This window comes from Thermohalobaculum sp., from assembly GCF_058622915.1.
In genome coordinates this window covers 1-49,334 of record NZ_JBZSYN010000018.1, presented here as the reverse complement: position 1 = coordinate 49,334, position 49,334 = coordinate 1, and the positions used below count along the sequence as shown (strand labels likewise).

Below are 49,334 nucleotides of genomic sequence, written 5' to 3'. Positions count from 1 at the left end.
TGGAACGATCCGGATGGCGCGCGCTATCGGGCGGCCTATTTCGAGCGCTTCCCCGGCGCCTGGTGCCAGGGCGACTTCGCCGAGATCACCGCCCATGACGGCGTGATTATCTATGGCCGCTCGGACGCCGCGCTGAACCCGGGCGGCGTGCGCATCGGCACTGCCGAGATCTACCGCCAGGTCGAGCAGCTGCCCGAGGTCGCGGAGTCGCTGGTGATCGGCCAGGACTGGCAGGGCGACGTGCGCGTGGTGCTGTTCGTCAGGCTCAACGAGGGCGCGGTGCTGGATGAGGCGCTGATCCACAGGATCAAGGCGCGTATCCGCGAAGGCGCCTCGCCCCGGCACGTGCCGGCGAAGGTGCTCGAGGTCGGCGACGTGCCGCGCACCAAGTCGGGCAAGATCGTCGAGCTGGCCGTGCGCGACGTGGTGCACGGGCGCGAGGTGAAGAACAAGGAGGCGCTGGCCAACCCGGAGGCGCTGGAGGAGTACCGCGACCGGCCTGAGCTGGGCGCGTGAGGCGTCAGCCCGCCGGCGCGCCGGGCCAGCCGCAGGGCTGGCGCGGGCCGTCCGCCGGGGCGGCGCAGAGGCTCCGCGCGGCGGCAAGCGCGTCGAACACCTTCACCACATAGTCGCGCGTCTCGGCGAAGGGGGGCACGCCCTTGTGCTCCTCGACCGCGCCCTCGCCGGCATTGTAGCCGGCCAGGGCCAGGATCGGGTCGTCGCCGAAGGTCTGCAGCAGTGAGTCGAGATAGGCGGCGCCGCCCTCGATGTTGTCGGCCGGGTCGAAGCTGTCGCCGACGCCGAAGCGCCGGGCGGTCGCGGGGATCAGCTGCATCAGGCCGCGCGCGCCCTTCGGGCTGACGGCGCGCGGCTTGCCCGCGGACTCCACCGCGATGACGGCGAGCAGCAACAGCTCGGAGACGCCGTGGCTGCGCGCGGCGGCGGCGATCTGCGGCTCGTAGCGCCGCGCGATCTCGCTTAGCCGGGCCGGATCGAAGGTGGCGCCGCCCGTGGCGCGCCGGGCCTCGACGCTCGCCAGTGCTTCGGCCCAGTGTGCCGCGCTGGGCGGGGCGTCGGGGGCGTGCTCGTGCCAGAACCAGGCATACTCCGGGCTCTGCACTGCGGGACGGTCGGGCGCCGGCCTGCGCCGGGCGAAGCGGCGCTGGCCCGGGCGCGGCACGCGCTCGATATGCATCGCGGAGAGGTCCCCGACACGCACGCCGTGCTTGAGCTTGAGAATCCCGGCCAGCGCCTGCGAATCACCGAGGGTGAGACTGATTCCGAAAAAGAGCAGCGCCAACCCGGCCATCCGGCGCCCCGCCCCGCCATGATTGTGCCGCATTGTGCCCCAATCCCCCCATAGTTGCGTGCCGGGTGCCGCATATTCGACTGAATCTTTCATATTTTACGCTAAACATCGCGATTTGCGAAGTTATTCGTTAAATCTTGCTTTGTCGAAGCGCGCTTTGATGGTATGGAATAAGTCGCGGGGCACAGGCCGGAAAGGTTCAATCCCGGTCCGCGTCAAAGGGGTTCGACGCGAAGTGTCTTGTCGATCTGGGTTGTACCAGGAAATCCGACCAAACACGTCTGGAGGGTTCAATGACCATGTTTTCCTACTTCCTCAGCGATGAAGCTGGCGCCGTGACCATCGACTGGGTGGCCTTGACCGCCGGTGTCCTGCTGCTGGGCATCCTCGTCGTCTACACGATCTTCAAGAACGGCGTGTCGCCGCTCGTCTCGCAAATCGACTCGAACCTGAAGAGTGCGGGCACGGGCGTCAACGTCGGCAACGCGCCGAGCACCTCCACCTTCGGCTAATTGCGGCCGGTCTAGCGAGGCGCCCGCCGCGCGGCGGGCGCCTCCGGCTCCCGCAAAGGCCAGGAGCTTCCGATGAGAATCATCGCGGTTCTGGTTCTTGTCTTCGGTGTCGCCCTCTCGGGCGGCGCGCTGTTTTTCGCCTCGCAGTATTTCAACGAGATGAAGGCCTCGATGGCGCAGCGCGGGCCCGAGACGGTGCGCGTGCTGGTCGCCAAGCACAAGCTTGATTACGGGGCCAAGCTCAAGGCCAAGGACCTGCAGTGGGTCGAGTGGCCGAAGTCGGCCGTGCCGCCGGGCAGCTTCACCTCGGTCGAGGCCCTGCTCGGAAAGAAGGGCAACGAGCACAGGGTCGTGCTGCGCACGATCGAGCCGGGCGAGCCCGTGCTCGCGAGCAAGATCACCAAGAAGGGCGAATCGCCGCGCATGTCGATGAATCTTGCCCAGGGCAAGCGGGCGGTGGCGATCAGCGTGGATGCCACGGCGGGCGTGGCCGGATTCGTCGGCCCGGGCGACCGCGTCGACATCATGCTGATCCGCAGCATCGACAAGCAGCTCGTCAGCAGCGTCATCATGCAGGACGTGCCGGTCATCGCCGTGGACCAGAGGACCAACACGCAAGTGTCGTCCGCCCATGTGTTCCGCATGGTGACGGTCGAGGTCGACACGACGGACGCGCAGAAGCTGGCGCTGGCCCAGCAACTCGGCCGCCTGACGCTGACCCTGCGCGGCATGGGACAGAACGCCGAGGGCAAGATCAAGCCGGTCACGGAAGACCAGCTGAACGACTTTTCCAAGCCGGCGAGTGCGGCACCGCCGATGGTGCGTGTGCGCCGGGGCACCAGCGTGACGGATGTGAACCTGCAAGACCCGACCACCGGACAACCTGCGGATGCAAATGCCGCAAAGGCCGGTACGAAGGCGGGTGGAGCAGCCGCCAACTGAGGCCGAAAGGCCACAATTTTCTCCGATCTTGCTAGAACTGCCTGTGACAAATGCTTGAGTCACAGAATGAATTGCTGTTTACTTTTCGTGCGCAATTGCAACGTTTCAACCATGCTCGGGGGGCACGCAGGAACATGGTAGAGGGCATCAGAAAGCTGCTCGCGATCGGGCTGGCAGCCTGTCTTTTGGGCGGGCTCTCCTGGGGACAGGACCAGGCGGCGGCGCAGATCGCGAAGATCGAGAAGGCGCCGACCGGCCAGACGGCGACCACGTCGGCGAAGACCGTGCAGGCGCCGACCAGCAAGGGCTCGACGGCTCCGGTGCCGAGCGCGCCGATGGCGTCCGGCTCGGTCCTTCATCTCGCGCGGGGACTGGCGTCGAACAACATCACCGTGCTGATCGGCCGCGCCATCGTGGTGGACAGCTCGCAACCCTTCGTCGAGGTCTCGGTTGCCGATCCGAAGATTGCGGACGTCTCGCCGCTGTCGGACCGGTCGGTCTACATCTTCGGCAAGACCCGGGGCGCGACCTCGCTCACGCTTCTGGGTGATAACGGCAAGCTGATCACCAATGTCACGGTCCGCGTCATACCGGACCTCTCCGAGCTCAAGGCGCATCTCAAGAAGCTGCTTCCGAAGGAGCCGATCGACGTGCGGCTGTCGGGCGGTGGCGTCGTGCTTTCCGGCGTCGTCTCCGGCGCCGCCAAGGTCGACCGCGCCATGCGGCTGGCCGAGTCCTATGTCGGCAAGGGCGCCATCAACATGATGACGGTGGGCGGCACGCAGCAGGTGATGCTGAAGGTGCGCGTGGCCGAGATGTCGCGCTCGGCGGCAAAGAACCTGGGCTTCGACAGCTGGCTCGAGCATACCGGAAGCAAGGTCGGCGCCGGCATCTTCAGCGGCGCGGCGGCCAAGCCCGACCCGACCTTCGGGACCGGGCTTTCGCCGGTCTCGAGCTTCTCCGCTCCGAAGGCGTTCGGCGCGCTCGGCGTCATTGCCAAGCTCGGCGATTTCGGCGTCGGTGTCGTCCTGAACTCTCTGGAGCAGAAGGGGTTCGCACGCTCGCTGGCCGAGCCGAACCTGGTCGCGCTCTCGGGCAACCAGGCGAAGTTCCTCGCCGGCCAGGACGTGCCGATCCCGCAGGTCACCAAGGACAACGAGGTGAACGTCACGTTCAAGGAGGTCGGCGTCGCGCTCAACTTCACGCCGACGGTGCTGGACGACGACCTGATCAATCTCGCTGTCTCGGCCTCGGTCTCGTCCATCGATCAAACGGATGCGGGCATCCCGGTCAGCGCCGTGCAGGGCAACAACATCCCGATCTTCAATGTGCGCCGGGCGACTACCGCGATCGAGCTGCGTGACGGTGAGAGTTTTGCCATCGCGGGCATGTTGCAGGACAACTTCAACGACGCCATCAGCCAGTTCCCCTGGCTCGGGGACCTGCCGGTGCTCGGGACCCTGTTCCGCTCGACCAACTTCTCACGCGGCGAGACCGAGCTGGTGGTCATCGTCACCGCGCATCTGGTGACACCGGTGACGGGCTCGGAGCTTTCGCTGCCGATCGATCACGTGCGGATCCCGAACGAGTTCGAGCTCTTCCTCATGGGCAAGACGGAGGCCGGTGGCGCTCCGGGAATGGTCCAGAGCCAGGAATTCGACGGCAAATTCGGATATGTGGTGGAGTGAACTGACATGCAGAAGCTGACAATCATCGCAGTTCTGGCCACCGGAGTCGCGCTGGCTGGCTGTTCATCGATCACCGGTCCGGCCGGCGAGGGGGCGCACTCCCATCTCTATGGCGTGGCGACGGCGCAAAACATCAACGCCCAGATCGCCTATGGAAATCCGGCCAGCCGAATCAGGTCGCTAAATGCGGCCTTCCGCGCCGCCGTGCCCGACACGGTGACGTTCGCCTTCGACAGCTCCCGGCTCGACTCGACGGCACGGGCCGCGCTCGACAAGCAGGCCGCCTGGCTCAGGGAGCACGGGGACGTGCGCATGAGCGTCGTGGGCAATACCGACCTGGTCGGAACCAAGAGCTACAACCAGGCGCTTGGCCTGCGGCGTGCCCGCTCCGTCGTGAACTACCTCGTCAGCAGGGGCGTCAAGCGCACCCGGCTGGACGCGGTCGAGTCGCACGGCGAGAACGACCCGGTGGTGCAGACCCAGGGACGGGAGCGGCGCAACCGCCGCGCGGTGACCTCGGTCGCCGGCTTCACCCGCGGCTATGTCGGTGCGGGCATGGACGGCCGGCTCGCCCAACGCCTCTACGAGAGGTACGTCGGCAGCGGCACGAAGACCGCCGAGGCGAAGAGCAACACCAAGTGATGCGACGATCGGGCGCCGCGGATTTCCCGGCGCCCGATCCATGACTTCTGTATTTCTTTTTGAATCTTGATTAGGATCGGGAATGGTCGGGCTGCGCGCGCCAGATGACGGGATGACCTGCCGAGCCCGGTGTCGTGACGGGAATGGGTTTGACGATTGACTGCCCTCGGTCTCTTGTCGCGGTGACGCCCGAATGCTGGCGGGTCGGCGCCGCCGCGACGGGGTGTGCCGGGGTTGCCCCGAGGGGTGGAGAGCGTCGGCGCCGCAAGGCGGGCCCGGACTGTGGCCGCCTTGCCTCATCGGCGCCATCAATTGACCGCACACTGGGTACGCGCGAATCGCCGGACCGTGCCCGGAGAGGCTGACCAGGAGGCCGACCAGATGGCGCTTTCGTTCAGACGCGAGACAGCGGAGTCGGCCCCGGAGGCCCTGGTGTTCTCCGACGGCTTCGCCTCGGTCGAGGCGCTGGTCCACGACCTCAACAGCAATTTCGGCGAGGACCAGTGGCTCGAGGTGAGCCCCGACGATGCCGAGAACATGCTGGCGATTGCCAGCGGCGAGGATTCCTTCGTCATCGTGGCGCTGAGTTCGGACGAGGCGGACACGGTCGAGACGGCGGCCAAGCAGATCCGGCTGGCGCGGGAATGCGGGCTGATGGTGCTGCTGGTCGTGGGCGACATCTCGTCGCGCACCATGCACCGGATCATGCGCGAGGGGGTCACCGAGTTCGCCCCCTATCCCGAGCCGGCCGGCGCGCTCATGGACGCCATCGACCGGCTGCGCATGGCGCGCTCGAGCGGCAATCTGCCGGCGGTGACCATGAGCACCGCGCAGCGCCGGCTCGGCAAGGTGGTCGCCTTCTACGCGATCGCCGGCGGCGTCGGCTCGAGCACCATGGCGGTCAACTTCGCCTGGGAGCTCGCGCAGAGCACCCGGCGCGAGGGCCGGCGGGTGGCACTCATGGACTTCAACTTCCAGTACGGCTCGATCGCGACCTTCCTCGACGTGCCGCGCCGGGAGGCGGTCTACGAGCTGGTCTCGGAGGCCTCGAACCTCGATGCCACCAGCCTGACCCAGGCCCTGAGCACCTACAAGGACCGGCTGCACGTGCTTACGGCCCCGCGCGATGCGCTGCCGCTCGATATCGTTTCGCCGGCCGACGTGGACGCCATTGTCAGCCTGGCGCGGGAGAGCTTCGACTACGTGGTGGTCGACCTGCCGCAGGCGCTGATGAACTGGTCCGAGAAGGTCTATGCCGCGGCGGACGACTTCTACGCGGTCATGGAGACCGACATGCGCTCGGCGCAGAACATGTACCGGTTCCTGCGCACGCTCAAGGCCGAGGACATGAACCTCGACAAGCTGCGCTTCGTCCTGAACCGGGCGCCCGGCATGACCGACCTGTCGGGCAAGACGCGCGTCAAGCGTGTCGGCGAGAGCCTCGGGATCGCCTTCCTCCACATGGTGCCAGATGGCGGCAAGCAGGTGGTGAACTGCTGCGACCAGGGCGTGCCGCTGGCCGAAGGCGCGCGGTCCAATCCGGTGCGCAAGGAAGTCGTGCGCATGGTGGAGAAATTCCTCAGCGAGGAGACGGAGAAGGCCGCGGCCGCGGGCTGAGCGGCGTGAATATGGGGTACAGGCGATAAGGACGGGCTGACATGTTCCGGCGGATGCGCAATGCGAAGGGCGAGGCGGTGGTCAAGGAGACGCCTGTGGTCGCCATCAATGGCGGCGCGGGTGCTGAGACCGCCGAGCGGGCGGTGACAGAAAACGCCCATTCCATGGCGGCGACCCGGCTGAAGCTGAACGGCGATCGCGGCGGGGCGGCACTGGCGGAGGTCGACAACGACGGCAAGCGGCGCCGACGGCTGCTCAACATGCGCGTCGACCTGCATCGCAAGCTGCTGGAGACGCTGAACCTCAGCGCGATCGAGAAGGTCTCGGAGCAGGAGTTGCGCCACGAGATCGGCGAAATCGTGCGCGAGGAGCTGGTCGGCAGCGACCTGGTGCTGAACCGGGCCGAGTTCGAGCAGCTGGTCAGGGACCTGGTTGACGAGGTCACGGGGCTGGGCCCCCTCGAGCCGCTCCTGGCCGACCCGACCATCACCGACATTCTCGTCAACACCTATTCACAGTGCTATGTGGAGCGGCACGGCAAGCTGGAGCTGAGCCCGGTGCAGTTCAAGGACAACGGGCACCTGATGCGGGTCATCAACAAGATCGTCTCGGCGGTCGGCCGCCGGGTCGACGAGAGCCAGCCCTGGGTGGACGCCCGTCTCGCCGACGGCAGCCGCGTCAATGCGATGGTGCCGCCCTGCGCGCTCGACGGACCGCTGCTCTCGATCCGCAAGTTCGCCAAGATGCCGTTCACGGTCGACCGGCTGATCGAGGGCGGGGCCTTCTCCGAGGAGATGGCGCTGTTCCTGCACGCCTGCGTGCGCACCCGGCTCAACGTGCTGATCTCTGGCGGCACCGGCTCGGGCAAGACGACGACGTTGAATGCGCTGTCGAGCTTCATCCCGAACGAGGAGCGCATCGTCACCATCGAGGACACGGCCGAGCTGCAGCTCCAGCAGGAGCACGTGGCGCGCATGGAATCGCGCCCAGCGAACATCGAGGGCAGCGGCGCCGTGACGATCCGCGACCTGGTGCGCAACGCCCTGCGCATGCGCCCCGACCGCATCGTCGTCGGCGAGTGCCGCGGCGACGAGGTCATCGACATGCTGCAGGCGATGAACACCGGCCATGACGGCTCGATGACGACGATCCACGCCAACAGCCCGCGCGACGCGCTGGGCCGAATCGAGAACATGATCGGCATGTCGGGCATCGAGCTGCCGCTCAAGGCGGTGCGCGCCAACATCGCTGCGGCGGTCGACGTCATCGTCCAGGTGGCGCGCATGTCCGACGGCAAGCGGCGCATGCTCTCGGTCTCGGAGATTGTGGGCATGGAGGGCGACGTCATCACCATGCAGGAGACATTCAAGTTCAACCGGCAGGGCACCGACAACCAGGGCCGCATCATCGGCCGCTACCAGGCCACCGGCATCCGCTCGAAGTTTACCGACCGCTTCAAGCAGTGGGGCTACGAGCTGCCGTCCAGCCTGTTCAAGCCGGAGCTCTAGGAGCCAGGGAGGCGCACGGGAATGCTGTTCCAGCCGCTGATCTACGCCTTCATCTTCGTCGGCGTCTTCTTCATGGTGGAGGGCGTCTACCTCCTCGTCTACGGCAAGACGCTCAAGCGCGAGAAAAAGGTCAACCGGCGCCTGGCCCTCCTGCAGCAGGGCCGCGACACCGAGGAAGTGCTCAACATCCTGCGCCTCGAGCGCGAGGGCTCGGAGAAGAACGAGCGCTTGCCCGTGGTCGGGCCGCTGGTCGAGATGGCGCGCCATGCCGCCATCACGCTTTCCGTCGTGCAGATCGTCGGGGCGCTGGTCGGCCTGACGATCATGGCCTTCCTGCTGCTCACCATGTTCACCGGTGCCGTGATACAGATCCGCATCGTCGTGGCGCTGGTGACCGGCTATGCCGCCTTCTATATCTGGCTGCGTGGCAAGGCGAAGAAGCGGATCTCGCAATTCGAGGAGCAGCTGCCCGATGCGCTCGACCTGATGGTCCGCTCGTTGCGCGTCGGCCACCCGATGACCGCGGCAATCGGCATCGTGGCCAAGGAGATGGCCGACCCCCTGGGCACCGAGTTCGGCCTGATCGCGGACGAGGCCACCTATGGCATGTCCGTGACCGACGCGATCGACCGCATGGCCGAGCGCGTTCCGGTGCCGGACCTGCGCTTCCTCGCCATCGCCATGAGCATCCAGGCGACCTCGGGCGGCAACCTGGCCGAGATCCTGGACGGGCTCAGCAAGGTCATCCGGGCCCGCTTCAAGCTGTTCCGCAAGGTCAGGGCGATCACCGCCGAGGCGCGCTGGTCGGGATGGTTCCTCTCGGTCTTCCCGATCATCGCATTGCTGCTGGTGCAGGTCGTGCAGCCAAACTACTACGACCGGGTCTCGGACCACCCGCTGTTCATGCCGGGGGCCATTCTGACCTTTATCCTGCTGGTGGTGAACGTCATCTTCATGCGCTGGCTCGTGAACATCAAGGTATGAGGTAGCTTCGCCATGCACGCACAGGCGACACAGGGGTCGGGCGGCATCATCGGCAACGCCTGGCATCTCCTGATCCAGACCTACGGGCCGGCGGCGCCGTTCTACGTGCTCGCCGCCATCGGCGTGGTCATGATGGTCATCGCCCTGCCCATGGTGTTGCGCAAGACGCGCGACCCGCTCGAGCGCTTCAACTTCTCGGACGAGAAGCTGAAATCGGAGTTGGTCAGCCTGCGCGACGACCGCGACGACGGCAGCCTGAAGGGTCTGGCCGAGTTCCTCGAGCCCAAGGACGAGGAAGAGCTCGGCGAGGTGCGCAAGATGCTGCGCGCGGCCGGGTATCGCGGCGGGGCCGCCGTGCGCAAGTTCTACTTCGCCCGGGCCGCGCTGGCGATCGGCCTGCTGGTCGTGGGCGTGATCGTGTTCATCCTCACGCCCGAGAAGCCGAACATGGTCTTCGGCAGCGTCGTCTCGGGCCTGCTCGCGATGATCGGCTATTTTCTGCCGAGCTACATGGTTCGGCGCAAGGTCGAGAGCCGCAAGACGGAGATCCAGAACGCCTTCCCGGACGCGATGGACATGATGCTGGTCTGCATCGAGGGCGGCCAGTCGCTCGACCAGGCGATGGCCCGCGTCGGCGACGAGATGAAGAAGTCGGCCGGACCGCTGGCCGAGGAGTTCCAGCTCGTCAGCCACGAGTTCCGCGCCGGCAAGGACCGCATCCAGGTGCTGCGCGACTTCGCCGCGCGCACCGCCGTCACCGACATCAGTTCCTTCGTCACGGTGCTGATCCAGTCGACCTCGTTCGGCACCTCGGTCGCCCAGGCGCTGCGGGTCTATGCCGCCGAAATGCGGGACAAGCGGCTGACCCGGGCGGAGGAGAAGGCGAACGTGCTTCCGACCAAGCTGACGCTCGGGACCATGGCCTTCACGGTGCCGCCGCTGGTGCTGATCCTGATCGGCCCGTCCTTCATCATGATCCTCCGCGCCCTCGGTGGCCTGGGAGGGACGCCGGTCATGCCGCAATGATTCCGCTGCGGCGCCATGCGCTGCGCTTGACGGTCGCTGCGCTCGCCGCGCTGAGCTGTGCAGGCTGTGCCGGGACGGCGCAGAAGGTGGCCTTCAAGCCGCCGGAACAGCTGCAGCCGGCGCCGAAGCAGACTTATCTGGAGTTGGGCAATCGCCTGCTCGGCGAGAACGAGCCGGCGCTGGCGATGCAGGCCTTCCTGACCTCGGTGAGCCTCGAGGGCATGAGCCCCCAGGCGATGACCGGCGCCGGGATCGCCGCGCGCCAGCAGGGCCTGCTGTACACGGCCAAGCGCTATCTGGAGCGGGCGCGCGACATGGCGCCGGATTCGGCGATCGCGCAGAACAATCTCGGCGTGGTGTTGTTCCTTCTGAAAGATTATGCTGGCGCGCACACGGCCTTCCGGGCGGCGCTGAAGCTGGCCGACGAGCAGCACAACGCAGCCATCAAGCGCAACCTCGAGCGGGCCGAGGCCGCGCTGGAGAGGATCGACCAGCAGGGGCAGTCTGAGCCCGCGGCGGCGCCACAGGTGGTGCGATTGGGCAGCGACCTGTACCGCATCAACGATAATCCGGCGGCGAGCAAGGCAACGCCGCCCGCTGAGGCAAAGACGGACTGAGACCAACGAGGGGACAGGCAATGGGGATGAGAGCAGCGCGATTGCTGATCGGCGCAGTGTTGGTGCTGGGCCTTTCGGCGTGTGAAAGCGTCAGCCAGAAGAAGGACCCGCTCGCGTCGAACGTGATCGACGAGGCGAACCTGAACCAGCTGATGCTGACGGCGAGCGACCCGGAGACCGGGGTCGAATACTTCCAGAAGGCGCTGGCGAAGGAGCCCGACCGGGCCGATTTTCGGCGCGGGCTGGCACGCTCGCTGGCGCGGGCCAAGCGCTATAACGAAGCCGCCCGGGTGTTCAAGAAGCTGGTGGCGCTGGGCCAGGACGAGCCGGTGGACCGGATCGACTACGCGCTGGTCGCCATTCGTCTCGACCGCTGGGACGTGGTGCGCTCGATGGTGGCACGCTTTCCCGACGACCTGAAGACGCCGCGCCGCTACATGATCGAGGCCATGGTCGCCGACCAGGACAAGAACTGGAAGAAGGCGGATGAGCTCTATGCCAAGGCGGTCAAGCTCAGCCCGCAGCCGGCGGCGCTTTTGAACAACTGGGGCGTCAGCCAGATGGCGCGAGGCGACCTGAACGCGGCGGAGAAGACCTTCGAGCAGGCGGTGTCCTACGACTCGACGCTGTTCAGCGCCAAGAACAACCTGGCGATCGCCCGCGGCCTGCAGGGAAAGTACACGCTGCCGCTGGTTCCGCTCAAGGACAAGGAACGCGCGGTGCTGCTGAACAATCTGGGCATCATCGCCATGCGCAAGGGCGACGAGAAGACCGCGCGCGGCCTGTTCGCGGCCGCGGTGGAGGCGGACCCGCAGCACTATGCCGGCGCCGCCGACAAGCTCGCCGCGCTCGAAGCCAACGTCGCCTACTGACCGGCCATGATGGAAACGCAAGCTCTGGCCCTGGCGACCGCCGCGATGGCGGTCCTCATGGCCATCACCGCCTGGTTCGACCTCAAGGCGCTCCGGATCCCGAACTGGTGCGTGCTGGCGGTGCTGGGCGTCTTCCTGGTCACCGGACTCTGGGGGCTTCCCCTCGTGGTGGTCGCCTGGCGGCTGCTCTTTGCCGTGATCGTGCTCGTGGTCGGCTTCGGTATCTACTCGCTCAGCGCCGGGCGCGTGGGCGGCGGCGACGTCAAGATGATCGCCGCCCTGACCCCGTTCGTGCCGGGCTCCGCCGTCGGCTTCGTGCTGCTGGTGTTCGCCCTGCTGTCCTTCGTCGGGCTGATCATCCATCGGCTGATCCGGGCCATACTGCGCGGACGCAAGACCGGGTGGATGGCGCTGGATCAGCGCCAGTTCTTCCCCGTGGGCCTCTTGCTCGGCGGCACGATCATGATCTACCTGTGCTACGAGTTGGTCGGCCGGTTCTCGGCCTGATCCGCGGCCCAGGCCGCCCACGCCGGGTGCGCGAGGAACAACGGCGGGTGGTCGGTGATCACGCCGGTGAGGCCGATGTCGCGGAAGGGCGCGACACGGTCCGGCTGGTTGACCGTGTAGACGCGCAGGTGGAAGCCTTCCGCCGTGGCCCTGGCGAGCAGCCCGGCGTCGAGAAATTCGTGCGCGATGTGCAGCGAGCGGGCGCGCAGGTCGCGCAGCGTGCCGGGCCAGGCCGCCGGCGGCGCCTCGTAGAGAACTGCGAGCGGTTGCAGCGGCATGTGCCGGCGCAGCTCGGCGAGCGGCTGCAGCTCGAAGCTTGAGACCAGGATGCGCGTGGCCGTCCAGGGATGGCGGCCGAGCGCGTCGGCGACCACGCGGGCCATGGTCGCGGCGTCGGCGTCGTGCAGCTTGATCTCGAGGTTGGCGGACAGTCCGAGCCTGTCGATCAGATCGAGCGTGTCCTCCAGCGTGGCCAGTGGCTCGGCGGCGAAGGCGGCGCCGCGCCAACTGCCGGCGTCGATGCCGGCGAGGTCGGCTGCGGTCAGGCGCGCGAGCGCTCCGCGGCGGTTGGTGCAGCGGTCCAGCGTGTCGTCGTGATGGATCACCGGCGTGGCATCGCCGAGCAAGGCGACGTCGAACTCGATCCAGCGCGCCCCCTGCCGCGCCGCCTCGCGGAAGGCGCTCAGCGTGTTCTCCGGCGCGACGCGGCTGGCGCCGCGGTGTGCGATGATGCGCCCCGAGCTGTCCGTGTCGGGAAAGTCCCGCGGGTCCTCGGTGTCGGGCATGGCTGGATCGTCCGGCTGCGGCAGTTGGCGGCAGGTTGCCATAGCCCACCGCCTGCCGCCAGAGTGTTGCGCCGGCGCGCCAGCTGTGCCATCCGGTCCAGTGAGACGAAGCCCGGCCTGTGGAGGAACCGGCCTGCCGTGATGCGTCGTGCAATCCTCGTCCTTGTCGTGGCGGCGGTGGGTGCCGGCTGCCTGTGGCTTGGTGGGCGGGGCGCCGAGGCGGTGCAGCGGCTGCTGGTCGAGCGGGTCGGGCACGGGCTTTCCGTGCTCGGCATCGGTTGGGCCGAAGCGGGTGCAGACGGTTTGCGCGTGACGCTGCGCGGCCATGCCCCCGATGCCGCGGCGCAGGCGCTGGCGCTGCGCACGGCGCGGGCCACGGCGCCTTTTGCATCGGTGATCGACGAGACCACGGTCGCCCAGGCGCCGCCGGCAAAGCGCGCCCCGATCCGGATCGAGCTGATGCGCGACAAGCACAGCCTGGTCATGACCGGGCGGTTCCACGGCGAGCCGATGCGCGCGGCGCTGCTCAAAGATCTGAAGGCGGCGGTGCCGAGCCTCTCGATCAAGGACCTCAGCGGGGTCGACGCCGCCGCGCCCGGCCCCGGCTGGGGGCCGGAGCTCAAGATGGCGGCGCTGGCGGTGGCGAAGGTCGAGGACGCCTCCGTGCGGATCGGCCCCGGCGCCGTGGAGATCTCCGGGGTGGCGCGAGGCGCCGGGCAGCGCGAGGCGCTGACCCGCGCGCTGCTGGCGCTGGCGGGCGACAAGCTGCGGCTGACCCTGAACCTGCGCGAGCCGCCGAGCACCGCGGCGCCGTTCGTCTTCGCCGCAGTCAAGGATGCGTCGGCGGGCGTGCGCAGCGGACTCTGCGATGCGCGCGACGCCGAGGAGGCGGCGCGCCTCGAGGCGGCGCTGGGCAGACTCGGCGTGGTGCCGGGCGAGCGCCGCTGCACGGTCGCACTGGGCGGCCCCGATGGCGACTGGGTCGGGGCGGCGCAGGCGGGGCTCGACGCACTCGCGGCCCTGCCGGCGGGGACGCTGCGCATCGAGTACCGGGTGGTCCAGCTCGAGCCGGGCCGGGGTGTCTCCAACGCTGCGCTGGCGCGCGCGCGCGCGGCGCTGGTCCAGCACCTTCCCCGGGGCTACACGCTCGCACCTGCGGTCGCCGAGACGCCGGCCGCGGCTGCCGCGAGGCCGGGCTATCGGCTGAGCCTGCGCAAGTCGGCCGACGGCGCCGCCCTGAGCGGACTGGTGCCGAGCGACACCTCGCGGCGCGTCATCGCGACCTATGCCCAGGCGCGGCTCGGACAGACCAAGGTCCAGCTTGACGCGGCGCCAGCGGATGCCGGGGCTCCCGGCGGATGGGAGCCTGCCGCGTTGGCGGCACTGGACGCGCTCGGCCATCTCGCCCTCGGCGAAGCGACGCTGACGCCGGGCCACATCCGGCTGTCCGGCCAGGTTGCACGACCGGCGGAGGCCGGCCGCATTCAGCGGCACCTGGCGGAAGCGGCGCCAAAGGGCTATGCGGTCGAGACGTCGCTGACCGTCGACCTGCCGGCCCAAGTCGCCGAGGTGCCGTTGTCGGCGGCGCGCTGCGCGGTGGTGCTGAACGCGGTCAACGCGAAACGCCCGATCGACTTCTCGGCCGGCGCGGCCGCGTTCGACAAGGGCAGCAGTGGCACCCTCGACCGGCTCGCCGAGGTTCTCGGCCGCTGCGACCATGCGCGCATCGAGGTGGGCGGCCATACCGACAACAGCGGGCGGGCGGATATGAACCAGCGCCTGAGCCGCTTGCGGGCCGAGGCGGTCCTCGATGCGCTGATCGCGCGCGGCGTGCCGCTGGCCGCCCTGGCGGCGCGCGGCTATGGCGAGGCGGAACCGGTCGCCAGCAACGCCACCAAGGAGGGCCGGGCGCGCAACCGCCGCATCGGCTTCAAGGCGATCGAGTGCCATACCAGGGAGGCGGGATGCTGACCGGCGCGCAGCTGGGCCTCGCCATCGCCGCCGTGCTGTTCGGCGCGATCGGGCTCGGCGCCGTGTTGCACTGGCTGTGGCTGCGCCTGAGCCCGGGCCGGTCCGGCCTCGTGCACCGGATTTCCGAGCTCGGCGACCAGCTCCACGAGGCGGAAACCCAGCGCGATGCAGCCGAGCTGACGCTGCACGAGGCCGAGGAGCGCCATGTGCGTCGCGAGGCGGAACTCGGCCGGGCGCTCGAGGAGGCGCGCGCGGACCTCGACACGTTGAATGGCGGCCTGGTCAACGCGCGCCAGCGGATCCTCGAGCTCGAGGCCGAGCTCGAGCGGCAGCGGCGCGGTGTGTGAGCCGCGGCCAGGCGGCGGTGCAGGCGCGCCCGACGCTCAGGACGACTGCCGCTGCCAGCGGCGTGCCGAGCTGTCGTCGCTGTCGCGCGCGTCGACCCAGCGCCCGCCCGCCGCACCTTCCTCGCGCTTCCAGAAGGGGGCGCGGGTCTTGAGGTAGTCCATCAGGAACTCGGCCGCCGCGAAGGCGGCCTGGCGGTGGCGGCTCGCGGTGAGCACCAGGACGATGCGTTCGCCCGGCGCCAGCGGTCCGTAGCGGTGGATCACCCGCACGGCCTCGAGCGGCCAGCGCGCGCGGGCCTCGGCGACGATCTGCTCGACCGCCCGCTCGGTCATGCCGGGATAGTGTTCGAGCGCCATCGAGCTGATCGGGCCGGCCTCGGTCTGCCCGCGCACGAGGCCGGTGAAGCTGACCACGGCCCCGATGTCCGTGCCCGGCGCGGCGAGCCGGTCCATCTCGGCGGCGACGTCGAAGTCCTCGCGCTGGATCGAGACGCTCATGGCGCCTTCAGCCGCCGGTCACCGGCGGGAAGAAGGCGATCTCGCGGGCGCCGGCCAGCGGCGTGTCGAGGTCGCCCATCTGCTGGTCGACCGCGACCCGCAGCGCGCCGATGTCTGCGAAGGCGTGGGCATAGCGCGGCTCGCGCTCGCGAAGCCGCTCGATCAGCTCGCGCGCCGTGCGGGCGCTGCCGGGCTCGATCTCCTCGGCGGCGGCGCCGACGCGCTCGCGCAGCCAGGCGAAATAGAGAACCTGCATCCCGTCGCTTGCCTCGCTCGGCCCTACTCTTCGGGATCGGGCAGCGGCACGCCGGCCGCGCCCGACTCCTGCTTCCTTGCCCCCCGAATATAGGGCAAGCCCTTGCGGAAGTAATCCCATCCGGTGACGACCGTGAACCAGGCGGCGATCCACAGCAGCAGCAGGCCGATGGCGGCGCTGCCGATGGAGAGGTAGGAGAGCAGCTGATCGACCGGGTGCAGCGCCGACGTGCCGCTTTCGGGCGGCGCCAGGGCGCCCTTGAGCAGCATCAGCCCAATGGAGGACATCTGCAGCGTGGTCTTCCACTTCGCCAGCCGGGTCACGGCCAGCTTGACCGAGCCGAGGAACTCGCGCAGCCCCGAGACCAGCACCTCGCGCAGCATGATCGCAGCCGCCGGCACGACGATCTGCCATTGCAGCTGGTACAGGCTCATCAGGATGGCGAGCGCGATCAGCACCATCGCCTTGTCGGCGATCGGGTCGAGCATGCGGCCGAACGGGCTTTCCTGGCCCATGCTGCGCGCGATGATGCCGTCGAGATAGTCGGTCACGGCGGCGCCGATGAAGATCGCCACCGCGATCCGGTCGGCGGTCGGGCGCTCGAAGATCGCAAAGGCCAGCGCCACGCAGGGCGCGGCGATGACCCGCAGGATGCTGAGCAGGTTCGGGATCGTCCACTTCATGCCGTCAGCCTGTGCCCGTCGGGCGGGGCCATCCACCCGCTCCCCCGTTTCCTTGACGGGCTCCTTTTACGGGCCGAAGGCCATCGCGGCAATGGCGCGGGGCTCAACGATCGCCGTGAAACCAGGCGTGGATCGATTCGGCCATGGTCTCGGAGATGCCCGCGACGTGCCTGAGGTCGGCCAGCGCGGCGCGGCTGACCGCCTTGGCCGAGCCGAAATGCGCCAGCAGCGCGCGCTTGCGCGCCGGGCCGATGCCGGGGATCTCGTCGAGCGGCGTGGCGCCGACCGCCTTGGCGCGGCGTGCCCGGTGGGCGCCGATGGCAAAGCGGTGCGCCTCGTCGCGCAGCCGCTGGACGAAGTAGAGGGCGGGGCTGCGGAAGGCCAAGGCGAAGGGGCGCCGGCGGGGGGCGTGAAACGTCTCGCGACCGGCGTCGCGCTCGGGGCCCTTGGCGACGCCGAAAAGCGGGATGTCCTCGAGCCCGAGCTCGGCCAGCACCTCGGCCACGGCGCCGACCTGGCCGGCGCCGCCGTCGATCAGCACCAGATCGGGCCAGGCACCGCCGGCGCGGTCCGGGTCCTCGCGCAGCAGGCGGCGGAAGCGCCGCGTCAGCACCTCCTTCATCATGGCGAAGTCGTCGCCCGGGGCGAGGTCGGCATCCTTGACGTTGAACTTGCGGTACTGCGACTTCAGGAAGCCCTCGGGCCCGGCCACGATCATGGCGCCGACCGCATGCGCCCCCTGGATGTGGCTGTTGTCGTAGACCTCGATGCGCCCCGGCGGGGCCTCGAGGCCGAGGCTCTGGGCCAGCCCCTCGAGCAGCCTGGCCTGGCTGGCGCTTTCGGCCAGCTTGCGGCCCAGCGCCTCGCGAGCGTTCCTGAGTGCGTACTCGACCAACTCGCGCTTCTCGCCGCGCCGGGGCACGGCCACGGCGACGCGGCGCCCCGCGATGGTGCGCAGCGCCTCGGCGAGGAGGGCGCGGTTCTCGATCTCGTGCGAGAGCAGCACCATGCGCGGCGGCGTCTTCTCGGCGTAGAACTGGCCGAGGAAGGCCTCGAGGATCTCCGGCTCACCCGATTCGGCCGAGATCCGCGGGAAATAGGCGCGGTTGCCCCAGTTCTGGTGCGAGCGGAAGAAGAACACCTGCACGCAGGCCTGCGCGCCCTCGCGATGCAGCGCCACCACGTCGGCCTCGGCGGTCACGCGCGGGTTGACGCCCTGGTGGCCCTGGACATGGGCCAGCGCGCGCAGCCGCTCGCGGTAGACCGCGGCGCGCTCGAACTCCATCGCCGCGCTGGCCTCGGCCATTCGACCTGCGAGCTCGGTCTGGATGCGCGTCGAGCGGCCCGCGAGGAAGCGGGAGGCGTCGTCGACCAGGGCGGCATAGTCCGCCTGGCTGATATGGCCGACGCAGGGCCCCGAGCAGCGCTTGATCTGGTAGAGCAGGCAGGGGCGCGTGCGGCTCTCGAACACCGAGTCCGAGCAGGTTCGCAACAGGAACGCCTTTTGCAACTGGTTCAGCGTGCGGTTGACCGCGCCGGCCGAGGCGAAGGGGCCGAAATAGCGGCCGCGGGCGGTCCGGGCGCCGCGGTGCTTCCTCAAGAGCGGCCAGGGGCCGTTCTCGATCAGAATGTGCGGGAAGCTCTTGTCGTCGCGCAGAAGCACGTTGTAGCGCGGCTTCAGGCGCTTGATCAGGTTGGCCTCGAGCAGCAGGGCTTCGGTCTCGGTCGCGGTCGAGATGAACTCCATCGCCGCGGTCGCCGAGATCATGCGCTGGATGCGCACCGAGTGGCCGGCGTACTTGGCATAGGCCGCCACGCGTTTTTTCAGCGACCTGGCCTTGCCGACATAGAGCGCCGCGCCTGCGGCATCGAGCATCCGGTAGACGCCGGGCCCCTGGCCCAGTGTCTTGAGGGCGCGACGGATCACCTCGGGACCGGCCTTGACAGTGCGCTCGCCCGGCACCGGTCCTGAAATGAAACCATCGGTCATGAGAATCGCCGGCAGCTAGGCAGGAGCGCGGTAATTTTCAAGCGAAAAGCTTTCCCCCAATCCTGTGGATATCTCTGTCGACAATTCGCCGCGCAGGCGCGATTCGCGTGGAGTCTCAAGGCGGTCCATCGCTTTGACCAAAATATAGGCATCTCTGCAAGCCGTTGAAACGAAAAAAGAAAAAACTTCGCCCCTGGCAAGCGATTGAATCCATTGAGCTTTCTTGACGGTTTCGTGAAGGTCGCGCGCGGGCGTGGAAAACTCATGATTCGATCGATTCGGGCGAGCGTTTTGGGCAGGAGTCAACGATCGGTTAAGACGGTTTGGTCGCCTTGCCAGTTCAGGTGCTGGCCACCGTCGACGGCGAGCATCTGCCCGGTGAAGGCCTTGCAGGCGAGGATGAAGCGCATCGCCGCCACGATGTCCTCGGGATCCGAGCCGCGCTGGAGCAGGCACGCCCGTCTCAGGCGGGCGAAGTGGGTCGCGGACTCGCGGTCGCCACGCAGCGTCGGGCCCGGGCCGATCCCCGCCACCCTGACATGGGGCGCCAGCGTCTGCGCCGCGGTGCGGGTGAACGCCAGCAGCGCCGACTTGGCCACGGTATAGGAGAGGAAATCCGGGTCCGGGTTCCACACCCGCTGGTCGATCATGTTGATGATCACGGCGCGGGCGACCGGTTCGCCCTGCGCGTCGGTCACGGCGCGCGGCGCCTGGGCGGCGAAGTCCTGGGTCAGCCGCACCGGTGCGCGCAGATTGGTCTCGACGGCGCGATCCCAGCTCGCGCGGGTCGCCGAGGCGAGATGGTCGTTCTCGAATAGCGAGGCATTGTTGACCAGCAGCGACAGCGGCCCGCCGAGCGCTTCGGCCGCGCTGCCGACCAGTTCGGCGACCTCCTCCTCCGCGAGCAGATCGGCGCGCAGGGTCACCACGCCGGCGCCCAGGGCGCGCAGGTCGGCCGCGGTCTCCTGCGCCGCTTCGTGCGATCCGTTGTAGTGGATCGCGACATCCCAGCCGCTGCCCGCGAGGTCGAGCGCCATGGCCCGGCCCAGTCGGCGGGCGGCTCCCGTGATCAGTGCGCGCGGGCGCTCGCTCATGGTCTCCTCTTGGTTTCAACCTGCCAGGGCAGTGTAGAGATAGACGATGTAGATCGCCAGAAAAGCCCCGCCGACGGGGCGGGGGATCGGACGGCGCAACAGCACCAAAGGCGCCAGCAGGACGCTCGCGCCGACCAGCCACCAGTAGTCGCGACCCAGAATCTCGGCCGGCACGGTCAGTGGCCTAGCCAGAGCCGCGGCGCCGATAATGCCGGTGATGTTGAAGATATTCGAGCCGATCACGTTGCCGATCACCACGTCCGCCTGGCGCCGCAAAGCGGCGGCGACAGTGGTCGCCAGCTCGGGCAGCGAGGTGCCGAGCGCCACGACCGTCAGCCCGATCGCGGCCTCGGAGATGCCGAACTCCCTGGCGATCCCGCGGGCCCCGTCGATCAGCAGCCCGGCCCCGATCGGCAGCCCGACGAGGCCGATGGCAAGAAGGAGCAGCGCCTTCCAGACGGCCATCTGCGGCGTTACCTCTTCAAGCTCGGCCAGCTCGGCGAGGGCCGCTTTTCTGCCCCGCCGGCGTGCGGCGAGGGCCTGGCGGGCCGAATCGAAGATCATTGCCAGGCAGATCACGCCCAGCACTGCCCCGCCCCAGCGCCACAGGGTCCCCGGAACGAGCAGCAGGCCGAACACGGCCGTGGCGGCAAGCATCACGTAGAGATTGCGGCCCGCCTCGCGGCCGCAGCCTTGAATCGTGGCGATCAGCGCCGGCACGCCGAGCACCAGGAACACGTTGGCGATATTGGAGCCGATCACGTTGCCCAGGGCGATGCCGGGCGCGCCCTCGATCGCCGCTTCGACCGAGATCAGCAATTCGGGCGCCGAGGTGCCGAACCCGATCACGGTCGCGCCGACGATCACCGCGGGCACGCCGAGCCGGAGGCCGAGCGCCACGGCGCCCCGCACCAGCATGTCGCCCGCCCCGATGAGCAGCACGAGGCCAAGTGTCAGCAGAATTGCGTCCATGAGGCCTTCCGGCTCGCCCCTGCCTGATCGCGCCGAGGCCGGAGATAGTGGCAGGTGCCGCGGCGCGCGAGGCCCGTGCGATGCTCAGCGGGCGGTTGTGGGCGGAGAGTCACAGGCGCAGGCGCCGCCGGGCAGGCGATAGACGCCGCAGCGCGGACAGGGCTCGAGCGCGGTCGGCGGCGGCGGCGCCGGCCGTGACCGTGGCGGTCGCGCCTTCGGGCGCGGCCGCAGGAGGACGAACCAGGCGAAGAGAAGCAGGAGCGCCAGCAGGCCGAACTTGAGCGTCACGTCCACGGTCCTTCATGGCAGGTTTTGCGTCCCGCAAAGCTAGGCCGGCCGCGGTGCGGGATCAACCATGGGGGGCGGGCCCGGCGCGCGACGGGCGCAAAAAACGCTGCACCGCTTGGGTGCGTCGTGTATATAGGCGGTGTCGCTGCGCCTGCCCCGAGGCTGAATGGTTTGATGAACGTCATGGACGAGGATGAGCTCCTGGCGGCCCGGCTCAAGGAGCTGAAGCGCCAGCATCGGGCGCTCGACGAGGAAATCCGCACGCTCTCCGGGTCGCCGGCCGGCGACCAGCTCCAGCTCAAGCGGCTGAAGAAGCAGAAGTTGCAGCTAAAGGACGAAATCGCCCGGGTCGAGGACCGGCTTTATCCCGACATCATCGCCTGAGCGGCGCGGCGCGTCTTGCGACGCGGGCCGGGCCCGGTGTAGTGCACGGGCCGTGCCGGGTGCGGCGTCGGCGGGGAGGTCACCGGAATGAGCGATGCGCAGGTCGGGATCGTCATGGGAAGTCGGTCGGACTGGCCGACCATGCGCGCGGCGGCCGAGATGCTGGCCGCGCTGAAGGTTGCGCACGAGGTGCGGATCGTCTCGGCGCACCGTACGCCGGACCGCCTGTTCGCCTATGCCGACGGCGCGGCGGCGCGCGGGCTGAAGGTGATCATCGCCGGGGCAGGCGGCGCGGCACATCTTCCGGGGATGCTGGCGGCCAAGACCCGGTTGCCGGTGCTGGGCGTGCCGGTGCAGAGCCGCGCGCTGTCGGGGCTCGACAGCCTGCTTTCCATCGTGCAGATGCCCAGGGGCGTGCCGGTGGGCACGTTGGCCATCGGCGAGTCGGGCGCGGCCAATGCCGGGCTGCTGGCAGCGGCGATGCTGGCCACCGGCGACGCGGCGCTGGCCGGGCGGCTCGAAGCCTGGCGTGCGGCGCAGACCGCGGCCGTCGCCGAGGTGCCGGAGCCCGAGACACCGGACTCCGGGGAGTTCGGGGCGTGACCGAGGCGCCACTGCCGCCCGGCAGCACGATCGGGATCCTGGGCGGGGGGCAGCTCGGGCGCATGCTGGCCATCGCCGCCGCGCGGCTGGGGCTGCGCACGCATATCTACGAGCCGGCGGCGAACCCGCCCGCGGCGGACGTGGCGGCGGCGCTGACCACCGCCGCCTATGACGACATGGCGGCGCTGGGCCGCTTCGCCGGCAGTGTGGACGTTGTGACCTTCGAGTTCGAGAACGTGCCGGCGGCCGCGGCCGAGACGCTGACGGCGCATGCCGCGGTGCGCCCGCACCCTCGCGCGCTGGCGATCAGCCAGGACCGGGCCGAGGAGAAGGGATTCCTGAACGGCATCGGGGTCGGGACCGCGCCCTGGCGTGCGGTGGCGGACCTGCGCCAGCTCAAGGCGGCGCTGGCCGAGATCGGGACGCCGGCGATCCTCAAGACCCGGCGCTTCGGTTATGACGGCAAGGGCCAGGCGCGCCTGCGCGACGCCTGCCGCGCCGAGGCCGCCTGGGACGAGATTGGCTGCGCTCCGGCGGTGCTCGAGGGCATGGTGCCGTTCGTGCGCGAGATCTCGGTGATCGCCGCGCGTGCCGCGGGTGGCCGGGTGGTCTGCTACGACCCCGGCGAGAACGTGCACGCGGCGGGCATCCTGCGCACCACGAGCGTGCCGGCGTCGGGCGCGCCTGCCGTGGCCGAGGAGGCGCGGCGCATCGCCGGGGCGATCCTCGAGGCGCTCGACTATGTCGGGGTCATGGGCATCGAGCTGTTCGAGACGGCCGAGGGCGGCGTTCTGGTCAACGAGATCGCGCCGCGCGTGCACAACTCGGGCCACTGGACCATCGAGGCGTGCGTCATCGACCAGTTCCAGCAGCATGTCCGGGCCGTTGCCGGCTGGCCGCTGGGCGACGGGTCGCGCCATTCAGACGCCGTGATGACGAATCTGATCGGCGACGATGTGCTGGGCTGGCCCGAGCTGGCCGCCATTGGCGAGGGGTTGCATCTCTACGGCAAGCGCGAAATCCGGCCCGGACGCAAGATGGGCCACGTGACGCGCATCGCCCGGCGTCGCGGCTGAGGCGCTCAAGCCCCACCCGGACCGGGCGCCGGCTCCTGGGGCGTCCCGGACGCCGCGTCGCTCGCCTCCGCCCCCGGCGGCGGCGTTCCCGGTGCGCGGATGATGTTCAGCACCTGGCGGGGCCCCCAGAAGGCGGCGCGCAGGAGCGCGCTCTCCTCGATCTGCGCCTTGGCCTTCTCGATGCGCATCACCTCGTCGATGCGCCGGTCGAGGAAGGCCCAGCTGTTGGCGTGGTTCGGGCTGGCATCGCCGAGCCAGTAGAGCATCGTCGCCGAGTACACGGCACCGAGCGACATGCGCTTGGTGTACCAGTTGTAGTCGGTGGCGCTGTCGCCCAGCGCGTTCCAGATGGTGTCCGCCGTCTCCCAGACGAGCCGCGCGCCCTCGGCGGCGTAGAGCGGCAGGGCGAGCAGGGCAGCACCGCGGCGCACGGCCTCGCGATGCTCGGAGACCAGCTCGATGCGCCGGCGCACGCAATGCGCGATACGCTCGCGCATGCGCATGGTGTCCAGGTCCGTTTGTGCCAGCTCGTCGGCGAGATGACGGTCGGCGCGGCGGTGGAAGGCAACCACCATGTCGATGCCGCCGCGCGGGAAGGCGAGCCGCGCCAGGCTCGGGTCGATGTCCGACTCGGCGATGGCCGCATCCAGCGAGGTGCGGCTCCAGCCGTCGAACACAACATGGGCAAGCGCGGCGTCCAGCAACCGCTCGCGCGCCTCGCTCAGGTGGTCATGTTCGGATTTCTGTGCCCTTGCCATGGCTCTCGAGCCCCTTTAGCAGCCTTGTGGACAGCGGACTTGACCCTATGTATATAGGGCGCTCCTGCGAAATCGAAAACTGACGGAAAGGTGGTGACGTAGGTGCAGGTACTGGTACGCGACAACAATGTCGATCAGGCGCTTCGGGCGCTGAAGAAGAAGATGCAGCGCGAAGGCATCTTCCGCGAGATGAAGCTTCGGCAGCATTACGAGAAGCCGTCGGAGAAGCGTGCGCGGGAGAAGGCCGAGGCGATCCGCCGGGCGCGCAAGCTGGCGCGCAAGAAGGCGCAGCGCGAGGGTCTTCTCTGAGGCAGCCGACAGTGTCCGCGGCATTGCGCCAGGACGCATCATGCGCGACCCCCGCAACCGCGTTGCGGGGGTTGAACTTTTCAGGAGGGCAGAATGGTGATGCTGCCCCAGGCCAGCGCCCCGCCGGGGCTGAGGATCTACGCCATCGGCGACGTGCATGGCATGGCCGGCATGCTGGCCGCGATGCACATTGCGGTCGCTGGCGATCTGGCGCGCCGGCCCGCGGATGACTGGCGAGTCGTCCATCTGGGCGACTACATCGACCGCGGGCCCGAGTCGGCCCGGGCGCTCTCGCTGCTGATGGATTTCGCCCGCGGCGGGCGGGCCGACTGTCTTCTCGGCAACCACGACCAGTTCCTGCTCGACTTCGTCGAGGACCCGGAGGGTGCCGATTTCGACCTGTGGATGATGAATGGCGGCGACGCGACGCTGCGCTCGTTCGAGGTCGATCCGTCGCTGCTAGCCTGGCATCCGGACGGAGCGGCGCGCCGCAAGGTGCGCGACCAGATCCTCGTGGCCATGCCGGGCCTGGCCGATTTCCTCTCCGGCCTCGCGGCGATGCGGCGGCTGGGCGACTATGCCTTCGTGCATGCCGGGGTGCATCCGGGCGTGCCGCTCGAGCGCCAGTCGCCCCACGATCTGATCTGGATCCGCGACCCGTTCCTGGCCTCGCGCGCCGACCACGGCGCGGTGATCGTGCACGGCCACACGCCGGTGCGGGCGGTCGACGTGCAGCCGAACCGGATCGGCATCGACACCGGCGCGGTCTATGGCGGCACGCTGAGCTGCCTGGTGCTCGAGGGCCGGGAACGGGCGCTGCTGGCGCCGGACGGGCCGGTGCCGCTGGGCCAGCCCTGACGGCCGGGCGCGGCAGGCCGGTCGGGCCGGCCTTCAGGGGCCTGCAGCGCCGGCAGCAGACGGTGTCCACATTTGGACGCTGCCTAACTCGTTGATATAAAACAGTTCTACAGAAATGGACGCGAGGCCCTTCGTCGTGCCCCCCGGTTGGAGCCGGCGCGGCGGCGCCTCACTCGATCGCCTTGACGATGTCCTCGGTCATCTTCTTGGCGTCGCCCAGCAGCATCATGGTGCGGTCCATGTAGAACAGTGGGTTGTCGATGCCGGCATAGCCCGCGCCCAGCGAGCGCTTGACGAACAGCACGGTCTTCGCCTTCTCCACGTCCAGCACCGGCATGCCGGCGATGGGCGAGTTCGGGTCGGTCTTGGCGATCGGGTTGGTCACGTCGTTGGCGCCGATCACATAGACCACGTCGGTTTGCCCGAACTCGGCGTTGATGTCCTCGAGCTCGAAAACGTCGTCATAGGGCACCTGCGCCTCGGCGAGCAGCACGTTCATGTGGCCGGGCATGCGCCCCGCGACCGGGTGGATGGCGAACTTCACCGTGACGCCGTGGCCCTTGAGCTTGTCGGCCAGATCGTGCACCGCGTGCTGCGCCTGCGCCACCGCCATGCCGTAGCCGGGCACGATGATCACCGAGCCGGAGTTCTGCATGAGGAAGCCGGCGTCCTCGGCCGAGCCCAGCTTGGCCGGCTTCTGCTCGCCGCCCTGCGCCGCCGCCCCCTCGGCGCCGCCGAAGCCGCCCAGGATCACGCTGGCAAACGAGCGGTTCATGCCGCGGCACATGATGTAGCTGAGGATGGCGCCCGAGGACCCGACCAGCGCGCCGGTGATGATCAGCGCCGTGTTGCCCAGGGTGAAGCCGATTCCGGCGGCGGCCCAGCCGGAATAGGAGTTCAGCATCGAGATCACCACCGGCATGTCCGCCCCGCCGATCGGGATGATCAAGAGGCCGCCCAGCGCCAGCGCCGCCAGGGTGATCAGCCAGAACCAGCCGCTCCACTGGGTGGCGATCATCAGCAGGATCATGACGATCACGCCCGTGCCGAGCGCGAGGTTCATCAGATGCCTCGCCGGCAGCAGGATCGGCGCGCCGGACATGCGCCCGTCGAGCTTGGCGAAGGCGATCACCGAGCCGGTGAAGGTGATCGCGCCGATCGCCACGCCGATGGTCATCTCGACGATCGAGCCGGTATGGATGGCCCCGGGCACGCCGATGCCGAAGGCCTCGGGCGAATAGAGCGCCGCGGCGGCGACCATCACGGCGGCGAGGCCGACCAACGAGTGGAAGGCGGCAACGAGCTGCGGCATCGCCGTCATCGGCACGCGCCGGGCGATCACCGCGCCGAGGCTGCCGCCGGCGGCGCCGCCGATCACGATCAGGGCGATGCCCCAGCCCGTGGGGGGCGCCGCGACCACCAGCGTGGTCAGCACGGCGATCACCATGCCGATCATGCCGTAGCGGTTGCCCTGGCGGCTCGTCGCAGGGTGCGACAGCCCGCGCAGCGCCAGGATGAACAGGATGCCCGAGACGAGGTAGAGCAGGGCGGCGAGATCGGCCATCAGTGCGCCCCCCTCACTGCTTGGGCTTGTACATGGCGAGCATCCGGGCGGTGACCAGGAAGCCGCCGAAGATGTTCACCGAGACCAGGATCACGGCGAGGAAGCCGAAGACGGGCGTGGCGGCGCTGGCGCCCGCACCGGTGTCCACGCCCGCCGCAATCAGCGCGCCCACCACGATCACCGAGGAGATCGCGTTGGTCACCGACATCAGCGGGGTGTGCAGCGCCGGCGTCACCGACCAGACCACGTAGTAGCCGACGAAGATCGCCAGCACGAAGATCGACAGGCGGAACACGAACGGGTCGATGCCGGTCGCCGCGGCGGCGCCGTGCGCGACGGTCTCGCCTGCGGCGGGCGCGGCATGCGCCGCCTCCTGGGCGATGCGGGCGAACTCGGCGGCGGCCTGCGCGGCGCGCTCGGCGGCCTCGCGAAAGGTCTCCATAACAATCGCGGACGCGAACATCGGGTCAGTCCTCCTTGGCGGCGAAGCCCGGATGCACGACGTTGCCGTCGCGCGTCAGCCGGGTGCCCTTGATCAGCTCGTCGTCGTCGTTCAGCGCCAGGGCGCCGTCCTTGACGAAGGGCGAGAGGAAGTTGAGCAGGTTGCGCGCGAACAGCGACGAGGCATCGGCCGCCAACCTGCCGGCCATGTTCGGATAGCCGATGATCTTCACGCCGTTGGCGGTCTCGACCACCTTGTCGAGCTCGGCGCCCTCGACATTGCCGCCCTGCTCGACGGCGAGGTCGACGATCACCGCGCCGCTCTTCATCGCCGCGACCATCTCGCTGGTCAGCAGCACCGGCGCCTTGCGGCCGGGAATCAGCGCCGTGGTGACCACCACCTCCTGCTTGGCGATATGCCCGGCGATCAGCTCGGCCTGCTGGCGCTTGTAGTCCTCGGACATCTCCTTGGCGTAGCCGCCGGCGGTCTGGGCCTGCTGGAACTCCTCGTTCTTCACGGCGACGAACTTGGCGCCCAGCGACTTGACCTGCTCCTCGGTGTCGGGGCGCACGTCGGTGGCGGTGACCACGGCGCCCAGCCGCCGGGCTGTGGCGATGGCCTGCAGCCCGGCGACGCCGACGCCCATGACGAAGACCTTGGCGGGCGCCACCGTGCCGGCGGCCGTCATCATCTGCGGGAAGGCCCGGCCATAGGCATTGGCCGCCTCGACCACCGCCTTGTAGCCGGCGAGGTTGGCTTGGCTCGACAGCACGTCCATCGACTGCGCCCGGCTGATGCGCGGCATCAGCTCCATGGCGAAGGCGTCGATGCCCTTCTCGGCGCAGGCGTGCATGATGTCGGGGTCCGCATGGGGGGCCATCATGCAGATCAGTATCTGGCCCTTCTTCAGGCTGCGCAGCTCGGTCTTGGTCGGGCGCTGGACCTTGAGCACCACATCCGCGTCCCGGACCGCGGCGGCGAAGTCCTTGGCGATGCCGGCGCCGGCTTCCTCGAAGGCGGCGTCGGGCATGAGCGCGGCGGTGCCGGCACCGGACTGCACGGACAGCTGGGCGCCGAGGCCGAGGAACTTCTGGATCGTCCCCGGGGTGGCGGCAACGCGCGTCTCGTGCTCGCGCGTCTCCTTGGGCACTGCAATCTTCATGCGAACTCTCCGCTCCGGGCGCTGCGCAGGCCAGGCCGCGGCGCATGCGACCGAGGCGCCGGCCCGCCGGTTCCGCCTATCCGCGCGGCGGCCACGCTCAGGTTGCGACGATGGCGAGGAAGATCAGGACCAGGGCGATGGTGAAGACCGCCCAGGCGGCCATCTTGACGAAGCCGTGGAAGGTGCGCTCGTGCTCGGAGATGTCCATCGAGCCGTGCTTGTATTCCGCCATTTCTGTCCCCTCCGGTCGCTGACGTGGCCGTTCCGGGCTGTTATAGACGCAAGCGCGTGCTGCGCGAAACAGCTTCGTTGCATCCGCGTGCCACAAGCGATCCGGTATCTGGTATGTCAGCCTGCTGCGGCGTTGGCAACAGCGTCGGCCCGCCGGTCAGCGGTTCAGCTTTCCGGAAATTGGTAAAGCCAGGCCTCGTCCGGGCCCGCGACGCGCCGGGCGCGGCCGGTGCGGCAAAGCCGGTTGAAATGCGCCACCGCCTCGCCCAGCGCCAGCCCGTACTCGCTGGCGCCGATCGGCCGCGTGAACAGGCTGGGGAAGCAGGCTGCCGCGGTCAACGGCCCCCGGCCGAGCGCCGCCTCCAGCCGGTCGAGCGCGGCCTCGTGGTGGCTGGCGAGCTGGCCCAGCCGGAAGGCAAGGCCACGGAACGGCAGCTTGTGCCCGGGCAGCGCGAGGTCGCCCGGTCGCGCATGGGCGCGCAGGCGCGCGCAGCTCTCCAGCCAGTCGCCCAGCGGGTCGGCCTCGGGCTCGGTCGGGTAGACGCTGATGTTGGGCGAGATGCCGGGCAGCACCTGGTCGCCGGCCAGCACCAGCCCGTCGCCCGACCACAGCGTCGCCTGCGCCGGGGCGTGGCCGTGGCCGAGACGCACGGTCCAGCGCCGGCCGGCGATGTCGATTTGCTCGCCCTCGGCGATGGCGTGGAAGCCCAGCGGGATCGGCGCGACGCAGGTGGAGAAGTTGAAGGGGCGCTCGGCGGCATAGGCTGCGAGCATGTCCCGGGGCATGCCGGCCCGGCGGCGGAAGGCGATGTGCTCGGGGCCGGGGCGCTCGTGATGGTCCAGCGTCAGCATGCGACCGTAGAGCCAGGCGACGCGGGTGGCCCAGATCTCGGCGCCGCGTTCGGCGAACCAGCCGGCAAGGCCGATATGGTCGGGGTGGTGGTGGGTCAGGATCACGCGCCCGACCGGCTTGCCGGCGAGCGGACCGGCGATGAGCCGCTCCCAGGCGGCGCGGGCTTTGGGCCAGTCGAGGCCCGTGTCGACCGCCGTCCAGTGCGCGCCGTCGTCCAGCAGATAGACATTCACGTGGTCGAGCCGCATCGGCAGCGGCAGGCGTGCCCACAAGACCCCTGGCGCGACCTCGCACGCCGCCCCCGGGGCCGGAGGCTCGGGCCAGGGGAAGCTCAGCCCGGCGTCGCGCTCGGATATCGGCCGCTCAGCGGTCATGCGCCGAGGGTCTCGGCCGCAACCGCGTAAAGCGGCGCGGCGCCCGCCGTGGCGGCCTGTGCCAGCGCCGCTGTCTGGGGTGCGATCTGCCCGGCGAAGAAACCCGCCTGGGCCAGCCGCGTCCCGGCCTCCGCCGTGTCGCGCGCCGCCAGGGCCCCGCGCCCCAGGTAGTGGGCGCCGAGCGCCAGCGCCATCAGGCGCAGATAGGGGCTGGCCCCGGCGTTGCGGTCGTTCTGCTCGGTGGCCGCCAGCATCCAGCCGGTGGCGCGCTCGGCCGCCTCCGCCGCGGCGATGACGCCCTCGGCAAGCGGCGCGAGCCGATCTCCGCCCTGGGCCAGAGCCGCCCCGGTCGCGGCGATCTCGGCGACCATGCTGCGGGCCATGGCGCCGGCGTCGACCGAGAGCTTGCGGCCCACGAGGTCCATCGCCTGGATGCCGTTGGTGCCCTCGTAGATCGCCGTGACGCGGGTGTCGCGGAACAGCTGGCCGACGCCGGTCTCCTCGATATAGCCCATGCCGCCGTGGACCTGGATGGCGAGGTTCGCCACCTCGATGCCGGTATCCGCGCCGAAGGCCTTGGCGATCGGGGTGAGGAAGGCGCCGCGGCGGGCGTGCAGCTCGCGCTCCTCCTCCGACCCGGCGGCGCGCGCCATGTCGAGCGAGAACGCGCAGTCGTAGCAGATGGCCCGCGCCGCCCGGGTCAGCGTCGTCATGGTCAGGAGCATCCTCCGCACGTCGGCGTGGCCGGCGATGGTGGCCGAGCCGTCGGCGCTGCGCCCCTGCCGGCGCTCCAGCGCATAGGCCAGCGCGGCCTGGGTGGCGCGCTCGGCGATGGCCAGCCCCTCGGCGCCGACGCCGAGGCGGGCGTTGTTCATCATGGTGAACATCGCCGCCATGCCGCCGTGCTCGGCCCCGATCAGCCAGCCGGTGGCGCCGTCGTATTCCATGACGCAGGTCGGCGAGCCATGCAGGCCGAGCTTGTGCTCGAGACTCACGGCCTTGAGCCGGTTGGCGCGGCCGGGGTTGCCCTCGGCGTCGGGCACGAACTTCGGCACCAGGAAAAGCGAGATGCCCTTTGTCCCCGGCGCCGCGCCCGGCAGCCGCGCGAGCACCATGTGACAGATGTTCTCGGCCAGGTCGTGGTCGCCCCAGGTGATGAAGATCTTCTGCCCGGTGATGGCGAAGCTGCCGTCGCCGTTGGGCTCGGCCCGCGTGGTCAGCGCGCCCACGTCCGAACCCGCCTGCGGCTCGGTCAGGTTCATCGTGCCGGTCCAGGTGCCGGCGTTCAGCTTGGGCAGGTAGCGCGCCTTGATTTCGTCCGAGGCGTGGCGCTCGAGCGCCTCGATCGCCCCCATCGTCAGCATCGGGTTGAGCGACAGCGCGAAGCAGGCCGAGGACATCATCTCGTTGACGCAGGTGGCGATCGAGAGCGGCAGGCCCATGCCGCCCCATTCGGGATCGCCCATCACGCCGACCCAGCCCCCTTGGGCGATAGCGGCGTAGGCCTCGGCAAAGCCCGGCGTGCAGCGCACCACGCCATTCTCGAGCCGCGCCGGCTCGAGGTCGCCGGGCCGGTTCAGGGGGGCCAGCACCCCCTCGCACAGCTTTGCCGCCTCCTCGAGGATTGCGGCGCGGGTCTCGGCGCTGGCGTCGGCGAAGCGCGCGGTGGCGGCGAGCCGGTCCTGGCCGACGATCCGCTCGGCGCAGAACGCCATCTCGGCGAGGGGGGCGCGGTAAGTCATCTCTCGTCCTCCGGCTGCTTGCCTGCCGGCGACGCGGCAGGGTAAGCGGGTCTGCGACTCATGTGGGCCGCGTCTTCGTTAGGCCAAATGCGGGAGAGCGGGCAAGCGTGCACACGACCGAGATCCTCGCCCCGGACGCGGCCGGCCTCGCCCGTGCCGCCGAGTTCTTGCGCGCGGGCCGCCTGGTCGCCTTCCCGACCGAGACGGTCTACGGGCTGGGCGCCGATGCCAGGTCCGGCCGGGCCGTGGCGGGGATCTTCGCCGCCAAGGGGCGGCCGCGCTTCAACCCGCTGATCGTGCATGTCGCAGACCTCGCGGCGGCGCAGACGCTGATCGAGCTTGCCCCCCCGGCGCGGCGGCTGGCGCAAGCGTTCTGGCCGGGGCCGCTGACGCTGGTCGCGCCGCGCCGGGCCAACTGCCCGATCGCCGAGCTGGCCAGCGCCGGGCTGCCCACGCTTGCCGTGCGGGTTCCCGCGCACCCGCTGATGCACAGACTGCTCGCCGCCTTCGCCGGTCCGATTGCCGGGCCCTCGGCCAATCCCTCGGGCGAGGTCAGCCCGACCACGGCGGCGCATGTGATCGAGGCGCTGGGCGGGCGCATCGCCGCGGTGCTCGACGGCGGGCCGTGTGCGGTCGGGCTCGAGTCCACGATCATTGGCTTCGATGGCGCGCGCCCGGTGCTGCTGCGCCCGGGCGGCCTGCCGCTCGAGGATGTCGAGCGCACGCTGGGCGGCCCGGTGGCGAGCGCCGCGGGCGGCGCCATTACCGCGCCGGGCCAGCTCGCCAGCCACTACGCCCCCCGCGCCCGGCTGCGGCTGGACGCAAGAGGCCCCGGATCCGGCGAAGCCTGGCTCGGCTTCGGGCCCGATCCCGCGGGCGTGGTCGGCCCGGCGCTCAACCTCTCTCCCGGCGGCGACCTGACCGAGGCGGCGGCGAACCTGTTCGCCCATCTGCGCGCGCTCGATTCGCGGCTCGGCGGGGCGGGATGCATCGCGGTCGCGCCGGTTCCCCGCCGCGGGCTTGGGCTGGCCATCAACGACCGGCTGGCGCGGGCCGCGGCGCCGCGCTAGGTCAGGCGGATGAGCAGCCTGACCGATCCCTCCGCCGAGCAGCTTGCCGCGCTGGCTGCCTGCGTGGGCGCGGGTGGCGTGATCGACCCGGCCTCGGACGCGGCCGCGCCCTATCTGGTCGAGCCGCGCGGGCTGCTGCGCGGCCGCGCCGCGACGATCCTGCGGCCGGCGACGACGCCGCAGACGGCCGCCATCGTCGGGCTGTGCAACCGCGAGCGGATCGGGATCGTGCCCTACGGCGGCGGCACCGGGCTGGTGGGGGGGCAGGTGGCGCCCGACGGCCCGCGCCCGGTGGTGCTCTCGCTCGAGCGCATGAACCGGGTCCGCGCCGTCCTGCCCGAGGACGGTGCGATCGTCGCCGAGGCCGGGGTGGTGCTGGCCGACCTCCAGGCCGCGGCCGCGCGCGCGGGCCGGCTCTTCCCGCTCTCGCTCGCCGCCGAGGGCTCGTGCCGGATCGGGGGCAACCTCGCCACCAATGCCGGGGGCGTGCAGGTGCTGCGCTATGGCAATGCGCGCGAGCTTTGCCTCGGCATCGAGGCGGTGCTGGCCGACGGCTCGGTGCTTTCGGGCCTGAGGCCCTTGCGCAAGGACAACACCGGCTATGACCTGAAGAGCCTGCTGATCGGCTCGGAGGGCACGCTGGGCGTGATCACCGCCGCGGCGCTCAAGCTGTTCGCGCTGCCGCGCGAGACGGTGACGGCGATGCTGGCGGTGCCCTCTCCGGCGGCGGCGCTGACGCTGTTCGAGCACCTGCGCGCGCGGCTCGACGACGCGCTCTCGGCCTTCGAGCTGATCAGCGGCCAGGGCATCGCCTGGCTGGCCGAGTTCCATCCGGAGAAGCCCGACCCGCTGGCCGGCTCACCTGCCTGGCGCGTGCTGATCGAGGCCGCGGGGCCGGCCGGCGGCGGCCTGCCCGATCGGGTCGAGGCGGCGCTCGGCGCCGTGGTCGAGGCCGGTCTTGCCAACGACGGCGCGGTGGCGGCCAGCGACGGCCAGCGGGCGCAAATGTGGTGGCTGCGCGAGGCCCTGCCCGAGGCCAACCGGCGCGTCGGCTCGATCGCCTCGCACGACATCTCGCTGCCCTTGAGCGCGATCCCGCGCTTCATCGCCGAGGCCGGCCAAGCGGTCGCCGCGATCGACCCGGCCCTGCGCATCAACTGCTTCGGCCATCTCGGCGACGGCAACCTGCACTACAACGTGTTCCCGCCCGAGGGGCGCCGGGCCATCGACTGCCGCGCCCTCGGCGGACGGGTGCGGCGCTCGGTGCACGACCTCGTCGATGGCCTCGGCGGCTCGATCAGCGCCGAGCACGGCATCGGGCGCATGAAGGCGGACGAGCTGGCCCGCTATGGCGATCCGGCCAAGCTCGCCGCGATGCACGCGGTGAAGGCGGCGCTCGACCCCAACGGCATCCTCAACCCGGGCGCCGTCATCTCGGGATAAGCGCCGCCGAAGGTCGCGCTCGATGGGCTCAGGACGCCGTCGACGGCGTGAAGATGAACTCCTGCTGCCGCTGTCCCTTGCCGGAGACCGTCACGCTGCGGGTCTCGGACTTGCCAGCGAAGGTCGCGGTGACCTTGTAGTGACCCGCAGGCAGGTTCGCCAGGACCCAGGGCCCGGGGCAGGTGAGGTTGACCATCTCGCCGCCCTTGCCGCTGATCTGGGTCTTTACCGCGCCCAGATAGTGTCCGTTGGGTGCGGCATAGACCAGCTTCAGCGTGTAGGGGATGCTCTTCGCTGCGGCGCGCCCTTGAATGCCGACGCCGGAGCAGACTGCACTGCTGTTCGCCTGCGCGGGCAAGCCTGCCATGACTGCCAGCGCGGCGGCGGCCAATACGGTGACTGTCGTCTTCATCGTGCTTTCCTCCTCAATTGCTGCCGTCAGCGCGACGGCTTGGCCTTGAGGCCTAGGCCGAAATGTAGAACTCACTGGGGCGGGGAGAAGTTCCGGGCGTTTCCGAGGCTCGGGATCCTTGCCCGAATCTCGGTAACACTGTCGAGATCGATTGTGACCTGGGTCACGCCCGTGCCCTCGCCGGCATCGGCCAGAACCCGGCCCCAGGGGTCGACGGCGAGCGAGTGCCCGTAGGTCTCGCGCGCGCGGCCCCGGCTGGCGCGGTGGCGGCCCCACTGCGCGGCGGCGAGCACGAAGCAGCCGGTCTCGATGGCGCGGGCGCGCAAGAGCACCTCCCAGTGCGCCCGGCCCGTGGGCACGGTGAAGGCCGAGGGAACGGTGAGGATCACCGCGCCGGCCTCGACCAGGGCGCGGTAGAGCGCGGGGAACCGCATGTCGTAGCAGACCGACAGGCCGATCCGTCCCCAGGGCGAGTCGGCGGGCACGGCGCGCGCGCCGGGCCGGTAGCCGTTCGACTCGCGGTAGCTCTCCTCGCCGCCCAGATCGACATCGAACATGTGGATCTTGTCGTAGCGGGCGCGGATCGCGCCGTCGGGGCCGATCAGGAACGAGCGGTTGGCGAAGCGCCCGTCCGGGTCGCCGGTCCTGAGCGCCAGCGAGCCGAGCGAGAGCCATACGCCCAGCTCGGCGGCCACATCCGTGAGACGCGCCAGCGTGATGTCCTCGGCCTCGGGCGCCAGGCGCTCCTCCTGCATCGCGCGGCTGGCCGAGACCATGTTGGTGATCTCCGGGGTCAGGACCAGCCCGGCGCCGCCCGCCGCGGCCTCTCGCACCAGCCGCTCGGTATCGACGAGATTCGCCTGTGGGTCGTCGGAGGCGTTGAGCTGGACCAGGGCGGCGCGCAGTAGTTCCATGGCCTCACCCGTTCAGGAGCGGGTCGAGCCGGCCTGCGCGCTCCAGCGCATAGAGCTCGTCGCAGCCGCCCAGATGGGTCGGTCCGACGAAGATCTGTGGCACGGTGCGGCGGCCCCCGGCACGCGCGGCCATTTCGGCGCGCAGCGCAGGGTCGGCCGAGACGTCGATCTCGGTGAAGTCGATGCCCTTGCGGCCGAGCAGCTGCCTGGCCATGCGGCAATAGCCGCAGATCGGCGTGGTGTAGATCTCGACCGTGTGCATCCGGCGGCTGGCTCCGGCGGCTTGTCCCGGCCGGCGCTCAAATGCCGGCCCCCTCGGCGCTGCGCAGATAGGGCGCCTCGTCGAAGCTGACAAGGGCGAGCGCCAGGATGTCAATCCCCGCCGCGCCCCCTTCGCGGCAGGCCTGGGCGCAGGCGCCGAAGGTGGCGCCGGTGGTCAGCACGTCGTCGACCAGCAGCACGCGGCGCCCCGTGAGGCGCGCCGCCGCGCCGGGCGAAAGCGCGATTGCATCGCGGACGTTCTCGGCCCGCCCGGCGCGGTCGCGCCCGTCCTGGCTCGCGGTGCGGCGGCGCCGCCGCAGCAGCCGCGGCGCGAGGATCCGTGGCCGCCCGGCGGCGCGGCAGAGCGCGCGGGCCAGCTCCTCGGACTGGTTGAATCGGCGCCGGAGCCGCCGCGTCCAGTGCATCGGCACCGGCACCACCAGGTCGGCCTCGGCGACGAGCCCCCGCGCCGCACGCGCCATCCAGCCGCCCAGCATCGGCAGCGTGTCGAGCCGGTCGCCGTGCTTGAGCGCCAGCACCAGCCGCCGCCCCGCCCCCTCATAGGCGAACACGGCCGCGCCCCGGTCCCAGGCCGGCGGGTGCCCCCGGCAGGGGTCGCACAGAAAGCCCGGCTCCGCCTCGGCGAGGCCGGCCAGGTCGCGTCCGCAGGCCGAGCAGCCGCGCCCCGACAGGAAGGCCACGTCCGACCAGCACTCGGCACACAGGCTCACCGCAGACGCGGTCTCGCCCTGGCAGGCCGGGCAGGCCGGCGGGTACAAGGCGTCGGTCAGCGCGCCCATGAGCGCGCGCCCCTGGGGCCACAGGCCCCGGATCGGCGGGGTTGTCAGTGCCATTCTGGCCGCGCCCCCTCGTGCATTGCGGCAACGGTCGTTATATGCGGGGGCAAGAGGCGTAAAGAATGCATGAACAGCGCCCGACCCTTTTCGACTTTGCCGCGCTCGGCCGGCGGCGCGACCGCGCCATGCGGCTCGGCTTCGCCGGCGGCGCCGATTTCCTGCACCGCGAGGTCGCGGCGCTGATCGCCGAGCGGCTGGGCGAAGTCAGGCGCGACTTCACCCGCGTCGCCCTGATCGGCACCGGGGCGGGCGCCGTGGCCGCGGCGCTCGGCCGCGAGGCGGCCGCGCTGGTCCAGCTCGACCCCTCGCCGGCGATGGCCCGCGCGGCGGGGGCCGAGGTGCTGGCCAGCGAGGTGCTGCCGCTCGAGGCAGGCGCGCACGACCTCGTCGTCTCGACGCTTGTGCTGCACGCCATGAACGACCCGGTGGGCCAGCTCGTGCAGATGCGCCTGGCGCTCAAGCCCGACGGGCTGATGCTGGCGGCGCTGTTCGGCGGCCAGACGCTTTTCGAGCTGCGCGCCAGCCTCGCCGAGGCCGAGGCCGAGGTCGAGGGCGGGCTCAGCCCGCGCGTGGCGCCGATGGCCGAGATCCGCGATCTGGGCGGGCTTTTGCAGCGCGCCGGCTATGCCATGCCGGTGGCCGACTCGGAAAAGCTGGCGGTCTCTTACGCGACGCCGCTCCACCTGATGCGCGAGCTGCGCGCCATGGGCGAGACCAACGTCCTCAATGAGCGCCGCCGCCAGCCGATGCGCCGCGCCACGCTGATGCGCGCCTGCGAGATCTACGCCGAGCATTACGGCACGCCCGAGGGGCGCGTCCGGGCCACCTTCGAGATCGTGTTCCTGACCGGCTGGGCCCCGGGCCCGGACCAGCCCAAGCCGCTGCGCCCGGGCTCGGCCACGGCCCGGCTCGCCGATGCGCTGGGCACCCGCGAGATCGGCACCGGGGTCAAGGCGGGCAAATGACGCCGGCCCATTGAAAACCGGGCGCCCGGCGATATCTGCCCCGACGGCGACAGGAGGGGGACCCACCATGCTGGACCGCACCGGAATGGACCGGCCGGGCCGGGGCAGGCTGGCGCACGCGCCGGCCGATCATCCCGCGATCGCGCCCGCGAAGGTGGGCGTGCTGATCTCCAATCTCGGCACGCCCGACGGCACCGACTACTGGTCGATGCGCCGCTATCTCGGCGAGTTCCTGTCGGACCGGCGGGTGATCGACTATGCGCCCTGGCTGTGGCAGCCGATCCTGCAGCTCATGGTGCTGACCAAGCGCCCGTTCTCCTCGGGCGCGGCCTATCGCAGCATCTGGAACGAGGCCGAGGACGAAAGCCCGCTGCTCACCATCACGCGCAGCCAGGCGAGCAGGCTGCGCCAGCGGCTCAAGGCCAAGCACGGCGCGCGCGTGGTGGTCGATTTCTGCATGCGCTACGGCAATCCCTCGACCGATGCGGCCATCCGGCGACTGCAGCGCCAGGGCTGCGAGCGGATCCTGTTCCTGCCGCTCTATCCGCAATACGCCGCCGCGACCACCGCGACGGCCAACGATCACGCCTTCCGCACGCTGATGCGCCTGAAGTGGCAGCCCGCGATCCGCACCGTCCCGGCCTATTACGATCACCCGCTCTACATCGAGGCGCTCGCCGCCTCGGTCGAGCGTGCCTATAAGGGACTAGACCAGCGGCCGGACGTCCTGGTGACCTCCTATCACGGCCTGCCCGAGCGCTATCTCGCCGAGGGCGACCCCTACCACTGCCAGTGCCGCAAGACCTCGCGGCTGCTGCGCGAGCGTCTGGGCATGGGCGAGGACGAGCTGGTGGTGACCTTCCAGTCCCGCTTCGGCCCGGAGGAGTGGCTCAAGCCCTACACGGTCGAGGAGGTGGCGCGCCTGGCCCGGGCCGGCCGCAAGCGCATCGCGGTGATGGCCCCGGCCTTCTCGTCCGATTGCGTCGAGACGCTGGAGGAGATCCGCGAGCAGATCCGCGAGAGCTTCCTCGACGCCGGCGGCGAGGCCTTCACCTACATCCCGTGCCTCAACGACGACGAGGCCCATATCGACCTGATCGAGGCGCTGGTCGCGCGCGAGGCGGCCGGCTGGCTGTGACGGGGCGGCTTTCCCGCCGCGGCTCAGCCGTGTAGGAAGGCCGGGTCGCCCGCGCCAGACAGGATCGCCAGCATGGAGACCGTCCGCACCGTTGCCGAGCTGCGCGCCCGCGTCCGCGACTGGCGCGGCGCCGGCGAGCGGGTCGCCCTGGTGCCGACCATGGGGGCCCTGCACGAGGGGCATCTCGAGCTCGTGCGCATCGGTTTGGCCCGAGCGGACCGGGCGGTCGCCAGCCTGTTCGTCAACCCCACCCAGTTCGGCCCGAACGAGGACCTCGCCGCCTATCCGCGCGAGGAGTCGCACGATGCGCAGATGCTCGCAGGCGCCGGCTGCGGCCTGCTGTTTGCCCCCACCGTCGGGGAGATGTATCCCGACGGCTTCGCCACGAAGGTGCAGGTCGAGCGGCTCACCGAGGTCCTGTGTGGCCCGCTGCGCCCGGGCCATTTCGAGGGCGTGGCGCTGGTGGTGACCAAGCTGCTCAACCAGGCGCAGGCCGATGTGGCGGTGTTCGGCGAGAAGGACTGGCAGCAGCTGGTGGTGATCCGCCGGCTGGGCCGCGACCTCGACATCGCCACCGAGATCGTCGGCGCGCCGATCGTGCGCGAGGCCGACGGGCTCGCCATGTCCTCGCGCAACCGCTATCTGGGGCCGGCCGAGCGCGCCGCGGCGGGGGCGCTGAACAAGGTGCTGTTCGCCGCCGCCGGGCGCATCGCGGGCGGCGCCGCGGCGGGCCGGGAGGCGGCCGCCGCCGTCGAGGCCCTGCTGGCGGCCGGCTTCGCTTCGGTCGACTATGTCGAGTGCCGCGCGGCCGAGACGCTCGCCGCGGTCGAGCGCTACGACCCGGCCCGCCCGGCCCGCCTGTTCGCCGCCGCCCGGATCGGGCGCGCCCGTCTCATCGACAACGTGCCGGTCGCGCCCGGCCCCTGAGGCGGGCCCCTGAGGCCGGCCCGTGGCCCCGGCCGATCCGGGCCCAGGCGCGCCCGGCCTAGCAGGCAGGTCCGGCGTCGGCGCGGCCGCGCGAGCCAGTGGCGGCGCCAGGGGGCGGGGCGGCGATTCACGCAACGATCCGCCGGACCGCTTCGGCAGACCCATGCACCGCGGCCGGGCCCCGGGTCGGCAGGGCAGGCGTTCGCCGTCCGTGAAATTCGAAACGGGAGAACCCGTGGCGGATTGACGTGGACCTTTCCGGCACGCGGAAATCCTGTCGCCGATGGGATGCTGGGCGGCGCGCGCGCCGCCGGCGAGCCGTCAGCGCGCGCCGAACCCCGTGCAGACCACGTGGATCGTGCGCCACAGCACGTAGCTCTCCATGCGCAGGCCAGTCGCGGAGATGTATTCGAGATCCAGCCGGGTCTTGGCGCTCGTCGCGTCGACGCCCTCGGCATAGCCGCCGTCGACCTGCGCGAGTCCGGTAATGCCGGGCAGCACGCGGTGGCGCTGGCGGTAGCCGGGGATCGTGTCGACGTAATGGATGGCATGTTCCCAGTAATCGGGACGCGGCCCGACCACGCTCATGTGGCCGGCCAGGACGTTGAGGAATTGCGGCAACTCGTCGATCCGGCTGCGCCGCAGGAACTGGCCCAGGGGGGTGATCCGGTCAGCCTCGAGCGGGTCGTCCGGCCCGCGCGAGATGCGCCCGATCGGCCGCATCGTGCGGAACTTGATGGCGCGGAACGCACGACAGCCGAACCCCATGCGCGTCTGCACGAAGAACAGGCTGCCGGGGTTCCAGATCGGGTTCGCGATGAGAAGGGCGAGGGCCGCGACGGCAACCACGGGCAGCGCCGCAATCGAGACCAGAATGTCGAACACGCGTTTCGCTGCGGCGAAGGCCCTGGATCCTGGCGGGCTCACTTCCAGGATACCCGGCTGGGCGCTGGGACCGATCACGAAATCGACATCAAGTCGATGGAGCCGCTTGTTCATTTTTCTATCGTCCCACTACTCGGCAACGCGACAAACCCCGGGGTCGGCAAACGCATCGGTCCCATGAAAGCGAACAGCTTCCCATCGTACTAGAGAATCGCATGCGTGACGCGCCGTTCTCCCACTTCGCTACGCCCCACAACGCCCTGTGCGATGTGGGCCAGACGACCATCACTGCCCGATTGTTTTATATTTACGCAACCTATCATAGAATTGATCCAAGTCTTAGCAATTTCAAAATACTGCGACACTGCGACCTGAGGCGGCCGGTCCGGACGTGCCGGGCGCCCCCCTGTGCGCCCCCCTGTGTGCCGCCGTGGGTGCCCCCGTGGGTGCCCCTGTGGGTGGCCGCGCCCTGCCCACCTTTGCGGTGCCCGGGCGGGCAAAGGAGACGCAGCGAGTTTGCCGCCGCTTTATGAATAGGAAAGTTAACATTTTCGATACAAATGTCTGCCGACATTGGTTAATTTTTCGTTTCACTTTCTTCGGTCGGGAGGCCCCGCTCGGTGCTGAAAGAGCCAGCGCCCAGGGCGGGCAACGCCCTGCGGGCGCCGGTGTCCGGCCGTCACTCGCGGGGCTGCGTTGCGGGGCTGCGTCGCGGGGGCGCGGTCTGCCCGGCGCGGCCGTGGCTCCCGGCCGTCGGCCTCTGCGAGACGCGATCCGTCCGGCCGGCCAGCGCGATTCGCGCATTTCTTCAAGTGCGGCGATTCGAAAAGATTCGCCCCGGGCGGGAAAGCGCGGCCAGGGCGGGGAATGCCGGCGGGGGAATCGCGGCCGTGGCCACCGGGGCGCGGTCGCACCTTGCGTTCCAAGGACGAGATGAATATCCGAGGTGCCGTGCGGTGGCCGGCGCGACGGCAGGCGCGGGACTGTGCCAGGCAGGCGCCCCGTCAAGAAGGGACAGGGCGCGAGTGACCAGCTGCGGGAGCGAGACGTGCTGAACTTCATTCGCCGGCTCCGGGGAGGTCCTGCGCCCGAGCCGTTCACGGCGCCGGTCGAGACCGGCGGTGACGTCGTCTACGCGGTCGGCGATATCCACGGTCGCTACGACCTGCTCGAACAGCTGCTCGAGCAGATCCGCAGCGACGCCGGCCCGTCGGCGGGGGCGCCGCGGATTGTCTTTCTCGGCGACTACATCGATCGCGGCGAAGGGGTGCGGCAGACGCTTGATCTTCTCGTCGATTTCGCGGCGCGGCGCGACGCCGAGCCGGTGTTTCTCATGGGCAACCACGAGCAGATGCTGCTTCGCTTCCTCGACGATCCCGCTGCGGGAGAGCGCTGGCTGCGCTTCGGCGGCCTGCAGACGCTCGTGAGCTACGGCGTCGCCGCTTCGCCGGGCCTGCGCGACTCGCTCGAGGCGCTGCGGGTGCGTGCGGAGCTGAGCCGGGCGCTGGGTCCGCATCTCGACTTTCTCCGGGCGCTCCGGCTCAGCCACCGGGTCGGAAACGTTCTCTTCACCCATGCCGGCGCCGATCCGGCGGCCCCCGCCGGGGAGCAGGAGACGCAGACCCTGCTGTGGGGCTCCGAGCGCTTCCTCGCGACGGACCGCCAGGACGGCATCTGGGTCGTGCACGGCCATATCGTGGTCGACCAGCCGAGCGCCGAGCGCGGGCGCATCTCGCTCGATACCGGTGCCTATTTCTCGGGTCGCCTGACGGCCGCGCGGATCGTCGATGGCGACGTGACCTTCCTCGCGACCGAGCCGGGCAGCGAGCTCGGCGACAGCTGAGGCCGTCGCGCCGGTGCGACGGGCGCACCGCGCCGAGCTTGGGCCGCCCGGGTCGGACCGCCCGGGTCGGACCGCCCAGGTCGGGCCGCCCAGGTCGGGCCGCCCAGGTGGGACGGCCCGGGGCGGAGCGTCGCCCCGGGCGGGCGGCGCTCCGGTCACGCGGTCCGCGCGTCAGGCCCCGCTCAGCGTGGTGGCCTGGAAGAAGATCTGCGGCACGATCTGGCTGAGGATCCGGTTCCAGCTGGTGATCGGCTGCTCGCTGACGAACACCACGTCGTTCGGGTGAATCTGGAACTGTGTCGCGACCGCCAGATTCACGGCGTTGCCGGCGTTGAGGTGATAGGCGGTGACGCCGCCGAACTTCCCGGGCGCCGTCGCCCTGCGCAGCACGTAGATCTGGCCGTAGTCACCCGTCTGGATCTTGATGCCGCCCTTGTCGAACAGCACGTCGGCGAGGTTGGCGGTGCGCTCGAAGGGCAGGGCGAAGCGGCCCGGCTCGGCGACCTCGCCGGCCCGGTAGGCATAGGGACGGTCGACGGCGCCGAGCTCGACCCGGTCCTTGAAGGCCAAACGCTCGTCGCTCAGGCGCTGCAGATCGTTCGCCTGGCGCGCCTCCTTGAGCTGCTCGATCGAGATGGCATAGTCGGTCGAGCGGGTGGTCTCCTCGCGCAGCTTGATCTGCTCATCGAAATAGCGCTGCGCCTCGGTCTCGCGATAGGGGTTGCCGACGAAGACGCTGTCGCCATCGACCAGCCGGATGTTGCGCGCCTTGGGATCGCTCGTGTAGCGGTCGACGGGGAACTCGTAGATCTTGCCGTTGCGGAAGATCTGGATGGTGCTGGTGTCCGGGTTCGGCGTCGCGAGTCCCCCGGCCAGTTCGATCGCCTCGTCCAGATGCAGCGGCTTGAGCGTGATCGGCTCCACCGTCGGCTTGTTGACGAGGCCGCCGACGGAGACCTGCTGTGACTTGAATTCCGAGATTTCGAGCGAGAAGGCCGGCTCGATGTTCGCCGCGACGAGGGCCTGGAACACGGCCGCCTCGGCATCCTGCATGCTCAGCCCGGCGACGTGCACGCGCCCGGCGTCGGGAATGGCGATGGCGCCGTCGTCTTGCACGGTATAGCCCTGACGGTTGGCCTGGGCCTGGATCAGGCCGGGCAGCTGATCGACGCTCGTCACCGTCTGGCGGATGGCCAGCGTCAGCACATCGCCGATCCCGATATGATAGGGGCCGGACGGGGCCGCCGGCGGCAGCTCGCCGTGCCGGATCTCGGGCCGCGCCACGCGCTGCGCCGTATTGCCGGGAAGGGGCGGCAACTTCGGCACATGCAGGCCCAGCTCCGCGGCCTTGACCGCGGCATCGGGCCGGAACGCCGGGGGCAGGCGCGGCGGCACGTAGGGCTCGAGGTTGGCGGCGGCCGCGGTTTCCTGTGTCAGCTTGACCACGCGGACATGGTAGTCGGTCCCGTAGGACGCTCCGTACGGCAGCCCGTTATGCACCACTGGCGAGGTGTAGACCACGCCGCAGCCCCCCAGTGCCAGAAGCGCCGCAACCGTCATTGAAGTCCGTCTCATGCGCTGATCCCCTCTCTCCCCGCAGGTCCGGCGAGGAATTGCCGCCGGCCCCGCCGCTCTCTTAGCACCCGCCTCCGCGCCGGTTAAGCGCGAAGTTTCTCACCTGGGCTTCATCGGGGGCACTGGGCCGCGCTATGTTCCCATAAGGTCACGTCCGGAATCCGCGCATGCACAGGCCCGAGAGCTATCCCTCGCCGAATTTCGGCCCGCGCCGGCGCGGCGCGGTGCCCGACATGGTGGTGCTGCACTACACCGGCATGGCGGACATGGACGCGGCCCTGGCGCGGCTGGCGGATCCCGCGAGCGAGGTCAGCAGCCATTACGTGGTCGCGCTCGACGGGCGCGTCCTGATGATGGTGGACGAGCAGATGCGCGCCTGGCACGCCGGCGCGGCGCGCTGGGGCGGCGTCACGGACGTCAACTCGCGCTCGATCGGCATCGAGATCGTCAATCCCGGCCACGAGCTCGGCTACCCGCCCTATCCGGAGCCGCAGATCGCGGGGCTCGAGGCGCTGCTTGCGGACATTCTCGCCCGCCGCGCCATCGCGCCCGAGCGCGTGGTCGGCCATGCCTGCGTCGCGCCGGGGCGCAAGCGCGACCCCGGCGAGAAGCTCGACTGGCGCCGCCTGGCGCGCCGCGGCCTCGCCGTGTGGCTCGACCCGGAGGCAGGCCAGGTGGCAGGCCAGGAGGCAGGCCAGGAGGCAGACCCGGACGGCGGGCCGGACGAAGCCGCCCGCTTCCAGGCGGCGGCGCGGCGCTTCGGCTATGGCGCGCCGGAAGGTGGCAACTGGGATGCGGCCACGCTGGCGGTGTGGCAGGCCTATCTCGCCCGCTTCTGGCCGGCACGCGCGGGCGCCGCGCCCTTCGCCGCCGGCGTCGCGCATCTCGAGCGGCTCGCCGCGCGCTGGCCCTGCCGCTCTTGACCGGTGCGGCCGCCACGCGTACCTGAGGGGCGGCGGATGGCCGGATGGCCGCGCGTCCCAACGGGCGCGAGGAAAGTCCGGGCTCCACGGAGGCACGGTGCCGGGTAACGCCCGGCGGGGGAAGGGGCGACCCGAACCCCAGGGAAAGCGCCACAGAGAACAGTCCGCCGGGGCTTGCCCCGGCAAGGGTGAAACGGTGGGGTAAGAGCCCACCGCGCCCCCGGCGACGGGGGCGGCACGGCAAGCCCCACCGGGAGCAAGGTCAGATAGGGACATCAGGGCTCAGGCCCGGGGCCGCCTCCGGCCCGATGTCCGGGTGGACCGCACGAGGCCGCGGGCGACCGCGGTCCCAGATGAATGGCCATCCCCCCGCACTCCGGGCAATCGGGGGCGCGGGGGACAGAACCCGGCTTACAGGCCATCCGCCGCTTCTCGACACGCCCAAAGGAAAAGACGGCCGGGGGGACGAGCCCGCCCGGCCGATCGGTTCCGTGGGACGTGGAACCTGTGCTGTGTACGCAAGCCTGCAGAGAGGGAGTTGCACTGCAGGCAAAAGTGAGTAAACCATAAAGTGGGATAAAGTGGAAGAAAAAATCCTTGAAGTGGTAGAAAATGGTGTGTATACATGATTCCGAGGCGCCCGCCGGAACGCAAAACGAGATCGAGGCAGTTTCATACAGGCATCGGCGGGCGCCCCTGACACACACACGGACGTGACAAGGGCGGCGGACGACAACCAGACCAAAGGCAGGGTCGAGCCGGACTGAGGGACAGAGGGCGGACTGTCAGGCATTGAGCCCGGTCCGCCCTTTCACGTTCGGGGGCCCGGACCGCCGCCAGGTGCGGCCGGGGACCGGGCCGGGGCAGGTGACGGGGGTGGCGTGGGACCGTGCTGAAGTACTTCACCGGCAGCGCGACGCACAGGGTGGACGCGAAGGGTCGCGTCTCGCTCCCCGCCGAGTTCCGCAAGGTGCTCGAGGCGCTGGGCTCGACCCATGTCTTCATCCTGCCGCAGATGAACCATCCCGACGCCCATACCGGCTTCTCTCAGACCGGCTACCAGGCGCTCGTCGACCAGCTCGAGGAGCAGGATCTCAGCTGGGAGGAGCAGGAGGCGATGGCGTTGCGCTACGTCACCAACGCGCGCCAGATCCCGGTGGACGAGGCCGGCCGCATCGTGCTGTCCAGGGACCTGCGCGAGCAGATCGGCGTCTCCGACGAGGTGCGCTTCGTCGGCCACATGTCGGAGTTCCAGCTGTGGCAGCCGGGCCGCCGTGACGTCTTCGAGGCGGGCATCCGCGACGGCAGCATCGAGGTCGCCAAGCGGTTCCGGCCGCGAAAGCTGCACGGATGAGGACGCCGCAGCCATGAACGCGGAGGCGCCGCATCATGTCCCGGTCCTCCTGGCGGAGGTGCTCGCGGCGCTCGAGCCGATCCGGGGCGGGGTGTTCGTCGACGCCACCTTCGGCGCCGGGGGCTATGCCCGCGCCCTGCTCGAGCGCGGCGCCGCGCAGGTGATCGGCATCGACCGCGACCCCGACGCGGTGGCGGCGGGCCGCGCGCTGGCCGAGGCCCATCCGGGCAGGCTGGTTCTGGTCGAGGGGGTCTTCGCCGAGCTCGACCGCATCGCCCAGGCCCATGCGCGCGGGCCGGTCGACGGCGTCGTGCTCGACCTCGGCGTCTCCTCGATGCAGCTCGACCGGGCCGGCCGCGGCTTCTCCTTCCAGCACGAGGGGCCGCTCGACATGCGCATGTCGCGCTCCGGCACCTCGGCCGCCGACCTCGTCAACCGCGCCGGCGAGCGCGAGCTCGCCGACATCCTGTTCCAGCTTGGCGAGGAGCGTGCCGCGCGCCGTATCGCCCGCACCGTGGTCGCGGCCCGCGCGCGGGGGCCGATCACCACCACCGCCGAGCTCGCCGGGATCGTCTCCCACTGTCTCCCACGCCCCAAACCGGGCCAGGTCCACCCCGCGACCCGCACCTTCCAGGCACTGCGCATCGCGGTGAACGACGAGCTCGGCCAGCTCGTTGCCGCGCTGGCCGCCGCCGAGGCCGTGCTGGCGCCCGAGGGGCGGCTGGTGGTGGTCACCTTCCACTCGCTCGAGGACCGCATCGTCAAGCGGTACCTGCGCATCGCCTGCGGCCGCGAGGGGCAGGGCTCGCGCCACGCGCCCCGGCGCGCCGCGCCGCCGCCGCCGCGCTATGTCCGCCCGGCCAGCGCCACCCCGGGCGCGGCCGAGCTCGAGCGCAACCCGCGCGCCCGCTCGGCCCGGCTGCGCGCCGCGGTGCGCACGGCGGCGCCGGCCGCCGCCATCGAGCCCGCCCGTCTCGGCCTGCCGCGCGCGCCGGTGGCCGCGGCGCTCGGCCTGGGGGACCGGCCATGAGCCGGCTCGGCTTCGCCCTGTCCATGCTCGCCGTCGTCGTCGCGGCCGCCTGGACCTACAACGTGAACTACCAGACCAAAAAGGCGCTCGCCCGGGTCGATCACCTGCGCGGCCAGATCGCCGACGAGCGCGACGCGGTGGAGGTGCTGCGCGTCGAGTGGGCCTATCTCAACGCCCCGGACCGGCTGGAGCGCCTGGTCGCCATGAACAATGACCGGCTCGACCTGGTGCCGATGACCCCGGATCATTTCGGCGACCTCGCCGCGATTCCCTATCCGCCGCCGCCGCCACCGGCACCGCCGCCACCCGCAGCGCCCGCGGCCGGCGCGCCCGCGCCCGCCGGGCCGCTGGCCCAGGCAGGCCCCGAGCCGCCGCTGGTGCTCTCCGAGCTTGCGCAGGCAGCCGTCGCCCCCGCGCCGCCGGCGCAGCGTCCCGCGGGCTGGAGGCCCCAGTGAGCGACGCCGCGGCCCCGTCCCGCGCCCTCGCGCCGGGCCGGGTCCGCGCGGCGACGCGTCCGCGCGACGACTGGCGGCTCGTCGTCGTCATGCTGTCGGTGTTCCTGTGCTATGCCGCGGTGGCGGTGCGCATGGGGGTGATCGCGCTCGACGACCCGGCCGAGCCGAGCCTCACCCACAGCAGCGTCGAGATTCCCGTGCGCGGCGAGATCACCGACCGCAACGGACGCCTGATCGCCGCCAACCTGCCGGCCTTCTCGCTCTATGCCCATCCGCACGACATCAAGGACCCCGCCCGGGTGGCGAAGGGGCTCGCGGCGATCTTCCCCGACATGAGCGAGCAGGGGCTGCAGGCGCTGCTCAGCCGCGACGCCAACTTCGTGTGGGTGCGCCGCCCGATCACCCCGGCCGAGCGCCAGCAGGTGCTCGACCTCGGCGACCCGGGGCTCAAGTTCGGCTCGCGCGTGATGCGCATCTATCCGCCCGGGCGCGTGGTCTCGCACATCGTCGGCGGCGTGCGCGCCGCCGCCGAGGGGGTGCACTATGCCGAGCTGGTCGGCGCGGGCGGCGTCGAGGGCTATTTCGACAAGCGCCTGCGCGACCCCGCGCGGGTCGGCCAGCCGCTGGCGCTCTCGATCGACCTGAGCGTGCAGGCAGCGCTGCGCGACGTGCTCGCCGCCGGCGTCACGCGCTACACCGCCAAGGGCGGGGCCGGCGTCCTGATGAACGTGCACACGGGCGAGCTCCTCGCCCTGGTCTCGCTGCCCGATTTCGACCCGAACGCCGAGCCCGCGCCCTTCGCCGGGCCGGCCCAGCTCAGCCCGCGCTTCGACCGCGCGGTGCAGGGCCGCTACGAGCTGGGCTCGACCTTCAAGGTGCTGACCATCGCGATCGCGCTCCAGACCGGCGTGGCCACGCCCGACACCATGATCCGGACCGGCGAGCCGCTGCCCTGGGGGCACTTCCGCATCACCGACATTCACCACATGCCGCCCAAGATGACGCTCACCGACGTGGTCGTGCACTCCTCCAATGTCGGCGCGGCGCGGCTCGCGCTCAGGGTTGGCACGCCTCGCTTCAAGGATTATCTCAAGCGCCTGGGCATGTTCGACCCGCTCCCGCTGGAGCTGGCCGAGGCCCGGCGCGCGGCGCCGCTGCTGCCGCCCAAGTGGACGGACCTCTCGACGATGACCATCGCCTTCGGACACGGCCTGGCCGTCTCCCCGGTGCATCTGGCCGCCGCCTACGCCACCATCGCCGATGGCGGGCGACAGGTGAAGCCGACTTTGGTCAAGGGCGGGCACCCCCCGGGCAAACAGATCTTCTCGGCCCAGACCTCGCGCGAGGTGATGCAGATCATCCGCCAGGTGGTGACCCGCGGCACCGGGCGGCGCACAGACGTCGCCGGCTACGATGTCGGCGGCAAGACCGGCACCGCCGACAAGGTCCGCCCGACCGGCGGCTACTACAACGACAAGGTGATCTCCACCTTCGCCTCGGTGTTCCCGACCTCCGATCCGAAATACGTGCTGGTGATCTCGCTCGACGAGCCGACGGACCACTCCGGCAAGTTCATCTCGCGCGAGGCCAGCCGCACCGCGGTGCCGGTCACCGCGGATGCGATCAAGCGCATCGCCCCGCTCCTGGGGCTGTGGCCGCGGCCCGCGGACACGCCCGACGGCGCCTCCGCGGTCACCACCGCCAGCCGCTAGGACCGCGCGATGACCGCGCCGCGCGCCCCCACGCCCGCCCCCACGCCCGCCCCCGCGCCCGCCCCTGCGCCCCCCCGCACGCTCGCCGGCCTCGGCCTCGCCGGGC

General features: G+C 70.5%; 51 protein-coding genes and 1 other RNA gene. 31 read left to right on the top strand and 21 right to left on the bottom strand.

Annotated features, from left to right (window positions below):
- Nucleotides 1–516 (top strand): AMP-binding enzyme (locus AC32QD_RS01490; RefSeq protein ID WP_492008708.1); only part of this gene is annotated, 516 nt, incomplete at its 5' end.
- A gap of 4 nt (nucleotides 517–520) precedes the next feature.
- Here the strand turns inward: AC32QD_RS01490 and AC32QD_RS01485 are convergent.
- The gene (locus tag AC32QD_RS01485) at nucleotides 521–1,300 is read right to left on the bottom strand and encodes a lytic transglycosylase domain-containing protein (protein ID WP_492008707.1); all 780 of its coding nucleotides are present in this window, start codon (nucleotides 1,298–1,300) and stop codon (nucleotides 521–523) included.
- 302 nt (nucleotides 1,301–1,602) lie between these two features.
- Here AC32QD_RS01485 and AC32QD_RS01480 point away from each other — a divergent pair, with 302 nt between their 5' ends.
- The 11 genes from AC32QD_RS01480 (at nucleotide 1,603) to AC32QD_RS01430 (ending at nucleotide 12,224) form a co-directional block, all read left to right on the top strand.
- Nucleotides 1,603–1,821, top strand: coding sequence for a hypothetical protein (locus AC32QD_RS01480; protein ID WP_492008706.1), 219 nt, complete (start codon nucleotides 1,603–1,605; stop codon nucleotides 1,819–1,821).
- Nucleotides 1,822–1,893: 72 nt separating this feature from the next.
- On the top strand, nucleotides 1,894–2,763 hold the full coding sequence (cpaB, locus tag AC32QD_RS01475) for a Flp pilus assembly protein CpaB (RefSeq protein ID WP_492008705.1): 870 nt from the start codon (nucleotides 1,894–1,896) through the stop codon (nucleotides 2,761–2,763).
- 134 nt (nucleotides 2,764–2,897) lie between these two features.
- The gene (locus AC32QD_RS01470) at nucleotides 2,898–4,451 is read left to right on the top strand and encodes a type II and III secretion system protein family protein (RefSeq protein WP_492008704.1); all 1,554 of its coding nucleotides are present in this window, start codon (nucleotides 2,898–2,900) and stop codon (nucleotides 4,449–4,451) included.
- 6 nt (nucleotides 4,452–4,457) lie between these two features.
- Nucleotides 4,458–5,093, top strand: a complete 636-nt coding sequence (locus AC32QD_RS01465) for an OmpA family protein (protein WP_492008703.1) — start codon at nucleotides 4,458–4,460, stop codon at nucleotides 5,091–5,093.
- A gap of 381 nt (nucleotides 5,094–5,474) precedes the next feature.
- A complete protein-coding gene (locus AC32QD_RS01460) occupies nucleotides 5,475–6,710 on the top strand; it encodes a CpaE/TadZ family protein (RefSeq protein ID WP_492008702.1) in 1,236 nt (411 codons plus the stop codon).
- A gap of 41 nt (nucleotides 6,711–6,751) precedes the next feature.
- A complete protein-coding gene (locus AC32QD_RS01455; RefSeq protein WP_492008701.1) occupies nucleotides 6,752–8,218 on the top strand; it encodes a TadA family conjugal transfer-associated ATPase in 1,467 nt (488 codons plus the stop codon).
- A gap of 21 nt (nucleotides 8,219–8,239) precedes the next feature.
- A complete protein-coding gene (locus AC32QD_RS01450; RefSeq protein WP_492008700.1) occupies nucleotides 8,240–9,202 on the top strand; it encodes a type II secretion system F family protein in 963 nt (320 codons plus the stop codon).
- Between the two features lie 12 nt (nucleotides 9,203–9,214).
- A complete protein-coding gene (locus AC32QD_RS01445) occupies nucleotides 9,215–10,228 on the top strand; it encodes a type II secretion system F family protein (protein WP_492008699.1) in 1,014 nt (337 codons plus the stop codon).
- Entirely contained in the window at nucleotides 10,225–10,845 is a 621-nt protein-coding gene (locus tag AC32QD_RS01440) for a tetratricopeptide repeat protein (protein WP_492008698.1), read from the top strand. The genes AC32QD_RS01445 and AC32QD_RS01440 overlap by 4 nt, the downstream gene beginning before the upstream one ends.
- A gap of 26 nt (nucleotides 10,846–10,871) precedes the next feature.
- A complete protein-coding gene (locus AC32QD_RS01435) occupies nucleotides 10,872–11,717 on the top strand; it encodes a tetratricopeptide repeat protein (RefSeq protein WP_492008697.1) in 846 nt (281 codons plus the stop codon).
- A gap of 45 nt (nucleotides 11,718–11,762) precedes the next feature.
- The gene (locus tag AC32QD_RS01430; protein ID WP_492008696.1) at nucleotides 11,763–12,224 is read left to right on the top strand and encodes a prepilin peptidase; all 462 of its coding nucleotides are present in this window, start codon (nucleotides 11,763–11,765) and stop codon (nucleotides 12,222–12,224) included.
- Here AC32QD_RS01430 and AC32QD_RS01425 read toward each other — a convergent pair.
- On the bottom strand, nucleotides 12,194–13,009 hold the full coding sequence (locus AC32QD_RS01425; protein ID WP_492008695.1) for a glycerophosphodiester phosphodiesterase family protein: 816 nt from the start codon (nucleotides 13,007–13,009) through the stop codon (nucleotides 12,194–12,196). The genes AC32QD_RS01430 and AC32QD_RS01425 overlap by 31 nt on opposite strands.
- Before the next feature lie 141 nt (nucleotides 13,010–13,150).
- Here AC32QD_RS01425 and AC32QD_RS01420 point away from each other — a divergent pair, with 141 nt between their 5' ends.
- Nucleotides 13,151–14,980: an OmpA family protein gene (locus tag AC32QD_RS01420; protein WP_492008710.1), complete on the top strand. Its 1,830-nt coding sequence runs from the start codon at nucleotides 13,151–13,153 to the stop codon at nucleotides 14,978–14,980.
- Entirely contained in the window at nucleotides 14,974–15,327 is a 354-nt protein-coding gene (locus AC32QD_RS01415) for a hypothetical protein (protein ID WP_492008694.1), read from the top strand. The genes AC32QD_RS01420 and AC32QD_RS01415 overlap by 7 nt, the downstream gene beginning before the upstream one ends.
- A gap of 36 nt (nucleotides 15,328–15,363) precedes the next feature.
- On the opposite strand, the gene moaE is transcribed toward AC32QD_RS01415, so the two are convergent.
- The 6 genes from moaE to AC32QD_RS01385 all read right to left on the bottom strand — a co-directional run bounded on the left by moaE (nucleotide 15,364) and on the right by AC32QD_RS01385 (nucleotide 20,820).
- Nucleotides 15,364–15,825 carry a molybdopterin synthase catalytic subunit MoaE gene (gene moaE, locus AC32QD_RS01410; RefSeq protein WP_492008693.1) on the bottom strand — a complete coding sequence of 154 codons (462 nt, stop codon included), beginning with the start codon at nucleotides 15,823–15,825 and terminating at the stop codon, nucleotides 15,364–15,366.
- A gap of 7 nt (nucleotides 15,826–15,832) precedes the next feature.
- Nucleotides 15,833–16,081, bottom strand: coding sequence for a molybdopterin converting factor subunit 1 (gene moaD / locus AC32QD_RS01405; protein WP_492008692.1), 249 nt, complete (start codon nucleotides 16,079–16,081; stop codon nucleotides 15,833–15,835).
- A gap of 23 nt (nucleotides 16,082–16,104) precedes the next feature.
- Nucleotides 16,105–16,764 carry a CDP-diacylglycerol--glycerol-3-phosphate 3-phosphatidyltransferase gene (gene pgsA / locus AC32QD_RS01400; protein ID WP_492008691.1) on the bottom strand — a complete coding sequence of 220 codons (660 nt, stop codon included), beginning with the start codon at nucleotides 16,762–16,764 and terminating at the stop codon, nucleotides 16,105–16,107.
- Nucleotides 16,765–16,867: 103 nt separating this feature from the next.
- The gene (gene uvrC, locus AC32QD_RS01395; RefSeq protein ID WP_492008690.1) at nucleotides 16,868–18,754 is read right to left on the bottom strand and encodes an excinuclease ABC subunit UvrC; all 1,887 of its coding nucleotides are present in this window, start codon (nucleotides 18,752–18,754) and stop codon (nucleotides 16,868–16,870) included.
- Between the two features lie 302 nt (nucleotides 18,755–19,056).
- Nucleotides 19,057–19,848, bottom strand: coding sequence for an SDR family oxidoreductase (locus tag AC32QD_RS01390; RefSeq protein WP_492008689.1), 792 nt, complete (start codon nucleotides 19,846–19,848; stop codon nucleotides 19,057–19,059).
- Between the two features lie 15 nt (nucleotides 19,849–19,863).
- Nucleotides 19,864–20,820 (bottom strand): calcium/sodium antiporter, encoded by a 957-nt coding sequence (locus AC32QD_RS01385; RefSeq protein ID WP_492008688.1) that lies wholly within the window; start codon nucleotides 20,818–20,820, stop codon nucleotides 19,864–19,866.
- Between the two features lie 471 nt (nucleotides 20,821–21,291).
- Between AC32QD_RS01385 and AC32QD_RS01380 the strand changes: the two genes are divergently transcribed.
- The 3 genes from AC32QD_RS01380 to AC32QD_RS01370 all read left to right on the top strand — a co-directional run bounded on the left by AC32QD_RS01380 (nucleotide 21,292) and on the right by AC32QD_RS01370 (nucleotide 23,171).
- The gene (locus AC32QD_RS01380; protein WP_492008687.1) at nucleotides 21,292–21,492 is read left to right on the top strand and encodes a YdcH family protein; all 201 of its coding nucleotides are present in this window, start codon (nucleotides 21,292–21,294) and stop codon (nucleotides 21,490–21,492) included.
- An 87-nt stretch (nucleotides 21,493–21,579) separates the two neighbouring features.
- Complete coding sequence (gene purE, locus AC32QD_RS01375; protein WP_492008686.1) at nucleotides 21,580–22,095, top strand: 5-(carboxyamino)imidazole ribonucleotide mutase; 516 nt, start codon at nucleotides 21,580–21,582, stop codon at nucleotides 22,093–22,095.
- The gene (locus tag AC32QD_RS01370; protein WP_492008685.1) at nucleotides 22,092–23,171 is read left to right on the top strand and encodes a 5-(carboxyamino)imidazole ribonucleotide synthase; all 1,080 of its coding nucleotides are present in this window, start codon (nucleotides 22,092–22,094) and stop codon (nucleotides 23,169–23,171) included. Before purE ends, AC32QD_RS01370 begins: the two co-directional genes overlap by 4 nt.
- A 5-nt stretch (nucleotides 23,172–23,176) precedes the next feature.
- Here the strand turns inward: AC32QD_RS01370 and AC32QD_RS01365 are convergent, their stop codons facing one another.
- A complete protein-coding gene (locus AC32QD_RS01365; RefSeq protein ID WP_492008684.1) occupies nucleotides 23,177–23,929 on the bottom strand; it encodes a COQ9 family protein in 753 nt (250 codons plus the stop codon).
- Nucleotides 23,930–24,031: 102 nt separating this feature from the next.
- Here AC32QD_RS01365 and rpsU point away from each other — a divergent pair, with 102 nt between their 5' ends.
- Both rpsU and AC32QD_RS01355 read left to right on the top strand, forming a co-directional pair.
- The gene (gene rpsU / locus AC32QD_RS01360; RefSeq protein ID WP_492008683.1) at nucleotides 24,032–24,238 is read left to right on the top strand and encodes a 30S ribosomal protein S21; all 207 of its coding nucleotides are present in this window, start codon (nucleotides 24,032–24,034) and stop codon (nucleotides 24,236–24,238) included.
- A gap of 93 nt (nucleotides 24,239–24,331) precedes the next feature.
- Nucleotides 24,332–25,096, top strand: a complete 765-nt coding sequence (locus AC32QD_RS01355; RefSeq protein WP_492008682.1) for a metallophosphoesterase — start codon at nucleotides 24,332–24,334, stop codon at nucleotides 25,094–25,096.
- 169 nt (nucleotides 25,097–25,265) lie between these two features.
- Here AC32QD_RS01355 and AC32QD_RS01350 read toward each other — a convergent pair whose 3' ends face one another.
- The 6 genes from AC32QD_RS01350 to AC32QD_RS01325 form a co-directional block, all read right to left on the bottom strand.
- Entirely contained in the window at nucleotides 25,266–26,660 is a 1,395-nt protein-coding gene (locus AC32QD_RS01350) for an NAD(P)(+) transhydrogenase (Re/Si-specific) subunit beta (protein ID WP_492008681.1), read from the bottom strand.
- Nucleotides 26,661–26,673: 13 nt separating this feature from the next.
- Nucleotides 26,674–27,123, bottom strand: a complete 450-nt coding sequence (locus AC32QD_RS01345; protein ID WP_492008680.1) for a proton-translocating transhydrogenase family protein — start codon at nucleotides 27,121–27,123, stop codon at nucleotides 26,674–26,676.
- A gap of 4 nt (nucleotides 27,124–27,127) precedes the next feature.
- Nucleotides 27,128–28,264, bottom strand: a complete 1,137-nt coding sequence (locus AC32QD_RS01340; protein ID WP_492008679.1) for a Re/Si-specific NAD(P)(+) transhydrogenase subunit alpha — start codon at nucleotides 28,262–28,264, stop codon at nucleotides 27,128–27,130.
- 97 nt (nucleotides 28,265–28,361) lie between these two features.
- Complete coding sequence (locus AC32QD_RS01335; RefSeq protein ID WP_492008678.1) at nucleotides 28,362–28,496, bottom strand: aa3-type cytochrome c oxidase subunit IV; 135 nt, start codon at nucleotides 28,494–28,496, stop codon at nucleotides 28,362–28,364.
- Nucleotides 28,497–28,660: 164 nt separating this feature from the next.
- A complete protein-coding gene (locus AC32QD_RS01330; protein WP_492008677.1) occupies nucleotides 28,661–29,722 on the bottom strand; it encodes an MBL fold metallo-hydrolase in 1,062 nt (353 codons plus the stop codon).
- Nucleotides 29,719–31,464, bottom strand: coding sequence for an acyl-CoA dehydrogenase family protein (locus AC32QD_RS01325; RefSeq protein ID WP_492008676.1), 1,746 nt, complete (start codon nucleotides 31,462–31,464; stop codon nucleotides 29,719–29,721). Before AC32QD_RS01325 ends, AC32QD_RS01330 begins: the two co-directional genes overlap by 4 nt.
- 107 nt (nucleotides 31,465–31,571) lie before the next feature.
- Here AC32QD_RS01325 and AC32QD_RS01320 point away from each other — a divergent pair, with 107 nt between their 5' ends.
- Complete coding sequence (locus tag AC32QD_RS01320; RefSeq protein ID WP_492008675.1) at nucleotides 31,572–32,534, top strand: L-threonylcarbamoyladenylate synthase; 963 nt, start codon at nucleotides 31,572–31,574, stop codon at nucleotides 32,532–32,534.
- A gap of 78 nt (nucleotides 32,535–32,612) precedes the next feature.
- Entirely contained in the window at nucleotides 32,613–33,977 is a 1,365-nt protein-coding gene (locus tag AC32QD_RS01315; protein WP_492008709.1) for an FAD-binding oxidoreductase, read from the top strand.
- Nucleotides 33,978–34,005: 28 nt separating this feature from the next.
- Here the strand turns inward: AC32QD_RS01315 and AC32QD_RS01310 are convergent, their stop codons facing one another.
- The 4 genes from AC32QD_RS01310 to AC32QD_RS01295 all read right to left on the bottom strand — a co-directional run bounded on the left by AC32QD_RS01310 (nucleotide 34,006) and on the right by AC32QD_RS01295 (nucleotide 36,418).
- Nucleotides 34,006–34,389, bottom strand: coding sequence for a hypothetical protein (locus tag AC32QD_RS01310; RefSeq protein WP_492008674.1), 384 nt, complete (start codon nucleotides 34,387–34,389; stop codon nucleotides 34,006–34,008).
- Nucleotides 34,390–34,460: 71 nt separating this feature from the next.
- Nucleotides 34,461–35,303 carry a carbon-nitrogen hydrolase family protein gene (locus AC32QD_RS01305; protein ID WP_492008673.1) on the bottom strand — a complete coding sequence of 281 codons (843 nt, stop codon included), beginning with the start codon at nucleotides 35,301–35,303 and terminating at the stop codon, nucleotides 34,461–34,463.
- A 4-nt stretch (nucleotides 35,304–35,307) separates the two neighbouring features.
- A complete protein-coding gene (gene grxC / locus AC32QD_RS01300) occupies nucleotides 35,308–35,565 on the bottom strand; it encodes a glutaredoxin 3 (protein ID WP_492008672.1) in 258 nt (85 codons plus the stop codon).
- A 37-nt stretch (nucleotides 35,566–35,602) separates the two neighbouring features.
- Complete coding sequence (locus AC32QD_RS01295; RefSeq protein WP_492008671.1) at nucleotides 35,603–36,418, bottom strand: double zinc ribbon domain-containing protein; 816 nt, start codon at nucleotides 36,416–36,418, stop codon at nucleotides 35,603–35,605.
- A 65-nt stretch (nucleotides 36,419–36,483) separates the two neighbouring features.
- On the opposite strand from AC32QD_RS01295, the gene AC32QD_RS01290 reads away from it, so the two are divergent.
- From AC32QD_RS01290 to panC, 3 genes are all read left to right on the top strand, one after another.
- Complete coding sequence (locus AC32QD_RS01290; RefSeq protein ID WP_492008670.1) at nucleotides 36,484–37,386, top strand: methyltransferase domain-containing protein; 903 nt, start codon at nucleotides 36,484–36,486, stop codon at nucleotides 37,384–37,386.
- A gap of 67 nt (nucleotides 37,387–37,453) precedes the next feature.
- Entirely contained in the window at nucleotides 37,454–38,524 is a 1,071-nt protein-coding gene (hemH, locus tag AC32QD_RS01285) for a ferrochelatase (protein WP_492008669.1), read from the top strand.
- Nucleotides 38,525–38,596: 72 nt separating this feature from the next.
- Nucleotides 38,597–39,451, top strand: a complete 855-nt coding sequence (panC, locus tag AC32QD_RS01280; protein WP_492008668.1) for a pantoate--beta-alanine ligase — start codon at nucleotides 38,597–38,599, stop codon at nucleotides 39,449–39,451.
- Between the two features lie 321 nt (nucleotides 39,452–39,772).
- On the opposite strand, the gene AC32QD_RS01275 is transcribed toward panC, so the two are convergent.
- A complete protein-coding gene (locus AC32QD_RS01275) occupies nucleotides 39,773–40,450 on the bottom strand; it encodes a sugar transferase (RefSeq protein WP_492008667.1) in 678 nt (225 codons plus the stop codon).
- 934 nt (nucleotides 40,451–41,384) lie between these two features.
- On the opposite strand from AC32QD_RS01275, the gene AC32QD_RS01270 reads away from it, so the two are divergent.
- Nucleotides 41,385–42,179, top strand: coding sequence for a metallophosphoesterase (locus tag AC32QD_RS01270; RefSeq protein WP_492008666.1), 795 nt, complete (start codon nucleotides 41,385–41,387; stop codon nucleotides 42,177–42,179).
- A 171-nt stretch (nucleotides 42,180–42,350) separates the two neighbouring features.
- Here AC32QD_RS01270 and AC32QD_RS01265 read toward each other — a convergent pair whose 3' ends face one another.
- Nucleotides 42,351–43,754, bottom strand: coding sequence for a polysaccharide biosynthesis/export family protein (locus tag AC32QD_RS01265; protein ID WP_492008665.1), 1,404 nt, complete (start codon nucleotides 43,752–43,754; stop codon nucleotides 42,351–42,353).
- Between the two features lie 167 nt (nucleotides 43,755–43,921).
- Between AC32QD_RS01265 and AC32QD_RS01260 the strand changes: the two genes are divergently transcribed.
- From AC32QD_RS01260 to AC32QD_RS01235, 6 genes are all read left to right on the top strand, one after another.
- A complete protein-coding gene (locus tag AC32QD_RS01260; RefSeq protein ID WP_492008664.1) occupies nucleotides 43,922–44,677 on the top strand; it encodes an N-acetylmuramoyl-L-alanine amidase in 756 nt (251 codons plus the stop codon).
- Between the two features lie 32 nt (nucleotides 44,678–44,709).
- Nucleotides 44,710–45,107, top strand: an RNA gene (rnpB, locus tag AC32QD_RS01255) — RNase P RNA component class A.
- A 459-nt stretch (nucleotides 45,108–45,566) separates the two neighbouring features.
- Nucleotides 45,567–46,031: a division/cell wall cluster transcriptional repressor MraZ gene (locus AC32QD_RS01250; protein WP_492008663.1), complete on the top strand. Its 465-nt coding sequence runs from the start codon at nucleotides 45,567–45,569 to the stop codon at nucleotides 46,029–46,031.
- Between the two features lie 13 nt (nucleotides 46,032–46,044).
- Nucleotides 46,045–47,061 (top strand): 16S rRNA (cytosine(1402)-N(4))-methyltransferase RsmH, encoded by a 1,017-nt coding sequence (rsmH, locus tag AC32QD_RS01245; RefSeq protein WP_492008662.1) that lies wholly within the window; start codon nucleotides 46,045–46,047, stop codon nucleotides 47,059–47,061.
- On the top strand, nucleotides 47,058–47,516 hold the full coding sequence (ftsL, locus tag AC32QD_RS01240; RefSeq protein ID WP_492008661.1) for a cell division protein FtsL: 459 nt from the start codon (nucleotides 47,058–47,060) through the stop codon (nucleotides 47,514–47,516). The genes rsmH and ftsL overlap by 4 nt, the downstream gene beginning before the upstream one ends.
- Nucleotides 47,513–49,228 carry a peptidoglycan D,D-transpeptidase FtsI family protein gene (locus AC32QD_RS01235; RefSeq protein WP_492008660.1) on the top strand — a complete coding sequence of 572 codons (1,716 nt, stop codon included), beginning with the start codon at nucleotides 47,513–47,515 and terminating at the stop codon, nucleotides 49,226–49,228. The genes ftsL and AC32QD_RS01235 overlap by 4 nt, the downstream gene beginning before the upstream one ends.
- Nucleotides 49,229–49,334: the final 106 nt, after the last annotated feature.

Excerpts from the sequence above, each read along its gene's own strand:
- uvrC (WP_492008690.1), bottom strand. The coding sequence starts at position 18,754 with ATGACCGATGGTTTCATTTCAGGACCGGTGCCGGGCGAGCGCACTGTC.
- AC32QD_RS01345 (WP_492008680.1), bottom strand. The coding sequence starts at position 27,123 with ATGTTCGCGTCCGCGATTGTTATGGAGACCTTTCGCGAGGCCGCCGAG.
- AC32QD_RS01305 (WP_492008673.1), bottom strand. The coding sequence starts at position 35,303 with ATGGAACTACTGCGCGCCGCCCTGGTCCAGCTCAACGCCTCCGACGAC.
- AC32QD_RS01365 (WP_492008684.1), bottom strand. The coding sequence starts at position 23,929 with ATGGCAAGGGCACAGAAATCCGAACATGACCACCTGAGCGAGGCGCGC.
- cpaB (WP_492008705.1), top strand. The coding sequence starts at position 1,894 with ATGAGAATCATCGCGGTTCTGGTTCTTGTCTTCGGTGTCGCCCTCTCG.
- AC32QD_RS01435 (WP_492008697.1), top strand. The coding sequence starts at position 10,872 with ATGAGAGCAGCGCGATTGCTGATCGGCGCAGTGTTGGTGCTGGGCCTT.
- AC32QD_RS01430 (WP_492008696.1), top strand. The coding sequence starts at position 11,763 with ATGGCGGTCCTCATGGCCATCACCGCCTGGTTCGACCTCAAGGCGCTC.
- AC32QD_RS01420 (WP_492008710.1), top strand. The coding sequence starts at position 13,151 with ATGCGTCGTGCAATCCTCGTCCTTGTCGTGGCGGCGGTGGGTGCCGGC.
- AC32QD_RS01455 (WP_492008701.1), top strand. The coding sequence starts at position 6,752 with ATGTTCCGGCGGATGCGCAATGCGAAGGGCGAGGCGGTGGTCAAGGAG.
- AC32QD_RS01290 (WP_492008670.1), top strand. The coding sequence starts at position 36,484 with ATGCATGAACAGCGCCCGACCCTTTTCGACTTTGCCGCGCTCGGCCGG.
- AC32QD_RS01480 (WP_492008706.1), top strand. The coding sequence starts at position 1,603 with ATGACCATGTTTTCCTACTTCCTCAGCGATGAAGCTGGCGCCGTGACC.
- AC32QD_RS01335 (WP_492008678.1), bottom strand. The coding sequence starts at position 28,496 with ATGGCGGAATACAAGCACGGCTCGATGGACATCTCCGAGCACGAGCGC.
- AC32QD_RS01260 (WP_492008664.1), top strand. The coding sequence starts at position 43,922 with ATGCACAGGCCCGAGAGCTATCCCTCGCCGAATTTCGGCCCGCGCCGG.
- hemH (WP_492008669.1), top strand. The coding sequence starts at position 37,454 with ATGCTGGACCGCACCGGAATGGACCGGCCGGGCCGGGGCAGGCTGGCG.
- moaE (WP_492008693.1), bottom strand. The coding sequence starts at position 15,825 with ATGAGCGTCTCGATCCAGCGCGAGGACTTCGACGTCGCCGCCGAGATG.
- AC32QD_RS01275 (WP_492008667.1), bottom strand. The coding sequence starts at position 40,450 with ATGAACAAGCGGCTCCATCGACTTGATGTCGATTTCGTGATCGGTCCC.
- AC32QD_RS01390 (WP_492008689.1), bottom strand. The coding sequence starts at position 19,848 with ATGAGCGAGCGCCCGCGCGCACTGATCACGGGAGCCGCCCGCCGACTG.
- purE (WP_492008686.1), top strand. The coding sequence starts at position 21,580 with ATGAGCGATGCGCAGGTCGGGATCGTCATGGGAAGTCGGTCGGACTGG.
- AC32QD_RS01450 (WP_492008700.1), top strand. The coding sequence starts at position 8,240 with ATGCTGTTCCAGCCGCTGATCTACGCCTTCATCTTCGTCGGCGTCTTC.
- AC32QD_RS01295 (WP_492008671.1), bottom strand. The coding sequence starts at position 36,418 with ATGGCACTGACAACCCCGCCGATCCGGGGCCTGTGGCCCCAGGGGCGC.
- grxC (WP_492008672.1), bottom strand. The coding sequence starts at position 35,565 with ATGCACACGGTCGAGATCTACACCACGCCGATCTGCGGCTATTGCCGC.
- AC32QD_RS01415 (WP_492008694.1), top strand. The coding sequence starts at position 14,974 with ATGCTGACCGGCGCGCAGCTGGGCCTCGCCATCGCCGCCGTGCTGTTC.
- AC32QD_RS01265 (WP_492008665.1), bottom strand. The coding sequence starts at position 43,754 with ATGAGACGGACTTCAATGACGGTTGCGGCGCTTCTGGCACTGGGGGGC.
- rsmH (WP_492008662.1), top strand. The coding sequence starts at position 46,045 with ATGAACGCGGAGGCGCCGCATCATGTCCCGGTCCTCCTGGCGGAGGTG.
- AC32QD_RS01425 (WP_492008695.1), bottom strand. The coding sequence starts at position 13,009 with ATGCCCGACACCGAGGACCCGCGGGACTTTCCCGACACGGACAGCTCG.
- AC32QD_RS01350 (WP_492008681.1), bottom strand. The coding sequence starts at position 26,660 with ATGGCCGATCTCGCCGCCCTGCTCTACCTCGTCTCGGGCATCCTGTTC.
- AC32QD_RS01380 (WP_492008687.1), top strand. The coding sequence starts at position 21,292 with ATGGACGAGGATGAGCTCCTGGCGGCCCGGCTCAAGGAGCTGAAGCGC.
- ftsL (WP_492008661.1), top strand. The coding sequence starts at position 47,058 with ATGAGCCGGCTCGGCTTCGCCCTGTCCATGCTCGCCGTCGTCGTCGCG.
- AC32QD_RS01465 (WP_492008703.1), top strand. The coding sequence starts at position 4,458 with ATGCAGAAGCTGACAATCATCGCAGTTCTGGCCACCGGAGTCGCGCTG.
- AC32QD_RS01385 (WP_492008688.1), bottom strand. The coding sequence starts at position 20,820 with ATGGACGCAATTCTGCTGACACTTGGCCTCGTGCTGCTCATCGGGGCG.
- AC32QD_RS01470 (WP_492008704.1), top strand. The coding sequence starts at position 2,898 with ATGGTAGAGGGCATCAGAAAGCTGCTCGCGATCGGGCTGGCAGCCTGT.
- panC (WP_492008668.1), top strand. The coding sequence starts at position 38,597 with ATGGAGACCGTCCGCACCGTTGCCGAGCTGCGCGCCCGCGTCCGCGAC.
- pgsA (WP_492008691.1), bottom strand. The coding sequence starts at position 16,764 with ATGAAGTGGACGATCCCGAACCTGCTCAGCATCCTGCGGGTCATCGCC.
- AC32QD_RS01340 (WP_492008679.1), bottom strand. The coding sequence starts at position 28,264 with ATGAAGATTGCAGTGCCCAAGGAGACGCGCGAGCACGAGACGCGCGTT.
- AC32QD_RS01440 (WP_492008698.1), top strand. The coding sequence starts at position 10,225 with ATGATTCCGCTGCGGCGCCATGCGCTGCGCTTGACGGTCGCTGCGCTC.
- AC32QD_RS01445 (WP_492008699.1), top strand. The coding sequence starts at position 9,215 with ATGCACGCACAGGCGACACAGGGGTCGGGCGGCATCATCGGCAACGCC.
- AC32QD_RS01330 (WP_492008677.1), bottom strand. The coding sequence starts at position 29,722 with ATGACCGCTGAGCGGCCGATATCCGAGCGCGACGCCGGGCTGAGCTTC.
- AC32QD_RS01325 (WP_492008676.1), bottom strand. The coding sequence starts at position 31,464 with ATGACTTACCGCGCCCCCCTCGCCGAGATGGCGTTCTGCGCCGAGCGG.
- moaD (WP_492008692.1), bottom strand. The coding sequence starts at position 16,081 with ATGCAGGTTCTCTATTTCGCCTGGCTGCGCGAGCGCGTCGGCGCCGCC.
- AC32QD_RS01355 (WP_492008682.1), top strand. The coding sequence starts at position 24,332 with ATGGTGATGCTGCCCCAGGCCAGCGCCCCGCCGGGGCTGAGGATCTAC.
- AC32QD_RS01460 (WP_492008702.1), top strand. The coding sequence starts at position 5,475 with ATGGCGCTTTCGTTCAGACGCGAGACAGCGGAGTCGGCCCCGGAGGCC.
- AC32QD_RS01310 (WP_492008674.1), bottom strand. The coding sequence starts at position 34,389 with ATGAAGACGACAGTCACCGTATTGGCCGCCGCCGCGCTGGCAGTCATG.